Origin of the sequence: Micromonospora sp. DT47 (assembly GCF_049844475.1) — a bacterium.
Taxonomy (GTDB): domain Bacteria; phylum Actinomycetota; class Actinomycetes; order Mycobacteriales; family Micromonosporaceae; genus Micromonospora.
In genome coordinates this window covers 1-56,153 of sequence record NZ_JBNCLC010000018.1, presented here as the reverse complement: position 1 = coordinate 56,153, position 56,153 = coordinate 1, and the positions used below count along the sequence as shown (strand labels likewise).

The window sequence follows — 56,153 nt, the reverse complement described above, 5'->3', positions numbered from 1 at the left end:
GCGACGCCAGATCGTGCACGCCGAGGACCGGGACGCCGCGCTGCTGCTGGCCCGGGCGCTCGCCACGGTGGGCGCGGTCCGCTCCGGCCGACAACGGGTCAAGGTCCTGCCGCTCGACGAGTCCGGGCACCACGAGAGGTGGGACTACCCCTGGACCTGAGCGTCCCAGACGTCCGTCGTGGTCGGACCGGCTCCCCCGCCGCGTTCCTCGCCCCGCCCGCCCACGACGGTCCGTGTTCCCGGCCCGTGACCGTCGCGGCAACGACGGCCCGGGCCGGGACCGCGTCCGGGGTACGCCATGGCGGCCCCGCCGGCTCCCGGAGCCGCGCCGAGGCGGTCAGCAGTGGCCGTCGAGCCAGCGGTGGATCAGGAAGAGCGCGATCGACGAGGGCGGCGGCAGGATCACCCGGGCACCGTCCCCGGCGTCCACCGCCCGCCCGCCCAGCACCGCGCCGATTTCCCGGCGGGAGAACCACCGGGCGTACGCGATCTCCAGCGGATCCACGTGGATCGGCTCGCCCGGGTCCGCCTCGGCCAGGAAGCCCAGCATCAGCGAGCCCGGGAACGGCCAGGCCTGGCTGCCCGCGTACGCGATCCGCTCGACCGCGACCCCGACCTCCTCGCGGACCTCGCGCAGCACGGCGGCCTCCGCCGACTCCCCCGGCTCGACATAGCCGGCGAGGCAGGAGAAGCGGCGCTCGCCCGGGGTGTGCGGCCAGGTGGCGTTGTTGCCGAGCAGGCACCGCCCGTCCAGGCCGCCCACCCCGTCGTGCACCAGGACGATCATCGCCGGATCGGTGCGCGGCCAGGCCCGCTGGCCCTCGGCGTCCACCCGCGACCAGCCACCCTCGTCGATCTCGGTCCGGTGCCCGGTCCGCGGCGACCAGCCGTGCCCGAAGTGCCAGTTGACCAGCGCCAGCGCGGTGGTGAACAGACCCGCGTCCCGGTCGCCGAGCAGGTGACCGATCTCCCGCAGGTTCACCGGCCGGGTGCCGGGGAGCTCGGGCAGCGGCGCGTCGACGGCGAAGACCGGCACGCCGTCCGGCTCCACCCCGAGGAAGAGCGGCACCGACTCCCCGGTCGACCCCACCTCCACGGCGTCGCGCAGCACCAGCGCCGGCGGGTTGGCGTCGGTACGGACCAGCGCCCGCCCCTCCCGGGTCGAGTCGAGCACCAGCACCCGGGCCCGCCGCCACGCCTGCGCCAGCCACTCCCGGTCGGTACGCCGGTGCGCCGCCCGGTCCAGCGTGGACCGGGCCAGCGGTGGGGCCGGTTCGCCGCTCACGCCGGCTCCACCCGGACCGGGCTGACCGCTCACGCCGACTCCACCCGGACCGAGGTGAGCGCGGCCAGCGGCGCCGCGACCCGTTCGGCGTCGCCCAGCACGACGGTGACCGCGTGCGCCGGCGCCAGGTAACGGGCGGCCGCCGCGGCGACGTCGTCGACGGTCGCCGCCGCCAGCCGGGCGGCGTGCTCGGCGAGGAAGTCCAGCCGCAGCCCGTTGCCGGCGTACGCGCTGGTCAGCGAGGCCAGGCCGGACTGGGTGGACATGCCGAGCTGGAGCGTGCCGAGGGCGTACTGGCGGGCCTGCTCCAACTCGTCCGGCTTGGGCGGCAGCGAGGCCAGCCGGCCCAGCTCGTACGTGGTCTCCAGCAGCGCCGGGCCGGTCACCTCGGTGGCCACCTCGGCTGACGCGATCAGCACCGAACCGGCCACCGAGTGCTCGACCGCCGAGTGCGGGCCGTACGTGTAGCCCTTGTCCTCGCGGATGTTCTCCGTCCAGCGGGACGAGAAGTAGCCGCCGAAGACCAGGTTGGCCAGTTGCAGCGCGGCGTGGTCGGGGTGGGTGCGGGGCACCGCGGGCAGCGCGATCCGCAGCGAGGACTGCACCGAGCCGGGCCGGTCGACCAGGAGCAGCGGGCCCGGCTCCAGCGCCGGCGCCGGGGGCAGGCCGACGCTGCGTCCCCCGCCGTCCCACGCCGAGAGCGCCGCCTCGGCGGCGTCCAGCGCCCGATCCGGCTGCACGTCGCCGACCAGCACGAGCACCGCCTCGGCCGGGTGCACCCGCTCGGCGTGCAGCTTGCGCAGCGCCGCCGGGCGGACCGCCCTGACCTGGTCGGGCTCGGGGGTCTGCACCGCGTACGGGTGCCGGCCGTAGATCCGCTTGAGCAGGGCGGTACGGGCCAGGTGGGCCGGCTGGCTCTGCGCCACCTGGATCCGGTCGACCAGCCGGTCCCGCTCGGTGCCGACTTCCTGGTTCGGGTAGGTCGCGCCGGTCAGCACCTCGGCCAGGATCTCCAGCGTCCGGTCCAGGCCGGTGACCAGCCCGGCGCCGGAGAGCATCAGCCGGTCCGGGTCGATTCCGGCGGCGAGTCCGCCGCCGACCCGCTGCAGCTCGGCGGCGATCTGGACCGCCGACATGGTCGGGGTGCCGGAGAGCATGGTCTGCGCGAGCATCGCGCTGCGGGCCAGCTGGGTGCGGCCGAACGGCATCCAGAGCCGCAGCTCGATCAGGGGGACGGCGGGCCGGCGTACCGCGATCACGGTGAGCCCGTTGGCCAGCGTCCGCTCGGCCTGCTTCGGCAGCTTGAGCTTGCGGGTCGGGCCGAGCGCCGGCAGGGCGCGCGGCGCGGCGGGGGCGGTCGTGGTCACCGGGCACCTCCGGCGACGACCTCGACGCACGCGCGGCGCTCCGGCCGCAGGGTGGCCGCTGCGGCCCGGACCTGCTCGTCGGTGACCTCGCCGACCAGTCGGGGCAGCTCGTTGAGCAGGCCCGGTTCGCCGCGCTGCTGTTCCAGGACCGCCATCCGCAGCGCCCGGCCGAGCACCGCGTCGGTGTCCCGCAGCAGGTGGGTGGCCATCCGGGCCTGGGTACGGGCCAGCTCGCCCTCGGTCAGCCCGTCGGTGGCCAGCCGGTCCAGCTCCTCGTCGATGGTGCACAGCACCTTGTCGACGTCACCGCCCGGAGGCAGGTGTGCCTGGAGCAGCAGCGCGGTGGGGTCGCGCACGTCGAACGGGTCGCCCATGAAGCCGAGGTAGCCGCCGAGGCCGGTGACGCTGCGGTCCCGCTGGACCAGCCGCTCGACCAGCCGGGAGGCGTCGCCGTCGGTGAGCACCTCGGCCAGCACCACGTACGGGAGGTAGCCGGCGAAGTCGCCGATCGGGTCGGGCACCCGCCAGGCCCCGGCCACCGCGGGCAGCGGGGCGAGCTTGTCGGTGTACGTGGCGCGCCGCTCGGCGGTCAGGTCGGGCTCGGCGAAGTCGGGGCGCTCCGGGGCGGGCCGGGCCGGCACGTCGCCGAAGTGCCGCTCGATCAGCGTGGTCGCCTCGGCCACGTCGATGTCCCCGCTGACGGCGAGGACCGCGTTGCCGCTGGCGTAGTAGCGACGGAAGAAGTCGGCGGCGTCGGCGACGGTGGCCGACTCCAGGTCGACGAAGGAGCCGTAGCCGTCGTGCGCGTTGGGGAAGGTGTCGAACATCACCGGCGGCAGGGTCAGCCAGGGGAACCCGCCGTACGGCCGGTTGAGCACGTTGACCCGGATCTCCTCCTTCACCACGTCGACCTGGTTGCGCAGGTTCTCCTCGGTCAGCCGGGGACCGCGCATCCGGTCGGCCTCCAGGAAGAGCGCCCGTTCCAGCGCGTTGCTCGGCAGCGTCTCGAAGTAGTCGGTGTAGTCCAGGTGGGTGGAGCCGTTGAAGGTGCCACCGGCGCCCTGCACGTGCCGGAAGTGGGCCAGCTTCTCCAGGTTCTCCGAGCCCTGGAACATCAGGTGCTCGAAGAGGTGGGCGAAGCCGGTGCGCCCCTCCGGCTCGGACCGGATGCCGACGTCGTAGACGACCGCGACCCCGATCACCGGTGCGCTGCGGTCCGGGGTGAGGACCACCCGCAGGCCGTTGTCGAGGCGGAACCGCTCGACCGGATATTTCGTCGCTGGAATTCTCGCTCTCCGCGTCGGCACGTGATCGACCCTAGTGCGGCGTCTACCAACGTGCACCGGCTTACCGGTGAGTTCGGTAGATCCCCGCCGGGTGGCGAGCGACTCCCCACCGTTTTGCACAGGGACGGCTGCGTCGGCGGTAGGTCCACCACCCGGGGTGCGGGTGGCGATGTTGGCAGCCGCGACGAGGTCGCGGTGCCCGGAGTATCGACAGTGCGGGCAGGCCAGCGTGCGCCCGCGAGGTTTTCGCCCCGTCCCGGATCGTGGACCGGTCTTGACGCAGCCCGGCCACTGCCCCAGTCTTCCTACCAACCAAGTAGGAATACTGTGGATTGGATGATGATGAGACGGCTCCCCTTCCGTCGGTTGGTCTCCCTCGCCACCCTCGCCGTCATCGGCGTAGCGACGGCGGGGACCGCCGCGGCGTGCGGCGACGACGACGACAGCGTGGCCGGCGGCTCCGGCCCGGTCACCCTCCGGCTGGGCTACTTCCCCAACATCACCCACGCGCCAGCGGTGGTCGGCGTCGAGAAGGGCATCTTCACGCAGAAGCTCGGCACCGGCGTCAAGCTGGAGACCAAGACCTTCAACGCCGGCCCGGCCGCCATCGAGGCGGTCTTCTCCGGCGCGCTCGACGCGACGTACATCGGTCCAAACCCGACCGTGAACGCCTTCTCCAAGTCCAAGGGCGAGGCCGTCCGGGTCATCTCCGGCGCCGCCTCCGGCGGCGTCGCGCTGGTCGTCAAGCCGGAGATCACCTCGGTGGAGCAGCTGCGCGGCAAGAAGATCGCCACCCCGCAGCTCGGCAACACCCAGGATGTGGCGCTGCGGTACTGGCTCAGGGAGAAGGGCCTGAAGACCACCAAGGAGGGCGGCGGCGACGTCAAGGTCGTCCCGCAGGAGAACGCCCAGACGGTGGAGACCTTCACCGGCGGCGCGATCGACGGCGCCTGGGTGCCGGAGCCGTTCGTCTCCCGGCTGGTCAACGCCGGCGGCAAGGTGCTCGTCGACGAGCGCGACCTCTGGCCGGACCGGAAGTTCGTGATCACCAACCTGATCGTCAGCACCAGGTTCCTCAAAGCCCACCCCGACGTGGTGAAGAAGCTGGTCGAGGGGCAGGTCGCCGCGAACGAGTTCGTCAAGACCACACCGGACGAGTCCCAGCAGGCCATCTCCGACCACATCGGCAAGATCACCGGCAAGCCGCTGGACGTCAAGCTGATCAAGCAGGCCTGGCCGACGCTGGAGTTCACCAACGACCCGATCGCGTCCTCGCTGAAGACCGGGCTCGACCACGCGGTCGCGGTGGAGCTGACCCAGCCGGTCAGCCTCGACGGTCTCTACGACCTGACGTACCTCAACGAGGTGCTGAAGGGTCAGGGCAAGGCCGAGGTCACCCAACCATGACGTCGACCACGACGACGCCGCGGAGCGCGACCGGTGCGGTCGCGCTCTCCGGCGTGACCAAGGTGTACGGGCGCGGGGCGAACGCCGTCCTCGCCCTGGACGGGGTCTCCCTCGACGTCGAACCCGGCGAGTTCGTCTGCCTGGTCGGCGCCTCCGGCTGCGGCAAGAGCACCCTGCTGAACCTGATCGCCGGCCTGGACCGGCCCAGCGGCGGGCAGATCGGCCTCGGCGACGGGGTCGATCCCGGGTTGATGTTCCAGGAGCCGGCGCTCTTCCCGTGGCTGACCGTCGAGGGCAACGTCGAGGTGCCGCTGAAGCTGCGCGGGCTGCCCCGGGCCGAGCGCCGGGAGCGGGTGGCCGAACTGCTGCACACGGTGCACCTGGCCGACTTCAGTCGCAGGCGCCCGCACGAGCTCTCCGGCGGGATGCGGCAGCGGGTCGCGCTGGCCCGTACCCTCGCCCTGGACACCCCGTTGCTGCTGATGGACGAGCCGTTCGGCGCGCTCGACGCGATGACCCGGGACATCCTCCACGACGAGCTGGAACGCATCTGGTCCGAGCGGCGGCTCACCGTGCTCTTCGTGACCCACAACGTCCGGGAGGCGGCCCGGCTCGCCGACCGGATCATCCTGCTCAGCAGCCGGCCCGGCCGGATCATCTGGTCCACCCGGGTGGACGTGCCCCGGCCGCGACGGATCGACTCGCCCGAGATCGCATCCATCGCCGCCGAGGTCACCGACCGGCTCCGTTCGGAGGTGGGCCGCCATGGCCGGTGACACGCCATCCACCGCGCTGCGCACCGACGCGGAGATCTCCGGGCTGGACGCGCTGGCGATCGCCGGCCGGGAGCGGGAGACCTCCCGTGGCGCCCGGCTCTGGGCCGCCACCTGGCCCAAGCTCGCCGCGTTGGCCATCGCCATCGGGCTCTGGCAGCTCGTGGTCTGGAGCGGCTGGAAGCCGCCGTACTCGCTGCCCGGCCCGGTCACCGTCGGCGAGGAACTGCTCCGGCAGGTCGGCGGCGCCCAGCTCTGGGAAGGCCTCGCCACCACCCTGCGCCGGGCCGCCGTCGGGTACGTCTTCTCGGTCGCCGTCGGGCTGCTGGTCGGCCTCGCGGTGGCCCGGTCCCGGGTGCTCCGGGCGGCCATCGGCTCGATGATCACCGCACTGCAGACGATGCCGTCGATCGCCTGGTTCCCGCTCGCCATCCTGCTGTTCGAGCTGAGCGAGAAGGCGATCTTCTTCGTGGTGGTCCTCGGCGCCGCGCCGTCCATCGCCAACGGGGTGATCGCCGGCGTGGACTACGTGCCGCCGCTGCTGGTGCGGGCCGGCCGCAACCTCGGCGCGCGCGGGCTCGACCTCTACCGGTACGTCATCGCGCCCGCCGCGCTGCCCGCCATCGTCGCCGGGTTGAAACAGGGCTGGGCGTTCTCCTGGCGCAGCCTGATGGCCGGCGAACTCATCGTGGTCGGCATCTCGCAGACCTCGCTGGGCGCGCAGCTGACGTACTCGCGGGAGCTCTCCGACGCGCCCTGGCTGCTCTCCACGATGATCGTCATCCTGATGGTCGGCCTGCTGGTGGACGCCGCGTTCGGGGTGGCGGACAAGGCGATCCGGCGCCGCTGGGGCGTGCTCGACCAGGCCGGCAACTGACGCCGTGTACGTCTCCGCGCGCAGCGACTACGCCCTGCGGGCCATGCTCGCCGTCGCCGCCTCGGCCGGCGGTGACGGCGGGCCCGACGGCGACGGTGCCGCACTGGTCAAGGCGGCGGCCCTGGCCGAGGCCCAGGGCATCCCGCTGAGCTTCCTCCAGGGCATCCTGCTCGACCTGCACCGGCCGGCTACCACGGGGTGGCCAGCGGGCTGCGCGACGTGTGGCTCGCGGTGGACGGTGTGATCGCCCTGGTGGGACGTCAGCCGGTCGAGACGAGGTGGGCGACGGTGTCCGTGCCCGCTGGCGTACGGAGGTCCACCAGCCCGGCGGGTGCCGGGGCACCGGGGACGGGGTGCCAGGGGGCGAAGGCCGCGACCATGGCGAGCACCAGCCCCGCGCCCGCCACCGCGAACACCACCAGCAGCTCGCGCAACGCCCCCGAACCGGCGTCGCCCGCCATGGTCACCCCTCCCGTGCCCGGCCGACCAGGGCCGGGTTCATCCCCCAGGGCAAGCTTCGACCAGGCGCCGCCACGGGACAGTCGCCGATCGGACGCAATCGAGTCGGCAAGCCGACTCGATCCCGGCCATGATCACGTACGGTGCCCGACCGGCCCCGCAAGGTCGACTTCATGTCGATCATCGCCCGGGCGCCGCAGCGCCGGGATGAGGAGGGGGTCAGGCGGTACGCGGGCGGCGCGGACGGCGGGAGCGGCCCGAGGTGCGGTGCGCGGCGCGCGTGCCCTCCCCGCCCCCACCACCGGTACGCGGACGCGCGGCCGGCGCCGGCTGCGGGGCGACGATGGTCACCGGCACGCCGGACGGCTCGCGGGCGCCGGTTACCCGGGCCAGCGCCTCGTCGCCGAGGCGCACCTGGGTGGACTGCGGCTTGATGCCGGCCACGCTCATCAGCCGGGAGACGTCCCGGCGCTGCTCGGGCAGGACCAGGGTGACCACGGTGCCGGACTCCCCCGCCCGGGCGGTACGACCACCCCGGTGCAGGTAGTCCTTGGCCTCGGTCGGCGGGTCCACGTTGACCACCATGTCGAGGCCGTCCACGTGGATGCCCCGGGCCGCCACGTCGGTGGCGACCAGGGCGGTCACCTGGCCGGTGCGGAACTGCTCCAGGATCCGGGTGCGCTGCGGCTGCGACTTGCCGCCGTGCAGCGCCGCAGCGCGTACGCCCCTGGAGAGCAGCTGCCGGGCCAGCCGGTCGGCGCGGTGCTTCGTCCCCATGAACAGGATGGTGCGGCCCTCGCGGGCGGCGATCCGGGCCAGCGCGTCGGGCTTGTCCACCGCGTCGACGTGCAGCACGTGGTGGGTCATCTCGGTCACCGTGGCGGTGCCCGGGTCCACCGAGTGTGAGACCGGGCTGCTCAGGAAGCGGCGGACCAGCCGGTCCACGCCGCCGTCCAGGGTGGCGGAGAAGAGCATCCGCTGGCCGTCCGGGGCGACCTGCTCCAGCAGCTTGGTGACCTGCGGCAGGAAGCCCATGTCGGCCATCTGGTCGGCCTCGTCGAGCACGGTGATGGCGACCTCGCCGAGCCGGGCGTCACCCCGGTTGACCAGGTCGTTCAGCCGGCCGGGGGTGGCCACGACCACCTCGGCGCCGGCACGCAGCGCGTCCGCCTGCCGCTGCAACGACAGGCCGCCGACGACGGTGGCGCAGCGCAGCCCGAGGGCGCGAGCGTACGGGGCGAGCGCGGTGGTGACCTGCTGGGCCAGCTCCCGGGTGGGCACCAGCACCAGCGCCAGCGGGCGGCCGGCGCGGGCCCGGCGGCCGGCGGTACGGGACAGCAGCGGGAGCCCGAAGGCGAGCGTCTTGCCCGAGCCGGTACGACCCCGGCCGAGTACGTCCCGGCCGGCGAGCGAGTCCGGCAGGGTCGCCGACTGGATCGGGAACGGCTCGGTGATGCCCTGCGCGGTCAGCTCCGCGAGCAGCGCCGGGGCCAGGCCGGTGGCGGCGAAGGTGGGAATGGTCATGGTCATGCGGAATGCCTTCCTCGACGCGGCACGTGTCGAGGGAGGGCGCCGGGAAGCGGCGCGGTCACCGACGGAGCAGTCCGTCGGGACTCACAAGCACGAACCGAAGGGGTACGGGCCGGTCCGCCGCAGCGCGCCGCGTCCCGCCGGAGCGGGGGGCGGCGCGGCGGACCGGTCCCGTCACCACGCCCGGAGGGCGCGGTGGGTGGTACTGGGTGATCCGAAGATCAGACCGGGCGGATGTTCTCCGCCTGCGGGCCCTTCTGGCCCTGGGTCACCTCGAACTCGACCCGCTGGTTCTCGTCCAGGCTCCGGTAGCCGGAGGACTGGATCGCCGAGAAGTGGGCGAAGACGTCGGCGCCGCCGCCGTCCGGGGTGATGAAGCCGAAGCCCTTGTCAGCGTTGAACCACTTGACGGTGCCAATAGCCATTTGTTTCGTCTCCTTGACGGAACGTTCGGACCGCACGTGTTGCGGGCCGAAGGGGAGTGCACCGCACGCTTGTGCGCGGTACACCTGTCGCTGCTGGTCGCCCCGCCCGGAGAACTCCGGACACAACAAAGAGCGCCTGGGGCTACAATCCGCCAGGCGCACACAGAGTCTCTGGAAACCAAAACTGCAACGACGTAACCGTATCACGCATTGCCCGGCGCGCCACCCCCCATGGCGAATTCCGTCCCGCCGGTTTCCGGCACCCCGGCGATCAGCGCGGTGAGCCCGTCGGCGTCGAGGAGGTCGGCCGGCCGGACGGTGACGCCCTCCCGGACGTAGTGGAACGCGGCGCCGACCCGGTCCACCGGCACCCCGGCCAGCTCGGCCCAGGCCAGCCGGTAGACCGCCAGCTGCACCGCGGCCGCCTCGGCCTCCCGCCCGGCCGGTCGCCGGCCGGTCTTCCAGTCGACCACGTCGTACCGGCCGCCGGGTCGGGCGAAGGCGGCGTCCATCCGGCCCCGGACCACCACCTGAGCGATCACTGTGGCGAACGGCACCTCCACCTCGACCGGCACCCGGTCGGCCCACTCGCTGGCCAGGAAGCGCTCCTGCAACTCGGTCAGCGCCTCGTCCGGCGCGGCGTCCGCGTCGGCCGCGCCGGGCAGCTCGTCCACGTCCAGCAGCCGGTCGGCGCCGAAGCGCTGCTCCAGCCAGGTGTGGAAGGCGGTGCCCCGGCGGGCGTACGGGTTGGGCTCGGTCGGCATCGGCCGGCGCAGCGTACGGGCCAGCGCCTCCGGGTCGCGGCGCAGCGCCACCAGCTGGGTCACCGACAGGTGCCCGGGCAGCGCCACCTCCACCGCCTCGGCCTGCCGGAGCAGTTCGGCCCGCTCGGCGAGGAGCAGGTCCGCCTCCCGTCGCCAGCGCGCCACCTCGGAGTCCTCGGCGAGCGGGTCGGCGGCGCCCTCGGCGGCCGGCCCGGCGTCGTCGCCGGCAGGCTCGCGGCCGGCCGTCCCCGTCCCGAGGCCGTCGGCGGGCGGCTCCCGGCGGGCCGCGCCGGGGTCGGCGAGGAAGCGGCGGACCAGCGCGGCCGCCTCGGCCAGCGCCGGGCGGCGGGCGCCGAGCGGGTCGGCCGGCCACTCGGCCCTCAGCACCGTCTCGGTGGTCGGGTTGACCGCGTCCCCGGGCGGCTCCGGCGCCCACGCGTCGACCAGGTGCCCGGCCGCGCCGTCCAGGCAGGCGTCGTGCACCTCGCGCAGGAAGACCGACGGGCCGCGGAACCGCTTGGTCCCCTCCCCCCACCAGTAGCCGGAGCAGAGCAGCAGCCGCCGGGGTCGGGTCACCGCCACGTACGTCAGCCGGCGCTCCTCCCGCTCGTCGTGCGCCCGCCAGGCGTCGGTGAAGTCCTCCACCGCCCGGGCCACCCCGCGCTGGTCCTCCGCGCCGGCCAGGCCCAGCTCGGGCAGCCCGTCGGCGTCGCCGCGCAGCGGGAACGGCAGCACCCCGAGCCCGCCCAGCCAGTGGTCGGAGTTGCGCACCGGCCCCGGCCAGACCCCCCGGGTCAGCCCGGCGACCGCCACCACGTCCCATTCCAGGCCCTTGGCGGCGTGCGCGGTGAGCACCTGCACCGCGCCCTCCACCACCTCCACCTCGCCCGGGGTGAGCCCGCGCTCCTCGTCCTCGGCGGCGGCCAGGAAGGCCAGGAAACCGGCGAGGGTCGCCCCGGGCGTCTCGCCGCTGAACCGGGCGGCCACGTCGCCGAGGGCATCCAGGTGACCGCGGGCCAGGCCGGCGTCGCCGGCGCCGTCCCGGCCGGCCCGCACGGCCACCTCCACGTCCAGGCCGATGGTCCGCTCGATGTCCGCTATCAGCTCCGGCAGCGCCTGGTCCAGCCGGTAGCGCAGCAGCGCCAGCTCCATCCCGTACGCGCGCAACCGGGCGTACCCCTCGGCCGAGTACCCCTGCGCCGACCCGAGGTCGGCCAGCGCCTCGACCAGCGTCGCCTCGTCCAGGACGTCCACGGTGATCTCCGGCCCGTCGTCGTCGCCGGTGAGCTCCCGGCGGGCCCGGGCGATGGCCCGGGCACGCCGGTGCAGCGCCACCAGGTCACGCGGCCCGATCCGCCAGCGTGCGCCGGTGAGCAGCCGCAGCAGCGCCGCCCCGTCGGTCGGGTCGGCGAGCACCCGCAGGGTGCAGACCACGTCGCGTACCTCAGGGGTGTCCAGCAGGCCGCCCAGGCCGACCACCTCGACCGGCAGGCCCCGGGCACGCAGCGCCGCCTCGATCGCCGGGATCTGGCTGCGCAGCCGGACCAGCACGGCGGTGGTCGGGCGGTGCGGCACCGGGATGTGCTCGGGCAGCGCGCCGGGCATCCGCGCCGCGCCCCGCCAGGCGGCCAGCACGCTGTCGGCGATCCAGTCGGCCTCGTCGGCGTACGTCTCCAGCAGCGCGCAGTGCACGGTGCCGGCGGCCTGACCGCCGGGGCTGCGGTGCGGGATCGGCTCCTTCACGCTCATCGCCGCGTGCAGCTCCGGCACCCGGGCCCCGGCGGCGCGCAGCGGCAGCGAGAGCGCGTTGGCCACGCCGAGGATCTCCGGGCGGTTGCGCCAGCTCGTGGTGAGGCTGAGCACCTCGGCCGGCGTGCCGTCGGGGCGGGCGAACTCGGTGGGGAAGCGTTCCAGGGTGCCGGCGCTGGCGCCGCGCCAGCCGTAGATGGACTGGCACGGGTCGCCGACCGCGGTAACCGGGTGGCCGCCGCCGAAGAGCGCATTGAGCAGCACCACCTGGGCGTGGCTGGTGTCCTGGTACTCGTCCAGCAGGACCACCCGGAAGCGGTCCCGCTCGATCGCGCCGACGGCCGGGTGGTCGCGGGCCACCCGGGCCGCCCGGGCCAGCTGGTCGGCGAAGTCCATCGCCTCGAAGTCGTCCTTGCGCCGGCCGTACGCCCGCACCAGCGGGAGCAGCTTCAGCCGGGTCTGCTGGAGCTGAAGCGCCCTGCGCACGTCGGCGTAGACCCGGCCGGGGCGGGACTGCACCTCGGCGAAGAACCGGCCGGTCCAGCCGGCCAGCTCGTCCGGGTCTACCAGGTGCTCGTCCAGCTCGCCGGCGAGGGCGAGGACGGCGTCGGTGATGGTGCTGGGCATCCGATCGACGTCGGACATGTCGCCGTCGTAGTTGCGCACCAGCAGGTCGACCAGCTGCCAGCGGGATGCCTCGGTGAGCAGCCGGGTGGAGGGCTCGTAGCCGGCGCGCAGCCCGTGCTCGGTGACGATCCGGCCGGCGTACGAGTGGTAGGTGGAGACGGTCGGCTCACCGTCGAGCGGGCTGTCCAGCGGGTCCCGCCCGCGCCGGCCCAGCCGCCGGACCAGCTGGTCCAGCCGGGTACGCACCCGGTGCGCCAGCTCGCCGGCCGCCTTGCGGGTGAAGGTGAGGCCGAGGATCTGCTCCGGCCGGACGTACGAGTTGGCGACCAGCCAGACCACCCGGGCGGCCATCGTCTCGGTCTTGCCCGACCCGGCGCCCGCGACCACCAGCAGCGGCTCGACGGGCGCGGAGATGATCGCCGCCTGCTCCCGGGTCGGGGCGGGCAGCTTCAGCAGCTTCGCCAGCTCGACCGGGGCGTAACGGGGCCCGGCGTCGGCGGCCCGGGGCGCCGGGGCGGCGGTGCTGAACAGGGTCGGCTGGGTCACGGCTGCTCCGGACGGCGAGTGGCCGGCGGCTCGACTACCTGGCGTCCCTGCCCGGAGACCGGGCAGCTGGTGCGCACCGGGCAGACCCGGCACTTCGAGTTGGCGACCGCGGCGAAGGTGGCGGCGGCCATCGTATCGGCGGTACGCCGGACCAGCGCGGTGGCCCAGCCGGCCTCCGGCCCTTCGCCGGCCGCGGCCTGGGTCTGCTCCTTGGCGTCCTTCGCCCCGGTGCCGAGCTGCACCAGCGCCGCCCCGCCGGGCTCGTCGCCGAACTCGGCGAACGCACCCGCCTCGACCGCCGCCTGGTACGCCCCGAGCTGCGGGTGCTCGGCCACCTCCCGCTCGGTGACCGCGGTCGACTTGCCGGTCTTCAGGTCGATCACCACGAGCCGGCCGTCGGCGTCGACCTCCAGCCGGTCCACCCGGCCGGTCAGCTCGACCGGGCGCTGCGGGTCGTCGAGGCGGACCGCGAACTCGTGCTCGATGGCGAGCAGCCGGCGCGGGTTGCCGGCGAGCCAGCGCAGCAGCTTGTCCACCATGGCCTCGGCCCGGGTCCGCTCCGGGCCGACCATCCAGCGGGCGGCCAGCTCGATCGCGTCGAACCGGGCGGCGACGTACTCCAGCAGGGCGGTGCGGTCGGCGCTGGCGTCCTCGGCGAGCATCGCCGCGGCGTGCACCAGGTTGCCGACGCCCTGGGCGGCGCTGGCCGGGCCGCTGCCGCCGTGCCGTTCCAGCAGCCAGCGCAGGCTGCACCGCAGCGCGCTCTCCATCGCCGACGGGGTGACCCGGACCGGATCGCCCTCGTCGACCAGCGGCCGGTCGTCGGAGAGGCCGCGCAGCCCCCACCAGTCGTCCGGGTGGGCGCCGGGGATGCCGGCGGCGGCGAGGCGGGCCAGCTCGGCCGCCGCCGCCCGCCGCCGGGTGACCGGCGCCGCCGGGTCGGTGACCGCGGTACGCAGCTCCGCCACCAGCGCGGAGAGGGTGAGTGCCCGGGGCGGCCGCCCGACCGGCAGCTCCCCGGCCCGGTCGGGCTCGTCATCGTCGTCGCCGGTTGACGTCGCGCCGTCACCGGCTCGGCCCGCGGTCCGGTCCGCCGGACCGGGCCCGGCGGAGGCCTGCCCCGTCCGGGTCGGCCCGGCCGGCGTGGGACCGGCGGTGGGGCCGCCCGCTCCGGGCGTGCGGGGCTCGGTGACGCCCAGCTCGTGCAGGAAACGGCTCGGCTGCTCCTCGTGGTCGTCGCCGCCGACCGCCGCCGAGGCGACCGCGGTGACCAGCAGCCGGCGCCGGGCCCGGGTCACCGCGACGTGGAAGAGCCGGCGCTCCTCGTCCAGCAGCGCCGAGGTCTGGCCGACCAGGCTCGCCCGGACGCCGGTGCCGTCGGCCCGGCCGGCCAGCACGTCGACCAGCCGTTCGGAGCCGAGCAGGCTGCCGCGCAGCCGCAGGTCCGGCCAGACGCCCTCCTGGACACCGGCGACGGCGACCAGGTCCCACTCCAGGCCCTTGGCGGCGTGCGCGGTGAGCAGGCGTACCGCCTCGCCCCGGTCGGCGCTCGCGGCGAGGGTGTCCGCCGGTAGGTCCTGGCCGAGCACGTGGTCGAGGAAGACCTCGGTCCGCGCGCCGGGCAGCCGGTCGGTGAACCGGGCGGCCGCGTCGAAGAGCACCATGACCGCGTCGAGGTCCCGGTCGGCGGCCCCGGCCCGCCAGCGCTGCGCGGTCTCGTGCTCGCCCGTGGCGGCCCGGCCCCGGGTGATCGCGCCGGCCCACCGCTCGGCGAGCCCGCTGGCCTTCCACACCGCCCAGAGCACGTCCTCAGCGGTGGCGCCCGGGGCCGTCGCCGCCTGCCGCGCGGTGGCGAGCAGCTCGGCCACCGTCCGGGCCGGCTCGACCCAGCGCCGGTCGATCGCGGCCAGCTCGGCCGGGTCGCGCAGCGCCTCCACGATCAGCTCGCCGGAGGGGCGCCGGTCGCCGCCGGCCAGCGCGAGGGCGCGCAGCCCCTGGCGCAGCCGCCGCTCGGCGAGCGGGTCGGCGCCGCCCAGCGGGGAGTGCAGCAGCGCGACCGCGGCCTCCTCGTCCAGCCGCTCGGGCTCCAGCGCGCAGCGCAGCAGGAGCAGCAGCGGCGCCACCGCCGGTTGCAGGTGCAGCGGCAGGTCCTCGCCGTGCACCACGGTCGGCACCCCGGCGGTGTGCAGCGCGCGCCGCAGCGACGGCAGGTGCAGGTGCGTCGAGCGGACCAGCACCGCCATCCGCGACCACGGCACGCCGTCGAGCAGGTGCGCGGAGCGCAGCGCGTGGGCCAGCCAGGCGGCCTCGCTGGTGGCGGAGCGGAAGGTGCGGACCTCCACCGTGCCCGGTGGCGCGTCGGGCAGCGGGCGCGGCTGCCGGTGCGCCGCCGGGCCGCGCAGCCGCCGGGCCAACCGGCCGGTCGCCGCCAGCAGCCCCGCCCCGGCCCGGTACGAGGTGGTCAGCACGACCTGGGCGGCCGGCGCTCCGGAGGCCGTCCGGAACCGGTGCGGGAAGCCGCTCACCACGGCCGGGTCGGCGCCCCGGAAGGCGTACGTGGAGGAGTCCGGGTCGGCGAAGGCGACCAGGGACGCGCCGCCGCCGGCGATCACCGCGAGCAGCTCCTGCTGGGCGGGGTCGGTGTCGGCCAGCTCGTCGACGTAGACGTGGGCCAGCCGGCGGCGCTCGGCCGCCAGCAGCTCCGGGTCGTCCAGCAGCATCCCGGTGGCGGCCCGGACCAGCTCGGCCGGGTCGTACGCGATGGAGCCCCGGTTGCTGACGTCGCGCAGCGCGAGGACGGCGACGTACTCCCGGAGGAAGCGGGCGGCGGCCGGCCAGTCGGCACGGCCCAGCCTGTCGCCGAGCCGGGCCAGCTCGACCGGCCCCACCCCGCGCTCGGCGGCGCGCATCAGCAGGTCGCGCAGCTGGGCGGCGAAGGCCCTGGTCCGCAGGGCGGGGCGGAGGTCCTCCGGCCAGCCGACCGGGTCGTCGCCGGGCTCCTCGCCCACCACGTCGAGCAGCTCCCGGATGATCAGATCCTGCTCGGGGCCGGTGAGCAGCCGGGGCGACGGCTCGCCGCGCTCGGCGGCGGCGCGGCGGAGTAGCCCGAAGGCGTACGCCGGGAAGGTGCGCACCAACGGCTCGCGCAGCACCCGGCGACCGTCGGCGGCGATCCGCGCCTCGATCCGGTGGCGCAGCTCGGTCGCCTGCCGCCGCCCGAAGGTGAGAACCAGGACGCGTTCCGGGTCGACCCCCTCGGCCACCCGGGCGGCGACCGCCTCGATCAGGGTGCGGGTCTTGCCGGTGCCCGGACCGCCGACGACCAGCATCGGCCCGCCGGTGTGCGCGACGATCTCGGCCTGGCGCGGGTCGGTCAGCGGGACCCCGGACCGCGGCTTCCCCTCCGTGCCCTGACCCGGCCGGCCGCTCCCCTGGATGGGCCCGACCGGCCGACCGACCCCCGGAACCGTCGCGGCGGACCGTCCGTCATCCGGGACCGGTCCGGCAGGCCGGCGCACCAGCCGGTACCCGTTTCCTCTCATGATGCTCTCAAGAGCATCGGAGCGGATGTCCCACCTTGCGGGGGGACGGTCCCGGTCTTGTCCGCTCGGGCGGTGCCGGGTTGACGTTTCGTAGCCACCTGCCCGCCGGGGCGAGTCTTACAGTCGGCTCCACGTCCAGCCACCGGGCCACTCCCGGCGGTGTTCACCCCATGCGCGAGTCGCTCGAGATTTCGCGCTGCGTTGAGGTCGCGGTCCAGGGACAGGCCGCAGTTGGCGCAGGTGTATGTGCGCTCGGACAGGGGCAGCTTGGCTTTCACCGCACCGCCGCCGCGTCACGCCTCCGGACCACCAGCGCACCATTCGTCATGCTCAGCGTTCTTCCCGCTCCCGGCTCTGCACTGCCTCATCCCACCACGCCAGTGCGACACCCCCACCACACACCACCCCGCCCCACCTCACGCCCCCGGGTTGATCATGAGGTTGGCGGCAACGAAAGAGATCGACTTCGCCGCCAACCCGATGATCATCAGAGCCGGGGGCGGGTCAGAGGAGGTGGGATTCCAGGACGTCCAGGGCGGCGGGGACCGAGTCGGCCACGGTGAGCAGGTCGAGGCCGGCCGGCTTGAGGAACCTCCGGTCGGCGAGGGTGCCGAGCCAGTCGAGCAGCGGGCGGTAGAAGCCGTCCGTGTCGACCAGCACCATCGGCTTGGCGTGCATGGTCAGCGTGGCGGTGGTCCAGACCTCGAAGAGCTCGTCCAGCGTGCCCAGCCCGCCGGGCAGGGTGAGGAACGCGTCCGACTTGTCGATCATCAGCGTCTTGCGGGCGGCCATGGTGTCGGTGACCAGCAGCTCGTCCGAGGACAGGTCGGCGACCTCCAGGTCGACCAGCGCCTGCGGGATCACTCCCAGGGTGCGCCCGCCGGCGGCTCGCGCGCCGTCGGCCAGGGCGCCCATCATGCCGACGCAGCCGCCCCCGCTGACCAGGGTGTGCCCGCGTCTGGCCAGCTCCGCGCCGGTTTCGGCGGCCAGCTCCAGCCAGCGTCGGTCGAGGGTCCGGGAGGAGGCGCAGAAGACGCAGATCGCCGCCACCGGCTCAGCCCTTTCCGCCGTCGTCCCCGGCCCGGCGCGGCGCGCCGGACGCGTCGCTCCCCTGGCGGGCCGCGGCCTGCCGGTCGGCGGCGGCCCGGGCGACCGCCTCCTCGCGGACCGCCTCCTGCTCGACCGACAGGGCCGCCTCGGCCTCGACGATGTGCCGGACGGCGGCGTTCACGTCGTCGGTGAGGCAGATCAACTCCAGGTCGACCGGCCCGATCTTGCCTTCGGCGGCCATGGTGTCGCGCAGCCAGTCGAGCAGCCCGCGCCAGTACGCGGTGCCCATCAGCACCACCGGGAACCGGGTGACCTTGCCGGTCTGCACCAGGGTGAGCGCCTCGAAGAGCTCGTCCATCGTGCCGAAGCCCCCGGGCAGCACCACGAACGCCTGGGCGTACTTGACGAACATGGTCTTGCGGGCGAAGAAGTAGCGGAAGTCGATGGCCAGGTCGACCCAGTCGTTGAGGCCCTGCTCGAACGGGAGTTCGATGCCGAGCCCGACGGAGAGCCCGCCGGCCTCGCTGACGCCCCGGTTGGCCGCCTCCATCACGCCGGGCCCGCCGCCGGTGATGACCGCGTAGCCGGCCCGGGCCAGGGCCGCGCCCAACTCCTCGGCCACCCGGCACTCCGGACTCCCCGGGGCGCTGCGGGCGGAGCCGAAGACGCTGACCGCGGGCGGCAGGTCGGCGAGGGTGTCGAAGCCCTCGACGAACTCGGAGAGGATCCGCAGCGCGCGCCAGGCGTCCTTGGTCTTCCAGTCGCCGCGCCCGCGCGAATCCAGGAGCCGCTGGTCGGCGGTGCTGGTGGGGATCGCGCCGCGGCGCAGCGTGACGGCGCCCCGGTGCCGCTCCGGATCGCGGCCCCGCGGCTGCCCACTGCTCTGGCTCATGGAAGCAACCGTAGTGGAGCGGCCCCCGTGGAGTGAGCTGCGCGACGAGCCGGCGAGAAAGTTTGCGATCTTGGGCAACCAATTCGGTCGCCCGTACGTCTTACTATTCACATACCGGGTATGCCCCGGCGCGTGCCTTCGGGGGAGGAGCAAGCGTGATCATGAACAACGAGCGGATGCGGATTCGCCGGCAGATGCAGCGGCGGATCCGGGACGTGGTGGCCGAGCGCCGCCGCGCCCGGCAACTCGAGTCCCCGGCGGAGCCCACCGCCGAACCCACCGAGCCCAGCGACACCGCCCTCGTGACCACCGTCTGACCCACCGAGCCGCCGCCGGCCCGACCGGCGGGACGCCGTCGACCAGGAAGTCCGCGTTCCCGGAAACGCCTGCCGGGGAGGCGGACTTCCTGGTCAGCGGGGCCGGGGCGTCGGCGGCGTCAGGCGAGGGGCCTGTCGAGCGGGGAGAGCCAGCGGTGGAGCGTGGCGGCGCCGTCGCGGATCTTGGTCAGTTCGACGTGCTCGTCCTTGTGGTGGGCCAGGTTGGGGTCGCCAGGTCCGAAGTTCAGCGCCGGGATGCCCATCGCGGCGAACCGGGCAACGTCCGTCCAGCCCAGCTTGCCGATCGGCGCGGCGCCCACCGCGGCGAGGAACTCCTGCGCCGCGGGCGAGTCCAGCCCCGGCGCCGCGCCCGCCGCCGCGTCCGTCACCCGCAGTTCGAAGCCGTCGAAGACCTCCCGCAGGTGCGCCTCCGCCGCCTCCGGGTCGCGGTCCGGGGCGTACCGATAGTTGATCTCGATCTCGCAGCGGTCGGGGATGACGTTGCCGGCCACCCCGCCGTTGATCCGGACCGCGTTGAGCCCCTCGCGGTAGTCGCAGCCGTCGATGGTGACCCGGCGCGCCTGGTACGCCCCCAGGCGGCGCAGCACCTCACCGGCGCCGTGGATGGCGTTCACCCCGTGCCAGGACCGGGCCGCGTGGGCCCGCTCGCCGTGGGTGGTGAGGATCGCCCGCATGGTGCCCTGGCAGCCGGCCTCGACGATCCCGTACGTCGGTTCGAGCAGCACCGCGAAGTCGGCCTCCAGCCACTCCGGGTGCGCCTCGGAGACCAGGGTGAGCCCGTTGTACTTCGACTCGATCTCCTCGGCCTCGTAGAAGAAGTACGTCACGTCGTAGCGCGGGTCGGGCAGGGTCACCGCCAGGTGCAGCGCGAACGCCACCCCGGACTTCATGTCGGAGGTGCCGCAGCCGTACATCAGGTCGCCGCGCATGGTCGACGGGAAGTTGTCGTTCAGCGGCACGGTGTCCAGGTGGCCGGCGAGCACCACCCGCTGGGCCCGGCCAAGGTCGGTACGGGCCATCACGGTGTTCCCGTGCCGGAACGTGGTCAGGTGCGGCACGGCCCGCAGCACCTCCTCGACGCAGTCGGCGATGGCCTTCTCGGCGAGGGAGACGGACTCTATGTCGACCAGGGCGCGGGTCAGCCCCACCGGATCGGCCAGGACCTCGGGGGTCAGCGGGTTCTCCATGGTTCGCACGGTACCTTCAGGATCGTGACGACCGCACAGTCTGCCTGGGGCATCGGCCTGGCCACCATCACCGCTGACGAGCAGGTGCTCGACACCTGGTATCCGACCGGCAAGCTGGGACTCGGCGAGCTGCCGCTGGTCCCCGGCGAGGACCAGGCCGACGTGCTGGACCTGCCGCCCGGGGCGATCGGCGAGCGGGCGCTGCCCGGTCTGCGTACCGTCGAGGTGGTGACCGTGATCGGGTCGCTGGACGACCCGATCAAGGACGCCGCCGACGCGTACCTGCGGCTGCACCTGCTCTCCCACCGCCTGGTCCGGCCCAACGAGCTCAACCTGGACGGCATCTTCGGCAAGCTGGCCAACGTGGCCTGGACCTCGGCCGGCCCGTGCCCGCCGGAACGGGTGGACGAGCTGCGGGTGATCGAGCGGGCCGCCGGCCGCCACCTGGCCGTCCACGGGGTGGACAAGTTCCCCCGGATGACCGACTACGTGGTCCCCTCCGGCGTGCGGATCGCCGACGCGGACCGGGTCCGGCTCGGCGCGCACCTCGCCTCCGGCACCACGGTGATGCACGAGGGCTTCGTGAACTTCAACGCCGGCACGCTGGGCACCTCGATGGTCGAGGGACGGATCGTGCAGGGCGTGGTGGTCGGCGACGGCTCCGACATCGGCGCCGGCGCCTCGATCATGGGCACCCTGTCCGGCGGCGGCACCGAGAAGGTACGGATCGGCGAGCGGAGCCTGGTCGGCGCGAACGGCGGCATCGGCATCTCGCTCGGCGACGACTGCGTGGTCGAGGCGGGCTGCTACGTCACCGCCGGCTCCAAGGTCACCCTGCCGGACGGCCGGGTGGTCAAGGCCCGCGAGCTGTCCGGGGTGGCCGGGCTGCTCTTCTGGCGCAACTCGGTCACCGGTGGGCTGGAGGCCCGGCCGCGCACCGGCCGGGGCATCGAGCTGAACGTCGCCCTGCACGCCAACGACTGACAGTCCCTCCCGGGTCCGCGGCACGCCGCCGCGGACCCGGGGGTACGCCTCACCGCGCGGGCGACCCGCCTGATCGTCCCGCGCCACCGGACCGGTTCCGGCATGATCGGCCGGGTGACGTCCATGCGGGAACGAATGCTGGCCGGCGAGCCGTACATCGCCGACGAGCCCGAGATCATCGCCGACCTCGACCGGGCCGCCTGGCTGATGGAACGCTTCAACACCAGCTCCGCCGCTGACCCGCAGGGACGGCTGGCCGCGCTGCGCGAGCTGCTCGGCTCGCTCGGTGAGGGCGCCTGGGTCCGTCCGCCGTTCCACTGCGACTACGGCTGGCAGACCCACATCGGCCCGCGAAGCTTCGTCAACTACAACGCGGTCTTCCTCGACGTCGCCCGGATCACCATCGGGGCGGACGTCCAGATCGGACCGAACGTGCAGCTGCTCACCCCGACCCACCCGGTGGAACCCGGGCCGCGCCGGGACAAGTGGGAGGCCGCGAAGCCGATCACCATCGGCGACAACGTCTGGCTCGGCGGCGGAGCGATCGTGCTCGCCGGGGTCGCCGTCGGGGAGAACACGGTGGTCGGCGCGGGCGCCGTGGTGACCCGGGATCTGCCACCCAACGTGGTGGCGGTGGGCAACCCCGCCCGGCCGGTACGCACCCTCGAATAGCCGCTTGACCTGCTAAACAGCGTTCGGGTCGGTTAGCCGTACGACCAGGTCGGCGTGGTGCGCGGTGCCGGACACCTGGGCGGTGTTGGCCTCGTCGCTGCCGTGCGCCCAGGCCGCCGCCTCGACCGGCGACCGCCCGTACGCCTGGTGCCGGGCGACCAGTCGGCGCAGCCGCAGCTCCACGTCCAGGTCGAGGAACCAGGCCTCGTGCAGCAGCTGCCGCACCTCGTCCCAGGGCGGGTCGGTGAGCAGCAGGTAGTTGCCCTCGGTCACCACCAGCCGGACCGAGGGCGGCACCTCGATCGCCCCGGCCACCGGTTCCTCCAGGTCCCGGCGGAACAGCGGCGCGTAGACGGCGCTCGGTTCCAGCCGCCGCAGCCGGCGCAGCAGGGAGACGTACCCGTTGGCGTCGAAGGTGTCCACCGCGCCCTTGCGGTCGGCGCGGCCCAGCCGGACCAGCTCCGCCTGGGCCAGGTGGAAGCCGTCCATCGGCACCAACCGGGCGGTCGGGCCGATCGCGGCGACGATCCGCTCGGCGAGGGTGGACTTGCCCGCTCCGGGAGCGCCGGCGATGCCGAGCAGCTGCCGCGGGCCGGCCTCGGCCAGGGACCGGGCCCGGGCCACCAGTTCGTCGAGCGGGAGCGGTCGCGCCTCGGGCATCAGCTCGGGGCCGGCCCGCTGCGGGTGCACCACGCCCGGGACGTGGCGGTCACCGGGGGGCGGGCGAGCTCCGGCGCGACCGACCGGTACGCCGCGCCGCCCACCGCCACCACCGGTCCGTCCGCCACGCCCTCACCCTAACGGCGGGGCGAGCGGGCCGCCCGGTTCCGTGGTCAACCGGCGGGCCGAGTACTCCACCTCGTCGCCGTCCGTCCGGCAGCCGTCCAGATGCCCGCCGGCCGCGCCGAGCTCGTGCAGGAAGCGCAGCTCCTCGTCACCGGCGGCGAGCGGGAAGCGGGGGCGCAGCCGCACCGTCGGGCGGCCGGTCAGCGCGAGCCGGGCGTCCCGGCCCTCCCGGTGCCGCGCGGTGAGCGCGTCCCGGTCGCCGTCGCGTAGCGCGGCGGCCAGCTCGTCCAGGAACGCGGTGACCGAGCCGAGCGCGGCCAGGATCTCGGCGCGGTTGCCGAGCAGCATGTTGGCCGTCCGCTCCGGCGGCGTGCCGGCCACCCGGGTGCCGTCGCGGAAGCTGCCGGCGGCGAGGGCGAGCACCGCGTCGCGCAGCGGCGACCGGTCGGTGGCGCCGGCCAGTGCGCCGGCGAGCAGGTGCGGCACGTGCGAGGCCAGCGCGACGACGGCGTCGTGCCGGTCGGCCGCCATCGGCACCACCCGGGCGGCGAAGACGTCGACCACCAGCGCGGTCAGCCAGCGGAACGCGGCCAGGCCGGGGCCAGGGGCGGGGCAGAGCACCCAGGCGGCGCCGTCGAAGAGGTCCGGCGCGGCCGCGATGAGGCCGGCCCGGTCGGTACCGGCCATCGGGTGGCCGGGTACGAACCGGTGGGTCAGCCCGCGCGCGGCGGCGAACGCGGCCAGCTCCGCCTTGGTGCTGCCCACGTCGGTCAGCACGCAGCCGTCGCCGGTCGCCGCCGCCACCTCGGCCAGGGTCTCCGACAGGGTGGGCAGCGGGCCGCAGAGGAAGACCACGTCGCGGTCGGCCACCGCCTCGACCAGCCGCTCCGGAGCGGGTACGCCGACCCGCCGCGCCTCGTGCCGGGTGGCCTCGTCCGGGTCCCAGCCGGCCACGTCCAGGCCTGCCGCGTGCAGCCGGAGCAGCACCGATCCGCCGATCAGGCCGGTGCCGACCACCGCCGCCCGGACCCGTGCGCCGGCCCTGCCCACCATCCGCGTACCTCGGCGTTCCTCCTCGACTGCGGGGCGCGCCGGCCCCGCCTGAAGTCCGGGCCGAGGATATCGCCCCGGCCCGGTCGGGACGCCGCTCAGCCCTGGGCGGCCATCGCCTTGCGCCGCCAGGCGGTGAACGGGGCACCCGGGTCGCGGCCGTTGAGGTACTGCCAGGGCGAGGCGGTGACCAGGTCACCGATCACCTCGAACTGCCCGGCGGCGGAACGGAGGTCGCCGGACATGGCGAAGGCCATCGCGAACGAGTTGTGCACCGTCGCCCAGCCGGGCCGGGCCTGGTAGCCGGGGTGGCGGACCGAAGTGTCCGCGGCCGCGTTGAGTTCGGCCCGCACCGCGTCGTCGTCGAGGTACGCCGCGTCCTCGCCGGAGGGAAGGTCGAGCCACCGTTCCAGGTGCGCCGCCGGGACCAGCTGCCCCAGCGGCGACCCGGCCGGGGCCTTGGCCACCGCCGTACGGGCGAAGTCGAACATCTCCTCGTGGCTGCCGAACCACTTGTGGCAGCGGTACTGCAGCATCTGCTCGTGGGCGATCCGGTGCCACGGGTGCCGGGCCACCACGTCGTCGAAGCGGCGCTGCGCCTCGTCCCGGTCCACCTGTCGACCACGGGCCGCGGTGACCAGGAAGGTCCGTGCGGTGGTGTCGTCCGGATCGCGGTCGGCGACCTCGTCCAGGCAGTTCTCGGCGAGCTTGAGCCGTCGGAAGAACTCCTTGAACTGCTCCTGGCGGGTCTGCGAGGCCCGGCCTCCGCCCCGGGCCTCCCACGCCCAGTAGACGGCGTGGGCCCCGCGCACCAGGACCGGCAGGGTCGACCGGGGCTCGGCGTCGATCCACTCGCCGATCCACTCCTGCACGCCCGTGACGTCGGCGACCGCCGAGACGTAGAACGCGTGGTCGTCCGGGTCGGTCACCGGCACGAGCAGGTCGCGGACCGCGCGCCAGTCACGTCGCTCACCCGCCTCGCGCAGGGCACGGGCGGTCGGGTCACCCTGGGTCGGGTCCACCCGCACCGTGGGTACCGCCGCCTGCCTGCTCTTCCGCCGGAACGGCCACATTCTCGCGTTTCCTCTCCCCGTGACGTCGTCGGACGATCGTAGGGGCGGCCCGGCCCGGACCGGAAGGGGGTTGTCGATGGGGAATCCACGTCGTACGGTCCCCTGCGCCGCCCACCACCCGGCGGGCGTTCAAACGGGGGAAGGAAGGACCATGTCCGCGACGTACCGGGCGCTCGCCTCGGTGGTCATGTTGATCGGTTTCTACGTCGTCGCGCTGCTGCAGCTCGCCGCCGTCGTCGCGCTCGGCGTCTGGCTGTTCAGCCACACCACCGGCGCCATCACCGGCAAGCTGCTCCTCCCGCTGGTCGTCGCGCTGGGCGCGGTGCTGGTCGGGCTCTGGCGGGCGATCCGTACCAAGAACGAGCCGGTGCCCGGTCTGATCCTCGGCGAGCGGGAGGCGCCGGGGCTCTGGGCGACCGTGCGGGAGCTGGCGGCCGCGGTCGGCACCCGCGCCCCGGACGAGATCCGGCTGGTGCCCGAGGTGAACGCCGCGGTCGGCGAGCAGAGCCGGCTGCTCGGCCTGATCGGCGGGCGACGCACCCTCTACATCGGACTGCCGCTGCTCCAGGCGATGCGTCTCGACCAGCTCCGCTCGGTGCTCGCGCACGAGCTGGGCCACTACTCCGGCCAGCACACCCGGCTCGGCGGGGTGGCGTACCGAGGCCGGCTGGCGATCGAGGAGACCATCGAGCGGATCAGCCCGCGCAACCCGATCGGCTGGGTGTTCAAGGGCTACTCGAAGCTCTACCTGATGGTCGACAACGCCGCGTCCCGGCGGCAGGAGCTGGAGGCGGACCGGTCGTCGGTGCTGCTGGCCGGCCACGAGGCCGCCGCCTCCGCGCTGCGCTCCCTGCCGGCCCTCGACGCGGCCTGGGGTTTCTACATGCGCCGGTACGTCGAGCCGGGCTGGTCGGCCGACCTGGCGCCGGACGACCTCTTCGGCGGCTTCGGCCAGCTGCTGCACGCCCGGTCGGACGAGATCGCCGAGCTGCGGGAGAACGCCCCCGACCGGGAGCCGTCGCGGTGGGACACCCACCCGCCCGTCGGCGTCCGGATCGCCGCGATGGCGGACGCGCCGGCGGCGACCGTCGCCCCGGACGACCGGCCGGCCGCGATCCTGCTGGCCGACATCGCCACCGCCGGCCGGCAGCTGCAGGGCGTCGTGGTGGACCACGGTCGCCGGCAGGTGCTGCCCTGGGTCCAGTTCACCGCCGCGGCGGTGGCCGCCGGCGTGCAGCAGCAGGCGGACTCCCTCTACCGGGCCGCCGGCCGGTTCACCGGGGTGCCGCAGCCCGGCCTGGCCACCGTGCTGGAGCTGGTCCGGGCCGGCCGGCTCGGCGAGTTCGCCGAGCAGTTCTTCGGCGACGCCACCCGCAAGGAGGCGGCGGTCCGCTTCGCCGGCCCGATGGAGACGCTGCTCGACAACGCCGCCGTCCGGTCCGGGCGGGCCCACTGGCGACTCTCCTGGACCGGGCCGGCCCAACTGGTCGGCCCGCACGGCGAGCCGTGGGACCTGGCCGAGATCGCCAAGCTGGCCGTCTCCCCGCAGACCCTGGACGAGGCGCTGGCCCGCCTCACCGAGCTGGGCATCGACCCGGGCGGCGCGACCGTGGTGGAGAGCCAGGTCTCCGGACGCGACGCCGACCTGATCGGCGCGCTGGCCAACATCAAGGTCGACGGCCGGGAGCACGACGTGCTGGTGTTGGACCGGGGCCTGGTCATCATCGGCAACCCGGGCAAGGCCAACCAGGGCGAGAAGCGGCTGCGCGCGCTGGTCGGCGCGACGCCGGTCGCGGAGCTGGTGGCCCGGCACGCCTTCGTGCCGTACGAGGAGATCGTCTCGGTCGTGGTCAAGCGGGAGGTGCCGCTGAAGGCGGAGCTGGCCCTGCACGGCGGTCGGGTGGTCACCATGCAGGAGCTGATGGCCAGCGAGCTGCTGGAGAAGCACAGCCGGGACACCCTGCTCCGGGTCTTCCGGCAGCTCAACGACGACTGACGACGGGCGGCGGCCGGCCCGGGGAGGGCCGGCCGCCGGGGTCAGTGCTGCGCGAGCCGGGCCGCGACCGCGGCGACGTGCGCGTCGGACTCGGTGAGCGCCGCCCGGACGTGCCGGGCGCCGCCGGGGCCGTAGAAGACGCCGGCGGCGACCAGGATGCCCCGCCGGGCCAGCCAGTCGACGGTGTCCCAGCAGTCCTCGCCACGGGTCATCCAGAGGTAGAGCCCGGCCTCGGAGTGCTCCACCGTGAAGCCCGCCCCGGTGAACGCGGCGAGCAGGATCTCCCGCCGGGCCCGGTAGCGCTCCCGCTGCTCGTCGGCGTGCGCCTGGTCGGCGAGCGCGGCCACCATCGCGGCCTGCACGGGCGCGGGCACGATCATGCCGGCGTGCTTACGGATCTTGAGCAGCTCGGCCACCAGCGCCGGGTCGCCGGCGACGAAGCCGGCCCGGTAGCCGGCCAGGTTGGAGCGCTTGGAGAGCGAGTGCACCGCCAGCACCGAGTCGTACGACCCGCCGCAGACATCCGGCGAGAGCACCGAGACCGGCTCGGTGCCGGCCGACCAGCCCAACGGCAGGTAGCACTCGTCGCTGGCCACCACGGCGCCGCGCTCGCGGGCCCAGTCGACCACCTTGCGCAGGTGGGCGGTGGGCAGCACCCGACCGGTCGGGTTGCCGGGCGAGTTCACCCAGACCAGGCGTACCCGGGAGGTCGGGCCGACCGCGGTCAGCGAGTCGGCGCGGACGGTGGTGGCGCCGGCGAGCCGGGCCCCGTCCTCGTACGTCGGGTAGGCGATCGACGGCACCACGACCACGTCACCGGGGCCGACGCCGAGCAGGGTGGGCAGCCAGGCGACCAGCTCCTTGGAGCCGATCGTGGGCAGCACGCCGAGCCCGTCGACGCCGGCTCCGCAGGCCCGGGCCACCCAGCCGGCGATCGCGTCGCGCAGCGCCGGGGTGCCCGCGGTCAGCGGGTAGCCCGGCGCGTCGGCCGCGTCCGCCAGCGCCTGCCGGATCACCGGGGGCACCGGGTCGACCGGGGTGCCCATCGAGAGGTTGATCAGACCGTCCGGGTGCGCCGCGGCCAGGGTGGCGGCGGCGTCCAGCGTGTCCCAGGTGAACTCGGGCAGCCGCGCCGAGACCGGCGCGGGCCGGTTCAGTGGCCCTCTCCGCGCGGCGGCTGGGCGGCGACGAACGTCGCGTCCTTCTCCACCTTGCCGATCTTCGACGCGCCGCCCGGGGAGCCCAGGTCCTCGAAGAACTCGTAGTTGGCCCCGGTGTAGTCCTTCCACTGCTCCGGGACGTCGTCCTCGTAGAAGATGGCTTCGACCGGGCAGACCGGCTCACAGGCCCCACAGTCGACGCACTCGTCGGGGTGGATGTAGAGCATCCGGTTGCCCTCGTAAATGCAGTCGACCGGGCACTCCTCGATGCATGCCTTGTCGAGCACATCCACGCACGGCTCGGCGATGATGTAGGTCACCGGTCTTCTCCTCCGCAAGACTCGCCGCGATCACCCGCGACGGTAAGAGCCTAGTATCTCGCCAGCAGCAATCGGTCGTACCCCCGGCTTACCATGGCGACCTTCGGAAGCCAACGCGTGAGGTTGCCTCTCCATGACTCACCCGCCTATGCAGGCATATCGGTTCGCCCTGGCTCTCACGCCAGCCCAGGAACGGGCGGTACTCGCCCACGCAGGGGCTGCCCGGGTGGCCTTCAACTGGGCCACAGGCCGAGCCCTGCCCAATCCCCGTCACCTCGATGGAGCACTGCGCAAACTACGCCGGCTCGGCCGTGCCTCTGCCCGTAGAGAGGGCCGGGACCGGCGGACCGGTCAGCGGCCGTCGAAGCGAGGGCTCCGGACGCAGAAGGCACTCCTTCTTGCGCATCGCCGGGTCACCGACCTGCGCCGTGACAACTCGCACAAAATCTCTACCAGCCTGACCCGTGAGTTTGGCACGATCGTGATCGAAGATCTGAACGTGACCGGAATGCTGCGCAGTCGCCTCTTGGCCAGGCACATCGGCGACGTCGCGTTCAGCGAGTTGCATCGCCAACTCCGCTACAAGGCCGACTGGTACGGCAGCCGGCTCGTTGTCGCTGATCGATGGGACCCGTCCTCCAAGACTTGCTCGGTCTGTGGCGCGGTGAAAGCCAAGCTCGCCCTGTCCGAACGCATCTACACCTGCACCTCCTGCGGTCTGGTCCTGGATCGGGACCTCAATGCCGCGCGGAATCTCGCCGCCCTCGCGAGCGGTGTCAGCGACACCCGGAGTGGCCGGGAGTCATCAAACGCACGTGGAGCCGACCGTAAGACCCGCAGCGGTGGGCCGGTGGCTGTGAAGCGTCGCCCCAGGCAACACTGACAGGAACGGTCGATCGTGCTCCGACAGCAGGATGTGGGACACCGGATCGTGGTCCGCCGGATTGTGGGGATTCGCGAGGGCCGGCCGCTCTTCTCGGACGCCCTCGGGGAGCTGGTCGAGCTGACCGAGACCCATCTCACTCTGGCCACCGCGCAGGGTCGGCTGCGGGTGCCGGTGGCCGAGGTGCACCGGGCCAAGCGGGTGCCGCCGACCCGCCGACCCACCGCCGCCGCGGTGGTCGCTCTGGAGCGGGCCTCCGACGAGGCCTGGCCGGCCGTGGTCCGGGGCCGGTTGGGCGACTGGTTGCTGCGCTCGGCGGCGGGCTGGTCCGGCCGGGCCAACTCGGCCCTGCCGGTGGGCGACCCGGACCGGCCGTTGCCGGCCGCGGTGGACGCGATCGAGCGCTGGTACGCCGAGCGCGGCCAGCCGGCGATGGTCAACACCCCGCTGCCGCTCGCCGCGCCGGTCGGCGCCGAGCTGGACGCGCGGGACTGGGGCGCCCGGCCGCCGGTGCTGGTGCAGACCGTGCCGCTGGCCGCGCTGCCGCCGGCGCCGCCCCCGCCCGCCGGCGCGCCGCCGGTCGGGCTGGCCGCCGCGCCGTCGGAGGACTGGCTGGCGATCGCCGCCGGCCGCAAGGGCGGCCTCCCGGACGCCGCCCGGCACGTGCTCACCGCGGTGGACCGGGTCCGCTTCGCCCAGGTGTACGCCGACGGCGCGCTGGTCGCGATCGGCCGGGGCACCGTCACCGGCGAGGGGCGCTGGCTCGGGCTGAGCCTGATCGAGGTGGTGCCGTCCGCCCGCCGGCAGGGGCTGGCCGGCCGGGTGGTCCGGGCCCTGGCCGGCTGGGGCCTGGCGGAGGGCGCGTCGCACGCCTTCCTCCAGGTGGAGCAGCGCAACATCGCCGCGGTGGCGCTCTACCGGGGGCTCGGCTTCAACACCCACCACACCTACCTGACCCGGGTCGCCCCACCCGCCTGACCCGCCCCGCGCCCCGCTCACGCGGGGGCGCGCGAAGATCGACTCAATGTCGCCGACATGGCGGTGTCCCCGCGACTCCACCCCCGAAACATCCCCGCAACGGAGTCGACCATGCCCCGCCCAGGACCGGGAGTCAGCGGCGGACGACCCGGCGGGGCTTGGCGGCCTTGATCTCGGCGTACCGCTTGAGCAGCTGCGAGCGGTGGTCGAGGCCGAGCGCGGTGAGCACCAGGTAGCCGATGGCCACACCGGCGGCGGCCGCGGCGAGGTAGAGCCAGATCTGGGCGAAGAACAGGCCGGCACCCCCACCGAACGGGTTGTTGCCGACCAGCAGCGGGCCGACCAGCACGGTCAGCAGCAGCGCCACCGCCACCGCGGCGCCCACGTCCGCGCCCCAGCGCCCGACCGGCCGGGACCGGCCCTGGACGAAGACCACCGCGGCGAGGATCAGTCCGATCACCACGAACATGGCCAGCGACACCCGGTCAGCGGCGGTGTCGTTCCCGTCGAAGCCGAACTCGATGATCACCCGGGCCACCACGTTGACCGCGAACAGTGCTCCCGCGAGCACCCCGATCGCCCGCCACCGGTCCTTCATCGCACGCCTCCCGCCGTACCGCCCGCTCGGTCGGCGGGCCTCCTCGCAGGAATATGTACCACCGTTACCTGTGCGCCGTCATCACCCGTCATGACGACGCTGCGGCGGGCCGAGGATCTGCCGGAACGCCATCACCGCGAAGGTCATCGCGCCGGTGGTGATGATGGCCAGCCCCACCCAGTTGTCGCCGGAGACGAGCAGGTCGCCCTCGGCGGTCCGGACGGCCGCCACGGCCATCAGCGCGAACCAGGGCAGCGCGGGCAGCGCCACCGCCCACTTCCGGCCGACCGTCGCGTACGCGAACCAGCTCAGCGCGATCGCCGTGCCGATGGTGACCGGCACCGACACCCCGATCAGGTGGCCGTCCACCCGGACCGTGGAGAGCAGCAGCCCGAGCAGGGCGGCGAGCACCCCGCCGACCACGGAGACCAGCCCACCGGCCACCCGCAGGGCGAGATCGAGCAGCCGCTCGCGCCGGCCTGGGGACGGCGTGGTGGTCTCCTCCTCGACGACCGGCATCTGCGCGGCGGGCAGGGTCACCGGAGGCCGGCCGCCGCGACGGGGGAACGGTCCGCCCCGTCGGCGGCGATCCCGGCGAAGAGGTCGTCCTCCCAGCCGTACGGGCCGCTGCCCGGCCCCTTCTCCCCCACCGCCAGGGTGAAGTACTCCACGCCCATGAACTCGGCGCCGAAGTTGCCGGCGATGGAGTAGAGCCAGGAGGTGGCCGGGATCTGGGTGGCGTGCGCCCGCATCGCCGCCTCCTTGGCGGCGTGCTGCTCGGTGGCGTCGATCCGGGCGGCGATCTGCGCGTCGGGCGTGCCGAAGGGCAGCTCGGTGAGGTCGTCGATGCCGGCGAAGGGGTTGTCCGAGGACTCGGCGAAGTGGGTCATGCCGGCCTCCAGCACGCTGAGCGGCATGGCCGTCCAGTAGATCTTCGCCGGGGCGAATCCCTCGGCGGCGGCCAGCTGATGCGCCCGCATCGCCACCCGGTGCGCCTGGATGTGGTCCGGGTGCCCGTAGAAGCCGTTGTCGTCGTACGTGATCATGACCTGCGGGCGGACCTCGCGCATGATCTCCACCAGGTGCCCGGCGGCCTCGTCGAGGTCGGCCTGCCAGAAGGCCCGGGGGTGCTCGTTGGTGGCCAGCCCCATCATCCCGGAGTCGCGGTAGCGGCCGGCGCCGCCGAGGAAGCGCTGGTCGGTGACGCCGAGCGCGGCGCAGGCGGCGGCCAGCTCGCCGATCCGGAAGCCGCCGAGCTGGTCCGCCTCGGCGGCGGCGAGCTGCGCCAGCTCCGGCACGTGGATCTCGCCCTCCTCGCCGAGGGTGCAGGTCACCAGCGTGACGTGGGCGCCGGTGGCGGCGTAGTGCGCCATCGTCGACCCGGTGCCGATGGACTCGTCGTCGGGGTGCGCGTGAACCAGCAGGAGGCGTCGGTCGGGCAGCGTCGTCACGATCGTCACTCTAACCGGCGGTCCCTCACGTCCGAGCCTGACGCGTCCACCCAGGTCGGCCACATCACGCCCGACGCCGCCTTACGATCCGAGCTGTGGACTTTCCCGAGCTGGCCGCCCGTACCCGTCGGTTCAGCCACGGGGCGCCGCGCGCCGTTTCCGTGGCCGACGACGGTTCCCGGGTGATCTTCCTCCGCTCGGGGGGGCCGGGCGACCCGGCGGAGGCGCTCTGGTCGCTGGAGGTCACCACCGGCGAGGAACGGCTGATCGCCGACCCGGCGGTGCTGCTCGGCGCGGACGCCGACCCGGGGGCGCTCGCCCCGGGCGAGCGGGCGCTGCGCGAGCGGATGCGGCTCAGCGCCGCCGGCATCGGCTCGTACGCCCTGGACGCGGCCGGCCGGGTGGCGGTCTTCCCGCTGGCCGGGCGGCTGTTCCGGGCCGACCTGGTGCACGGCGACGTGGTCGAGGTGACCACCGTCGGGCCGGTGGTCGATCCCCGGCCGGATCCGACCGGGCAGCGGCTGGCGTACGTCACCGACGCCGCCGAGGGGGTCCACCGGGGCGAGCTGCGGGTGGTCGAGGGCGACGGCACCGACACCCTGCTGGCCGGCGAGGACGCCGGGGTGACCTGGGGGCTGGCCGAGCACGTCGCGGCCGAGGAGTTCGACCGGTTCCGCGGCTACTGGTGGGCGCCGGACGGCCGGATGGTGCTGGCGGCCCGGGTGGACGAGTCCCGGGTGCCGCGCTGGCACCTGCACGACCCGGCCGACCCGGCGAGCCCCCCGACCACCGTGGCGTACCCCCAGGCCGGCGGCCCGAACGCCCAGGTCAGCCTGCACCTGCTCGACCTCGACGACGGCTGGGTCGACGTGCACTGGGACCGCGAGACCTACCCCTACCTGGCGTCGGTCGACTGGGCCGACGGCGGTCCGCTGATCACCGTGCTGCGCCGCTCGCAGCAGCACGGCCTGGTGCTGGCCGTCGACCCGCGCACCGGGGAGACCCAGGTGCACGCCGAGCTGGCCGACCCGCGCTGGGTGGAGCCGATCCCCGGCACCCCGGCGCACCTGCCGGACGGCCGGGTCCTGGTCGGCGGCGAGCTGGCCCACGACGGGTACGACGCCCGCTGCCTCTTCGCGGACGGCACCCTGCTCACCCCACCCTCGCTCTACGTACGCCGGGTGGTGGGCCGGCTGCCCAGCGGCGGCGGTCCGGCCGACCTGCTGGTCGAGGCGAGCGAGGGCGAGCCGAGCCAGCGCCACCTCTACCGGGTCCGGACGGCGATCGGCGGCGGGGTGGACGCCCGCCGGATGAGCGGCACGCCCGGCTGGCACACCGCCGCGGTCGGCGGGGACGTGCTGGTGGTGGGGACCGCCTCGCTGGACGCCCCGGGCACCCGCTGGTCGGTCTGGCGCGGCGACCGTGAGGTGGCCCAGCTGCGTTCGCTCGCCGCCACCCCGCCGTACGCCCCGCGCCCGATGATGGTCCGGGTGACCGACCGGCGGCTGCCGACCGCGGTGCTCTACCCCACCGACCACGTCAAGGGCACCCGGCTGCCCGTGCTGCTGAACGTCTACGGCGGCCCGGGGCACCAGGAGGTGGTGGCGGCCCGGGCGGCCTGGCTGGAACGGCAGTGGTGGGCCGACTCGGGCTTCGCGGTGGTGACGATCGACAACCGGGGCACCCCCGGGGTGGCCCCGTCGTTCGAGAAGGCGATCCACCGGCGGGTGGCCGACGTGGTCCTGGCCGACCAGGTGGACGCGCTGACCGCGCTCGCGGGCAAGCACCCGGACCTGGACCTCGACCGGGTGGCGATCCGCGGCTGGTCCTTCGGCGGCTGGCTGGCCGGGCTGGCGGTGCTGCGCCACCCGGAGCTGTTCAAGTGCGGGATCGCCGGCGCCCCGGTGACCGACTGGGCGCTGTACGACACCGCGTACAGCGAGCGCTACCTGGGGCTGCCGGACGACGGGATCGACGTCTACGGTCACCATTCGCTGGTCGAGCTGGCCGCCGAGCCGGTGGTCGACCCGGAGCAGGCCCGACCGCTGCTGCTGGTGCACGGCCTGGTCGACGACAACGTGGTGGCCGCGCACACGCTGCGGCTGTCGGCGGCGCTGCTGGCGACCGGGCGTCCGCACGCGGTGCTGCCGCTGACCGGGGCGACCCACATGGCCGCCGGCGGTACGACGGAACGGCTGCTCCGGCTGGAACTCGACTTCCTCCGCCGCAATCTGTAGCCGAGACCCCTGTTCCCGGTCGCTGCCCCAGGTCGGTGAAAAGGGGAGCTCCCCCGCACCCGCCTGGACGGGTACGGGGGAGCCCGGTGGAACGGGGACCTACTTGATGTGAGCGTTGTAGAGCACCTCGGTGCCGTAGGTGTCGGAGACGAAGACCCCGCCCACCTTGGCGCCGTGAACCGTCAGGTTCTTGGTCTGGTAGATCGGGGCCACCGGGTAGTACTTTTCCTGGATCATCTTGTCGATCTTGGCCCACTCGGCGCCCGCCTCGCCCGCCGGCAGGGCCGAGACCCGGTCGATCTCCGCGTTCACGTCGGCGGCGTTGAAGTAGGAGATGTTCGAGTTGCCCTTCGGGCCGAGCTTGCGCCCGTCGTAGAGCACCGGGATGGTCGACGCACCGCTCGGCCAGTCGGCGGCCCAGTTGGTGAGGTAGATGTCGTACTGGTTGCCGCGGGTCCGGGCGGTCGGGTTGTGCTGCGCCCGGTCGATGTAGGAGACGACGACCTCGAAGCCGGCCTTCTCCAGGCTCTCCTTGATCACCGGCGCGGTCTGCTGGCCGAGCGCGCTGTCCCGGGACAGGAAGGCCAGCTTGATCTTCTTACCGCCGAGCAGTTCCTTGGCCTTCTCCGGGTTGCCGGTGGGGCCGCACCCGGTCGGGTCCGCGTAGTCCGCCCAACCGATGGTGGTGTCGGCCATCAGGGTGTTGGTCAGCTTGCCGGAAGCCTCGCCGCCCTGGGTCAGCAGGACACCCTGCTTGTCGAGCGCGCAGCCGATCGCCTTGCGGACGTTGAGGTCCTTGATGCGCTCGTTGTTGATGCTCAGCACATAGACGAACGGAGCCGGCCCGTGGTGGGTGCGGTCCTTGATCGCCGGGTCGCCGTTCAGCACCTGGTTGATCAGCGACTGCGGCACACCGTCCCAGGCGATCGCGGTGGCGTCGTCACCCGAGCCGGCGAGCACCCGCTCGGTCTGGGCCGTGTCGTCCGGCCCCATCTCGACGACCACGCTGTCCGGGTAGTTGTGGCGCAGCGGGTCGGTCTTCGGGTCCCAGTTCTCGTTGCGCTCGAGGACCAGCTTGGTGTCCCGGGTGTATTCCTTGATCTTGTACGGGCCGGAGGAGAAGATCCGACGGTCGTACTCGGTCTTGGTGTCCTTGGCCTGCGGCACCGGCGCCGACGTCGGCAGCGCCAGGGCGAACGGCAGGTCGCAGTGCGGGCTCTTGAACTCGAACTTGAGCCCCTGGTCACCGTTGACCGTCAGGCCCGGCACGTTGGTGTTGCCCGAGGTGTAAGGGCCCTTGTAGGTCTCGTTGTAGCTGGGGTTGTCGGCCAGCCACTCCTGCACGTAGGTGGCGCCGCCGTCGATGGACTCCTCGAACGACCGGGCGATGCCGTAGGCGACGTCCGCGGCCTTGACCTCGGTGCCGTCCTCGTACTTGACGCCCTTCTTGAGGGTGTACTCCCAGGTCTTGCAGTCGCCGTTGACGTCCTTGCCCGGGGTCTCGGCGAGGTCGCCGATCAGCGTCAGCTTGCCCTCACCGTCCTCCCGGAACTGGGTGAGGGTGCGCAGAAGCAGGTGCTGCACCGACATCGCCTGCACGGTGTAGGTCCGCTGCGGGTCGAGGTGCTCGAAGTCCGCCTCGGTGATCAGCTTGAGCGTGCCGCCCTTCTTGGCACCCTCCACCTCCGGCGCCGGCCCCTGCGACTCCTTGGGGTCGGTGGCGATGGCGCTCGTCTGCTGCTTGGTCTTTTCCTCCTCCGAGCCCCCGTCGCCGGTGTTCTTGGAGCAGGCGCTCATGGCAGATGCCGCGAGCACGAGCGCGAGGCCCGTGGCGGCAACCGCACGTCTTGGTCGCATGGATCGTCCCTCCCGGTCGTTCGAGGATGAAGAAATTCTCCATCGTCATCTTCAGCTTTAGAACATTTCCTTCGGGTAACGGCTGGGCAACGGCTCAATCGCCAGACCGCGGGACCGCAGCCTTCCGACGCCCGTCAGCCGAGTCGCACCCGCGGGTCGATCACGGCGTAGAGCACATCGACGATGATGTTGGCGGCGACGATGAAGAATGCCGCGAGCAGCACCGTTGCCATCACCAGCGGCATGTCGAGGTTGATCGCGGCGTTGAGCGCGGCCTTGCCCAGCCCGGTGAATCCGAAGATCGTCTCGGTGATCACCGTGCCGCCCAGGTAGACGCCCAGATCGAGGCCGGCGATCGTGACGATCGGCGTGATCGCCGCGCGCAGCGCGTGCCGGCCGTAGACCTTGAGCTTCGGCAGCCCCTTGGCCCGGGCGGTCCGGACGAAGTCCTCCGACAGCGTCTCCAGCATCTGCGCCCGGGACAGCCGGGCGTACATGGCCGAGTTGAGGAAGCCGAGCGCGAGCCAGGGCAGCACCATCGCCGCCGCCCACTTCACCGGGTTCTCGGTGAGCGGCGTGTACTGGGGATAGGAGAGCACCCCACCCTCGTACACGAAGATGATCAGCAGCAGCGGGCCGAAGAGCAGAATCGGCATGGAGGCACCCACCAGCGAGGTGACCACGGCGATCCGGTCGAACGCCGTGCCCCTGCGCAGTGCCGAGACCATGCCGATCGACACGCCCATGAGCAGCCAGACCACCGCCGCGCCGGAGACGATGCTCAGGGTCACCGGCAAGGTCCGCCCGACGATGTCCATCACCGGCTCGTCGTTGCGGAAGGAATAGCCCAGGCAGGGCGCCGGGCAATCCTTGGCGCCGTCGCCCACGCCGAACGTCCGGCCGGCGACGATGCCCGTCATGAAGTCCCCATACTGCGTGACGATCGGCTTGTCGAGGCCCATCCGGCGCTCGATCATCTGCTGCTGTTCCGGGCTGCACGTCTTGCGGTTGCCACACATCAGCTCGGCGGGATTGGCGGGCGCCGCGAAGAACAGGCCGAACGTGAGCACGCTGACCGTGATGAGCGTGCTGACCGCCAGCAGCACCTTCTTGATGGCGAAGCGAAGCATGGCCAGTCCGCCTATCGGGTCGACTTCGGGTCGAGCGCGTCGCGCAGCGAATCGCCGAAGAGGTTGAACGCGAGCACCAGGAGGAAGAGCGTGATGCCGCCGGTGAGCGTGAACGCCGGGTCGTCCCGGACGTAGGGGACGCTGTCCGAGATCAGCCGCCCCAGGTCGGGGGTCGGCTCGAGGATGCCGATGCCGAGGAAGGACAGTGCCGCCTCCGCCGTGATGAGCGACGGGACGTTGAGGGAGAACACGACCAGGATCGGCGCCCACAGGTTGGGCAGCAGCTGCCGGAAGAGCACGTGTCCGAGCCCGGCACCAGAGGCCCGGGCCGCCTCGACGAACTCCCGCTCCCGCAGCGACAGCACCTGGCCGCGCACCAGACGCGCGGTGTACGTCCAGTTGAAGATCGCGAAGATGATCACCAACAGAGCCGGCCGGAACCACGGTGACTCCTGGTCCCGAGGGCCGTAGAACTGCGCCGCCGCGATGGGCACGAAGGCGAAGCAGAAGATGTAGAACGGGAACGCCATCGTCAGGTCGACGAACCAGGTGATCGCCGCGTCCACCTTGCCGCCGAGATAGCCGGCGACGATGCCGATCAGGACGCCCAGCAGGATCGTGATCACCGCGGCGACGAACGCCACCATCAGCGAGGTCCGCATCCCGTAGACGATCTGGATGAAGATGTCCCGCCCCAGTCGCGGCTGCACCCCCAGCCAGTGGTCGAGGCTCATGCCGCCGGCGTACCCCAGCGGGTTGCCGTTGCGGTCCAACAGGCCGGGGAAGCGCTCCAGCGGGCCCTTGCCGTAGAGCTTCTCCACCAGCGGCGCGGCCGCAGCGAGCAGCATGAAGAAGGCCAGTGCGGCGCCGCTGACCATGCCGACCCGGTCACGCTTGAGCCGCAACCAGGCCAGCTGCCCCGGCGATCGGCCGACGAACTCCTTTGCGTCCACGGCGGACGGTCCGGCGCCGGGTTCGACGGGAGCGGCCGACAACTCGAGCCCGACCGGCCCCGCGACACGTTGCTCGGTCACCGCAGTACTCCCTTCTCCGGGAAGTGGCAGGCGGCCAGCTGTCGGCCGCCGTCCCGGTGGATCAGCGCCGGCTCCTCCGTCGCGCACACCTCCTGCGCCTTCCAGCACCGGGTGCGGAACCGGCAGCCCGAGGGCGGGTTGAGCGGCGTGGGCACGTCACCGACCAGCCGGATGCGGCCGACGGGTCCCAGCTTCGTGACGTCGGGGACGGCCGACAGCAGCGCCCGGGTGTAGGGATGCTGCGGGCGTTCGTAGATGTCCGCCCGGTCCCCGATCTCGACGATCTTGCCCAGGTACATCACCGCCACCCGGTGACAGAAGTGCCGGACCACGGCCAGGTCGTGGGCGATGAAGACGAAGGCCAGGTCCAGATCCCGCTGCAGCTCGCGCAGCAGGTTGATGACCTGCGCCTGGATCGACACGTCCAGCGCCGAAACCGGCTCGTCGGCCACGATCAGCTTGGGACGCAGCGCCAGGGCGCGGGCGATGCCGATGCGCTGCCGCTGCCCCCCGGAGAACTCGTGCGGATAGCGGTTGTAGTGCTCGGGGTTCAGGCCGACGGTCTCCAGCAGTTCCTGCACGCGCTTCTTGACGCCGCCCGGCGGCTTGATGCCGTTGACCTGCAAGGGCATCGCCACGATCCGGCCGACGGTGTGACGGGGGTTCAGCGAGGCGTACGGGTCCTGGAAGATGATCTGCAGGTCCTGGCGCAGCGGGCGCAACGTTCGACGCCCGGCGTGGGTGATGTCCCGCCCCTCGAAGGTGATCTTTCCCTCGGTCGGCTCGAGCAGCCGCACCAGCATCCGCCCGGTGGTGGTCTTGCCGCAGCCGGACTCCCCCACCAGCCCGAGCGTCTCGCCCGGGCGCACCTCGAAGTCCAGCCCGTCGACCGCCTGCACCGCCCCGGCGGAGCGGAAGACCCCCCGGACGGGGAAGTGCTTGGTCAGCCCCTCGACCCGCAGCAGGGGGTCCCGCTCCGACGTCCGATCGCCACGGTCGGCCTGTTCCGGGACGACCTGCCGGTCGTCGGGGCGAGTGGCGGTCGTCGCCTGATCCCGCAGCTCCGGTGCGGTCACTGGGCCACCCCCGCGTTCGCGATGTCTTCGGCGTAGAAGCGCAGCCGGTCGTCCTCCGACATGTGGCAGGCGACCAGGTGGCCACGTTCGCGTACCTGCCGCAGCTCGGGCACCTCGGTGAACGACCGCTCGCCGTTCCGACCCGCGTACCGGCACCGCGGGTGGAAGGCGCACCCGGCCGGCAGGTTGATCAGGCTGGGCGGGTTGCCCTTGATCGGCACCAGCTCCGCGTCCGCCTCGCCGCGCAGCGACGGCACGCTCGCCAGCAACCCCCAGGTGTACGGGTGCTGCGGCCGGCGCAGCACCTGCTCGACACTGCCGTGCTCGACCGCCCGGCCGCCGTACATCACCAGCACCTCGTCGGCGACCTGGCTCACCACCCCGAGGTCGTGGGTGATCAGGATGATCGCCGAGTTGAACTCCTTCTGCAGGTCCTCCAGGAGGTCGAGGATCTGCGCCTGCACGGTGACGTCGAGTGCGGTGGTCGGTTCGTCGGCGATGAGCAGGTCAGGGTTGTTGACCAGAGCCATCGCGATCATCGCCCGCTGGCGCATGCCGCCGGAGAACTCGTGCGGATACTGGTCGACCCGCTTCGCCGGCTGGGGGATGCCGACCCGGTCAAGCATGTCGATCGCTCGCGTGCGCGCCTCCTTCTTGCTCGCCCGCGGGTGGTGGATCCGGTACGCCTCGGCGATCTGCCGGCCGATGGAGTAATACGGGTGCAGAGCGGAGAGCGGATCCTGGAAGATCATCGCCATGTCGCGGCCCCGCAGCTTGCGGACCTCCTCGTCGGGACGGCCAACGATGTCCCGACCGTCGAGCAGGATTTCGCCGCTGATCTCGGTGCGGGCGGGGTTGTGCAGGCCCAGCACGGCGAGGCTGGTGACGCTCTTGCCGGAGCCCGATTCCCCGACGATGCCGAGTGTGCGGCCGCGCTCGACCGCGAAGGAGACGCCGTCGACGGCACGGACCACGCCGTCCTCAGTGTCGAAGCGCACTCTCAGGTCGCGGACCTGGAGGTACGGACCGCTCTTCGTACGCTGCTGCGGCGCGATCCGCGCTCGCGAGCCGCCAGATTCTCCGGACGGCGCGGATGCCGGCTGGGCCACGACCGCCTCCCTCTTCCCGTCTCCGGTTCCGGTCAGGGGCCTTGGCGCCACCTCGTGGCGGTGCGCGGCCAACCGAAGGGAACCTGCAATCTGCTGTAGGGAGTGAAAATAATCTACAACGCCGAGCCTGTCACGAGGGCCCGGTAACGACTCGGCATCGAGCGGCTGCCGCAGGTCGCCGCGGTTTTCGAACGTTGCCAAACCGTTGAAACAAATGGCTGACCAGGTGACAACCCACGAGCCGAGCGGCCCGCCAGAGGATCCGACGGCGCACCCTTCGGCCCGTCCGACCGAGCCGGTGATCGCGCGGATCGGTTCGGGGCGGATCTGCTGTCCCGTCTGCTGACCGAGGTTCGCCTAGGGTTGGGCCATGACCGAGTTCGACGCGGCGAGCGCCGCCGTGCAGGCCGCCCTCGACGCGGGAGCCCGGTACGCGGATGCCCGGGTGATGCACCGCCGCTACGAGTCGATGTCGGCCCGCAACGGCGACATCGAGGAGCTGACCCAGGACGAGAGCATCGGGCTGGGTGTCCGGGCGCTGGTCGGGTCGAGCTGGGGCTTCCACGCCGTACCCGATCTGTCGGACGCCGCGGCCCGCGACGCCGGCCGGCGCGCCGCGGCGATCGCCGCCGCGAGCGCGCGGGTCCCCGGCCCGCCGATCGACCTGGTGCCGGCCGGGGCCGCCGTCGCGAGCTGGGCCTCGGAGTGCCGGGTGGATCCGCTCGGCGTCCCGCTGTCGGACAAGGGCGACCTGCTGGTCGAGGCCACCGGGACGATGCGGTCACACGGCGCCGACCTGGCCGAGGGGCTCTACCAGATCTGGGACACCGCCAAGTGGTTCGTCTCCAGCGAGGGGCACCGGATCGACCAGCGGATCCGCGAGTGCGGCGGTGGCATCTCGGCCACCTCCATCGGCGACGACGAGACCCAGCGCCGCTCCTGGCCCAGCTACCGCGGCCAGTACGGCACCACCGGCTGGGAGCTGGTCGAGTCGCTGGACCTGGCCGCGCACGCGGCCCGGATCGCCGAGGAGTCGCGGGAGCTGCTCACCGCGCCGGAATGCCCGGCCGGCGAGACCGACCTGATCCTCGGCGGCGAGCAGCTCGCCCTGCAGATCCACGAGTCGGTCGGGCACGCCATCGAGCTGGACCGCATCCTCGGCTGGGAGGCCGCCTTCGCCGGCACGTCCTGGCTGGACCTGGCCCAGCTCGGCTCGTTGCGGTACGGCTCCGAGCTGATGAACGTCACCATCGACCCGACCATCCCGGGCGCGCTCGGCAGCTTCGGCTTCGACGACGAGGGCTCCCCGGCGGTCAGGCGGGACGCGGTCCGCGAGGGGCGGTGGGTGGGCGTGCTCGCCGGCCGGGACTCGGCCGCCGTCGCCGGTCTCGACTACGGCGGCAGCGTACGGGCCGACGGCTGGGCCCGGCTGCCGATGGTGCGGATGACCAACGTCGGCCTGGAGCCCGGGCCGCACACGCTCGACGAGATCATCGCCGCCACCGACGACGGGGTGCTGATGGACCTCAACCGCTCCTGGTCGATCGACGACAAGCGGCTCAACTTCCAGTTCGGCTGCGAGATCGGCTGGGAGGTCAAGAACGGCCGGCGGGGCCGGATGCTGCGCAACCCCACCTACACCGGCATCGGCCCGCTCTTCTGGCGCTCGATGGACATGCTCTCCTCCGAGATCGTGCCCTGGGGCACGCCCAACTGCGGCAAGGGCCAGCCCGGCCAGGTCGGGCACACCGGCCACCCGGCCGCGCCGGCCCGCTTCCGCGACGTCCGGGTGGGGGTACGCGCGTGACCACGGATTCCACCGTCGTGACAGGAGGGGTGGCGGCATGACCGAGCTGGAGGTCGCCGGTCAGGTGGTCGAACTGGTCCGCCGGCTCGCCGGGCCGGACGCGCAGGCCGAGGTGACGGTGACCCGGCACGACCTGGCCCTGACCCGGTTCGCCAACTCGGCCATCCACCAGAACGTCGCCGAGTCCGGCCGAGGGGTGCGGCTGCGCATGCACGTCGACGGCCGGACGGCGGCCGGCAGCGGCAGCCTGGTCGACCCGGACGGGCTGCGCGGGCTGGTCGAGCGGACCCTCGCCGCGGTCCGACTCTGCCCGCCCGACCCGGCCTGGCCCGGGCTCACCCCACCATCGCCGGTCCGCTCCAACGGGGTGCTCGACGAGGCCACCGCGCACGCCGAGCCCGACGCCCGGGCCGACCGGGTGCGCGCCTTCGTGGACGCGGTGGGCGGTCTGGAGGCGGCCGGCTACTGCCGGACGTCGTACCGGTCCGGGGCGTTCGCCAACTCGGCCGGCCACTCGGCGCACGGGCGCGCGGTCGAGGCGGCGATGGACGGCATCGCCCGGGCCGGCGGCGCGGACGGGGTGGCCCGGCTCTGCGCCGACCGGCTCGCCGACCTGGACGGGGCGGCTCTCGGCGCCCGGGCGGCGGCGAAGGCGCGGGCCGCGACCGACCCGGCCGAACTGCCCCCGGGCCGTTACGCCGTGGTGCTCGAACCGGCCGCCGTCGCCGACCTGCTGCAGAACCTCTCCTGGTTCGGCTTCAACGGCAAGCGGTACGCCGAGCGGCAGAGCTTCGTCGAGCTCGGCGGTGCCCAGTTCGACCCGGCGGTGACCCTGGTCGACGACCCGCTGCACGGCTCCACCCTGCCGTGCGACGTGGAGGGCACCGCCCGACGGCCGCTGACCCTGGTCGACGCGGGTACCACCCGGGCGGTGGCGCACGACCGGCGCAGCGGCGCCGAGGTGGGCACCGGGTCGACCGGTCACGGCATGCCGGGCGCCGCCACCTTCGGCCCGATCCCGCACAACGTCCGCCTGCTCGGCGCCAGGGCCGACGACGATCCCACCGGCGACGCGGCGGCGGGCGGCGTGGCCTCGGCGCTGGTCGACCCGGACACCGCCGCGCTGGTCGCCGGGGTGGAGCGCGGCCTGTTGGTCAGCGACTTCTGGTACACCCGGGTGCTCGACCCGAAGAGCCTGGTCATCACCGGCCTGACCCGCAACGGGGTCTGGCTGGTCGAGGACGGCGTGGTCACCCGGGCGGTGCGGGACCTGCGCTTCACCGAGTCCTACCCGCGCGCCCTCGGCCCGGGGGCGGTGCTCGGGCTGGGGCGGCGGCCGGTGCGCCAGCCGGACCGGATCGACGGCGTCTGGTGGCAGGCGCCGCCGCTGCGGCTCGCCTCCTGGAACTTCACCGGCGGTGCCTCCGGCTGACCTGGGGTAGGGTGAGGTCCGGCGCGCTCGCGCGCCGGACCTCCTGACCAGGCGCCCACGCCGCCAGGCCGAGCGGAGGCGAAGGTGGCCCGTTGCCATCGCGAGTACCGCGTGTCGTTCTCTCGGTCGATCCGCCGGACGGACGTGACGCGCTGGCGTGGGGTACGGCGGTCGCGCTGTCCAGAAGGCATAGCTCATGACCGAACAGAAGAAGCTCAAGCAGCGGGTCCGGGCCCGGATGGCCGCGACCGGCGAGAGCTGGACCACCGCCCGCCGCCAGGTGCTCGCCGCCGCCGTACCGTCGTCGGCACCGGCGCTCCCGCCGGGGCTGGTACCCGGCTACCGCACCTTCGGCGCACGCCAGCACCGCGAATCGGGCCTGCTCGCCCATGTGCTCGAAGCGCAGGGGGTACGCGCGCCACACACCGGTGGGCCGTACACCGAGGCCATGCTCGCCGGGCTCGGCGGCGGCGTCGGCTTCATGTACGCGGTCTTCGAATACCGCGACCTGCCCCCGCTGCTGACCATCGTGGCCCAGCACCACCCGCAGCCCTGGGTGCCGGCCGTGCTGGACCGGCTCGGCGTGACGTACGCCGACGCGCACAGCGCGAAGGCGGGCCCGGCGCTGGAGCGGCTTCGGGCGGCGCTGGGCGACGGCCTGCCGGTCGTCGCCACGGTCGACCGCAGCAGGCTGCCCTGGCACGGCCTCGATCCGGGCCCGGGCAGTGACCCGTACCTTGTGGTGGTCGCCGGGCGCGACGGCGACGTGCTGCTGGTGGACGATGAGGGGGCCCGACCCCGCCCGCTCTCGACGGACGCGTTCGCCGCCGCGTGGTCCGCTCACCGCAAGGGCCGCCACCACAGCATCACGGTCACCGATCCGCGCCAGCAGAAGGAGCTGCCGGATGCGATCCGCGACGCCGTGGCCACGACCGTGGCGCACCTGACCGGTCCGGTGCTCGGCAACAGCTTCGACACCAACTTCGGCTTCCGTGGCATGGCGAAGCTCGTCGACCAGTTGCGGGACGGCCGTACCCGGCACGGGTGGGCGCGACGCTTCGGCGACCCCGTGCCCTTCTTCCACGGGTTGCGCCGGCTGTACGAGTGCCTGGAGCTGGAGTACACCGCACCCGGCGCCACCCGGCCGGTCTACGCCGACTTCCTCGACGAGGCCGCGCCCCTGGTCGACGGCCGGTTCACGGAGGCCGCGGCGCTGTTCCGCCGCTCCGGCGAGCAGTGGTCGCGGGCGGCCGCGCTCGCCTTGGAGACGGTGCAGGGCCTCGGGGCGTACACCGAGCTGGCCGAGGAGCGGATGGCGCTGGTCTTCAGCCGGGGCGCCGACGCCGAACCCGAGATCCGGGAGCTGACCCGGCGGCTGGCCGACCTCACCGCGCAGTACGCGGCGGACGACCAGCTCGGGGCGGACGGCCGGCGGGACCTCTTCGCCACCCTGGCCGATCTGGTGGATTCCTGCCTCGAGCTGGAGCGGCGCGCGGTCGTCGTGCTGACCGCCGGTGATCTTTCCTGACGACCGGGCATCGATTACCACCGGAGGGCTTCCCAACGCCCGGGACACACGGGACACTGCGTTGCGCGGCCCGGCCCGCACCGACCGGCGTAACGTGTGTCACTTAGCTGCGCCGTATCGCCGGTGCGGTCGTTGGTGTGCGCAAGACGTGGCAGTGGACGCGGTCGCACCGGTCCGCTGACCGAACGGAACGTGATCCGCCGCCCGCGAGGGCCCCGTCAGGGAGACGACTCGAATGACATCAACGGCAACGAAGCCGCGGGGGGCGCTGGCACGCGCCGCGATCGCGGCGAAGACGTTGCGGACCGACCGCTGGTGGTTGCCCCCACTGCTCACCTTCATCGGGCTCAGCGCCTGGGTGGCGTACGCGACGGTCCGGGTCTTCATGCACAAGTGGTACTGGGTCGACGCGTACCACTACCTGACCCCGTTCTACTCCCCCTGCGTGACCGACCGGTGCGTCGAGGGCTCCTCGCACTTCGGCAGCTTCCTGCCCGGCTGGTGGATCATCCCGGACGCGGCGCTGACCCTGCCGTTCCTGCTGCTGTTCCGGTTGACCTGCTACTACTACCGCAAGGCGTACTACCGGTCGTTCTGGCTCTCGCCGCCGGCCTGCGCCGTGCCGGACGGGCACCAGGCGTACGGCGGGGAGACCCGGTTCCCGCTGCTCGGGCAGAACCTGCACCGCTACTTCTTCTACGCCGCCGCCATCATCTCGCTGATCAACACCTGGGACGCGATCGTGGCCTTCCACTCGCCGGAGGGCTTCGGCTTCGGGCTGGGCAACATCGTCCTGCTGGCCAACGTGGTGATGCTCTGGGCGTACACCATCTCCTGCCACTCCTGCCGGCACATCATCGGCGGCCGCCTGAAGCACTTCTCGGCGCACCCGGTGCGGTACAAGGCGTGGACGTTCGTGTCCATGCTGAACACCCGGCACATGCAGCTCGCCTGGATCACCCTCGGCACCCTTGCCCTCACCGACTTCTACGTGATGGCCCTCGCCGCCGGCTGGTTCAACGACCTGCGGTTCATCAACTAGAGGCCCTGGACATGACTGAGACGCGAATCGAACGACACCACTACGACGTCGTCGTGATCGGGGCCGGCGGCGCCGGTCTGCGCGCGGCGATCGAGGCCCGACTGGCCGGCAAGAAGACCGCGATCATCTCCAAGTCGCTCTTCGGCAAGGCGCACACCGTCATGGCCGAGGGCGGCGCCGCGGCCGCCATGGGGAACGTGAACAGCCGGGACAGCTGGCAGGTGCACTTCCGCGACACCATGCGCGGCGGCAAGTTCCTCAACAACTTCCGGATGGCCGAGCTGCACGCGAAGGAGTCGCCGCAGCGGATCTGGGAGCTGGAGACGTACGGGGCGCTCTTCGACCGCACCAAGGACGGGAAGATCTCCCAGCGCAACTTCGGCGGGCACGAGTACCCGCGCCTGGCGCACGTCGGCGACCGGACCGGCCTGGAGCTGATCCGCACCCTCCAGCAGAAGATCGTCTCCCTCCAGCAGGAGGACAAGCGCGACCTGGGCGACTACGAGGCCCGGATCAAGGTCTTCTCCGAGACCACCATCACCGAGCTGCTGCTCGACGGGGACCGGGTCGCCGGCGCGTTCGGCTACTACCGGGAGTCCGGCGAGTTCGTCCTCTTCGAGGCGCCGGCCGTGGTCCTCGCGACCGGCGGGGTCGGCCGGTCGTACAAGGTCACCTCGAACTCGTGGGAGTACACCGGGGACGGGCACGCGCTGGCGCTGCGCGCCGGGGCGACCCTGATCAACATGGAGTTCCTCCAGTTCCACCCGACCGGCATGGTCTGGCCCGTATCGGTGAAGGGCATCCTGGTCACCGAGTCGGTCCGCGGTGACGGCGGCGTGCTGAAGAACTCCGACGGCAAGCGGTTCATGTTCGACTACGTCCCCGACGTCTTCCGCAAGCAGTACGCGGAGACCGAGGAGGAGGCGGACCGCTGGTACGAGGACCCGGACAACAATCGGCGTCCGCCGGAGCTGCTCCCCCGCGACGAGGTCGCCCGTGCGATCAACAGCGAGGTCAAGGCCGGTCGGGGTACGCCCGCCGGCGGCGTCTACCTGGACATCGCCTCCCGGCTGCCGGCCGAGGAGATCCGCCGCCGGCTGCCGTCGATGTACCACCAGTTCAAGGAGCTGGCCGACGTCGACATCACCAAGGAGCCGATGGAGGTCGGGCCGACCTGCCACTACGTGATGGGTGGCGTGGAGGTGGACCCGGACTCGGGGGCCGCGTACGGCATCGTGCGCGGGCTCTTCGCCGCCGGTGAGGTCTCGGGCGGCATGCACGGCTCCAACCGGCTGGGCGGCAACTCCCTGTCCGACCTGCTGGTCTTCGGCAAGCGGGCCGGTGGGCACGCGGCGTCGTACGCCGATCAGCTGACCTCGCGCCCGAAGGTGCCGGTCGGCGCGGTGGAGACCGCGGTGGAGACGGCGCTGGCGCCGCTGCAGCGGGACACCGGCGAGAACCCGTACACCCTGCAGCAGGACCTCCAGGCGGTGATGGGGGATCTAGTCGGAATCATCCGACGGGAAGGCGAGCTGGTGGACGCCTTGAGCCGGCTGGCGGAGCTGCGCGAGCGGGTGGCCAAGGTGAGCGCGGCCGGCGGCCGGCGCTACAACCCGGGCTGGCACCTGGCGCTGGACCTGCGGAACATGCTGGTGGTCTCGGAGTGCACCGCGAAGGCGGCGCTGGAGCGGCAGGAGTCGCGCGGCGGGCACACCCGGGAGGACTTCCCGGCGATGGACCCGAAGTGGCGCCGGGTGAACCTGGTCTGCTCGCTGGACGGCGACGCCGTACGCCTGGAGCACAAGCCGCTGCCGCGGATACGGCCGGAGCTGATCGGCCTCTTCGACCGTACCGAGCTGGCCAAGTACCTGACCGACGAGGAGCTCGCGGAGTTCGACGCCCTCGCTGAGGAGGCGGGCAACTGATGGGGACCAAGCGACAGTTCCGCATCTGGCGGGGCGACGAGACCGGCGGCGACCTGCAGGACTACACCGTCGAGGTCAACGAGGGCGAGGTGGTCCTCGACGTCATCCACCGGCTCCAGGCCACCGACGCGCCCGACCTGGCCTGCCGGTGGAACTGCAAGGCGGGCAAGTGCGGCTCCTGCTCGATGGAGATCAACGGCAAGCCGCGGCTGAGCTGCATGACCCGGATGTCGACCTTCGAGGAGGCCGAGACGGTCACCGTCACCCCGCTGCGGACCTTCCCGATCATCCGGGACCTGGTCACCGACGTCTCCTTCAACTACGAGAAGGCCCGGGAGACGCCGGCGTTCGCGCCGCCCGCCGGGGTGGCGCCGGGCGACTACCGGATGCAGCAGGTCGACGTGGAGCGCTCGCAGGAGTTCCGCAAGTGCATCGAGTGCTTCCTGTGCCAGAACGTCTGCCACGTGATCCGCGACCACGAGGAGAACAAGCAGGCCTTCTCCGGCCCGCGGTTCTTCATCCGGGCCGCCGAGCTGGACATGCACCCGCTGGACGCGAAGACCGACCGCAAGGACCACGCGCATCAGGAGCAGGGCCTCGGCTTCTGCAACATCACCAAGTGCTGTACGGAGGTCTGCCCGGAGCACATCAAGATCACTGACAACGGGATCATCCCCATGAAGGAGCGGGTCGTCGACCGCAGGTACGATCCCCTTGTGTGGCTTGGTAGCAAGATCTTCCGACGGGGTGACACGCCCCAGGGCACCGCGAGCAGCGCGGGAAAGGAGTCCGTGGTGCACAGCGGCGTTCGTCAGGCTGAGGTCCACTCGCACGCCGGCGGTTCGCACGACCCGCACGCCGAGGTCCAGGCGCAGCAGGGTGTGAACTGGCACCGCGAGGTGCCACACCCGACCGCCCCGGCGGTGGACGACCGCGGCAGGCTGCCGCTGACGGAGCTGACCTTCGACCGGGCGGCGGCCCCGTCGCCGTTCGGCGACGACGTCACCTTCCCGCTGCCCCCGGAGCACCTCAACTTCGCCCACCCGACCCAGGACGAGAAGCACTGAGCAGCACGACGACGATGACGGGGGCCGCGGCGGAAGCCGCCGGCCCCCGTCCCCTTTTCAACCCGCCGTCCGGTTCCCACCGAACCGGTGCCTCGTTGGTCATGAGGTTGGCGGGCGGCGGAGTGTGGCCCGTCGACGGCCGGGGTCGCGCGCCGTCGGCGCGCGGGGCCGGTCAGGGGTGGGCGAGCAGCAGGGGACGGAGGGCGGCGACGATGGGCGCGTCGGCGGGGAGCCAGGTCACCGTGTCCAGCTCGGCGGCGGAGAGCCAGCGCAGCGCCGAGTGCTCCAGCGCCCGCGGCTGGTCGCCGTGCAGCAGCCGGGCCGCGTACACCTTGAGCACCGAGCGCCCGTGGGCCATCCGCACGTTGCGGCCGACCCGCTCGCCGATCTCCACGCGTACGGCGAGCTCCTCGGCACACTCGCGGACCAGCGCGGCGGTCTCGCTCTCCCCCGGCTCGACCTTGCCGCCGGGGAACTCGAACATGCCGGCCACCTCGGGCGGCGCGGACCGCGCGCAGGCCAGCACCCGCCCGTCGGAGATGATCGCCGCGCCGACGACGACCTTCGGCTCACGCCGGTCGTCCTGCCCGTTCCCGCTAACCCGTTCGGTCCGCACGGGCGTCCAGGGTGCCAGATCAATCGTCGGTTTGGGTACCGGGCCCGACCAGTAGGTCAGGAAGACCCGGAAGTGTGGGCGTGGACACACCGCCCCTCGGACGACAGACTGGGCAGCACCACGAGGACACGGGACGGCGACGATTTGGCCACAAGCCGGCAACGACGCCTGGGAGGTGCGGTGATGCGCGCGCTGTTCAGCAGCCGGGCGAAGCACGACTACCTCAGCGATGCGCTCACGCTCCTCACGGGCTGGATCCGGGAGGGTGAGCAGATCCGACGGACCCTCGTCATCGACGACACCCAGCACGCGGCGCTGACCGAGCGGGTGAAGGTGGTCGCGGACGCGCTGCGGCTCCGCCCGGAGATCAGCCGGCGGGACTCCGAGACCCAGATCCGGGTCGGCCACGGCCACGGTGAGCCGTTGACCGATGGTGAGGTCCTGCTCGCCGCCCGCATCGAGGACGCGTACCGCACGGTCACCGGAAACTGACGCCCGAGCGCGCGCAAGGCGTCCATCGCCGGCCCCCGTCCCCGTCGGCGCACTGCCGCCGTCGCCTCAGCCTAGGACCGGACGTCACCCTCGGTGGTCCCCGGATCGTCCTGCGTGAGCGGTCCGAGTGGTCAGGATGCGATAGGTGGCCACACCATCTCACCGAACCACTGACCCGAGCGGTCCCCGGAGCCCCGCCCGGCCGTGCCACCACGGCACGACCGGCGGGGCTCCGCCGCGTTCACCGGACCGGCTCGCCCTGCGCGGTGGGCAGGCCCAGGGCCTGGCGTACGGCAAGCTCGGTCTGCGGGTCCGGGTGCCGCTGGGCCTGCGCCACCACCTTGAGCAGCACCGCCGGGTCGGTCGCGGTGTCGGCGTCGCGCCAGGACGGCTCGTCCTGCTCCATCTCGGTGAGCAGCTTCTCCATCGACGGCCGCACCGCCGCCGGCCAGTTCTCGCCACGCAGCTGGAACCACATCCCGGTGTGCGCGGTCTCCGTCCGCTTCAGGGCGTCCCGGAGCGCGGTCGGCGTCGCCGTCGGAGCCTCCGCGACGAGGGCCGCCCGCACCTCGGTGTAGTCGCGTACGGCCGTCAGGTAGGCGAGTTGCTCGGGTCGCAGGACCGTCGCGTCCGCCCGCAGCGGCCGGGTCAGCGGCGCCGTGCCGCCGGTGAGGTAGCAGGTGATCCGGGGATCCGTCGGCCACTGGATCCGGGACGGCACGTACCAGCGCAGGCGCGCCTCGGCCGGGAGCGCGAGCGGCTCGAGGATGTAGCTGGCCTGCCGCTGGCGGCAGTGGGTCTCCGCCCGCCGGGACAGCTCGGCGACGCCCGGGTACGCCTCGTCGGCGTACCGCTCGTAGGCCGGGAAATCGTCGAGCAGCTCGGCGTCGTGCGGTTCCGTGCAGGCCACCCGGGTGACCTTCTCCGGCGCGGTCTGCGTAGCCGTGGGATCGCCGGCGCGGAAGCAGTCGCCCACCCGCAGCCCCCGGACGCCGGCCTCGGGTTCGGCACGGGGGGCCACCGCGGTGAGGAGCAGGACCGCCGCGAGCGCCCAGACGCCGAAGAGGACCAGACCGGCGACGGCGAACCCCTTCCCGCGCTCGCCGCTGCGGCGGCGGAGCTGGACGAGCGCGACCAGGCCGAAGATCGGCGCGAGCACGCCACCGAACAGACCGAAGACGAAGGCGGCGATGGCCGACCGGTTCAGCCGGCCGCGCACCGGCTCGGGGCCCGACCACGGCTCCCACTCGTCGTCGGCCGCCTCCATGATGCCGGGGAGCGCCGGCCGCCTCGACCGTCCACTCTCCGCGCGCGGCCGCGGGCCGGCGCCGTCCGTGGTCATGTCCAGTTCCTCCCCGTGTCTCGCTACGCGCCGTGCAGGGTAGCCCACCGGCCCCCACGACGTGATGCTCCACGATGGTGGGTCCGACTGCCACAGTCCACCGCTATCGTCGCCGCAAACCGGGACAACCATGACACGGCGCATCCGAGGACGTGGCGGGCCGTGCCTACCGTGGGACGCATGGCGCAGGCGACGTACGACCGCAAGGAACAGTTCCAGCAGATCCAGAGCGGGCTGCTCGACGGGGAACAGATCATCGCCGTCTACGACGCGGTGGGCACCGGCACCGGCTTCATCGGCCTCACCGACCGGCGGGTGATCATCCAGGACCGCTCGTTCGTCGGGAAGCGGTACGCCATCACCAGCATCCCGTACTCGAAGATCACCAGCGTCAGCGTGGTCAGCAACAAGTCCTGGGGCGGGTCGTTCTTCTCCACCGGCGCGATCGCCATCCACGTCGGCACGCACACCTACGAGGTGGAGTTCCGGGGCGCGCAGAAGAGCCACCACGTGCACAACGTGATCCTCCACTACATCTCCTGAACCCTCCAACGCTCGCCAGCCGTGCCCGACCTGCCACGTCCGGCCCGGCCCGATCTTCGGGGGCAGCCCGGCCGGTCCTCCCGTGACAGGCTGGACGGCATGTCCGACGGAGGAGATCGCGAGCGGGTCCGGCGGAGCTACGACACGGTCGCCGCGGATTACCGGGACCGCATCGGCCCCGACGCTGCTATCTGCTGGCCCGCCGCCCCGCCTGACGGCCGGGACCGCTCGTTCGTCGGCTCGCGATGAACCGGCCGTCCGGCACCCGCCGCGGCCACTACGATCGCCCCATGTCGATGTTCCGGACACCTCAGGTCATCCTGTTCAGCGAGGACGTGGCCCGGGCCGCCGCGTTCTACGCGAAGCTGGGCTTCACCGAGACGTTCCGGGTGCCCACCGAGGGCGAGCCGATCCACGTCGACCTGGTCCTCGACAGCTACAAGATCGGTATCGCCTCGGTGGCCTCCACCCGGGACGACCACGGCCTCGACCCGGTCCCGGCGGGCCAGCGGGCAGCGGTCATCCTCTGGACCGACGACACCGCCGCCGCGTACGACGCGCTGGTCGCGGACGGGGCGCCCACCCTGGCCGGCCCGCACACCTGGCTCGACCGGCTGCTGATCGCCTGGACCGCCGACCCGGACGGCAACCCGATCCAGATCGTCCAGCACCTCTGACGGCGGCTGGCGACGCCCGCCCTCCCGCCGTGGTCGCCTCCGCCAAGCCGGAGGACCTGCCGACGTCGCGGCGTCCGACGTCGACGCGTACCTGAGGATGGGCTGCCGCGCGGAGCCGTAATGCGGTTGCCCCGGTCGCCGGCGGCCGGTTGGCTGGGCGCGAAGCCGACCGGAGGGAGAAGACGACATGCCTCACGCAGCGATGTCCGCTCAGGTAGGGACCGTCATCCATCCCAGGGAATCGAGGCTTCGTGAGTACGTGGAATTCAGCGACGACGGCGCGGGCGCGCGCCGGTAGCGACACCCCGACCGTCACCACGCCGGGAGGGGGTCGGTGATGTCCGTCCTCGACGATCCCGGTCTCTTCGGCCGGCTGTGGGCCGACACCTACGACGGCACGGACAACCCCGACCCGACGGCGGCGGTGCACTTCCTCGCCGACCGGGCCGACGGCGGCCCGGTGCTCGAACTCGCGATCGGGACCGGCCGGGTGGCGCTGCCGCTGGCCGCGCGCGGTCTCGACGTCTCCGGCGTCGAGGCGTCCGAGGAGATGGTGGCGAAGATGCGCGCCAAGCCCGGCGGCGACCAGATCCCGGTGGTCGTCGGCGACATGGCGGACGTGCCGGTCACCGGGACGTACCGGCTGGCGTACCTGGTCTTCAACACCCTGTTCAACCTGGTCCGGGTCGAGCGGCAGCAGGACTGCTTCCGCAACGTGGCCCGGGTGCTGGCACCGGGCGGCGGATTCGTCATCGAGACCTTCGTGCCGGACCCGGCCGACTTCGACCGGGACGAGCAGGTGCGGATGCGGTCGGTGACCGAGGACTCGGCCACCATCCGGCTGCACCAGTACGACCGCGCCGCGCAGACCTTCGTCCGGCAGACCATCAGGTTCGACAGCGAGGGCGTGCACCTGAAACCCTTCGCGATGCGCTACTGCTGGCCGGAGCAGATCGACGAGATGGCGGAGCGGGCCGGCCTGCGGCTCGTCGAGCGGTACGCGGACTGGCACCGGCAGCCGTTCGACTCCACCAGCCGGTCGCACATCTCGGTCTACCGGAAGTAGGCACACCGGCCGGGGCCGAGGGGACGCTCCCTCGGCCCCGGTCCACTCCGGACAGGACTGACAGACCCGGCCGGGGCTGGCATGCCTGTTGCGTGGCCGTCGGCGCGGTACTGATCTTCGCAACCGACGGGGCGTATCCGGTCGGGACGATGGCGGTCATGCTCGCCAGCGTGTGCTCGATCGTCGCCGGGATCGGGGCGTCCGTCCGCGACGCCCGCCGGAAGTGAGGACTGACCTGTCGTGGGGGCTGGCTAGAGTGCGCCGGTGACCCTTCCCGAACCGCTCCGCGAGGCGCATGCCAATGGCTTCGACTACGACGGCGGCGACGGCGTCGACTTCGAGCCGTACGACGAGTTCCTCACCCTGGCGGAAACCGCCGAGTGGTGGCAGGCGTGGAGCGGAAACCCCTCGCTCGACGGGGTGAACTTCCGGATCTTCGGGCGGGACGGCACGGGTGGCCTGGCTGCCTTCTGGCTCGCCCACCCGGGCGAGCCGGTCGAGCGCCAGCCGGTGGTGTTCCTCGGCTCCGAAGGTGAGGTGTCCGTCGTGGCCCGCGACCTGGCGGCGTACCTGTGGCTCCTCGCGGGCGGTTTCGGCCCGCTGGAGGCGACGATGTGGCCGCGACACGAGCATCGACCGCGGCCCGACGCCCGTCGCATGGAGATTGCGCAGCGGTACGCCCCGGCGGCGCGACGGCCCGCCCCCGAGGTGATCGAGACCGCTCGTGCCGAATTCCCCGACTTCGAGGCGTGGGTCGACTCGCTCTGCCGCTGACCCGGCACGCTGCGGGAGCACCGGGTCGACCGCGCTCGGCACCTGCCACGTCCGTCACCCGCCGACTAGCCTCGGTCGGTGAGCTTCAGCGCGTTCGCCCGCAAGGTGCCCGACCCCTCGCTGCCGCACGGACGGCGGGTGTCGGCGCTGCGGTCGCGCGTGCAGCTGTACCGGCCGATCGGCTGCCACGCCACGCTCAGCTATCTCAGGGAGATCGCGGGTCCGTACGAGCGGGACGAGAGGGCTCTCCTGCGGGCGCTCGACGCGCTGACAACCAGCCGCGCCGGATGGCAGGCCGACGTCCGGGCGTACGCCGAGATCCGCCGGCAGGCCAAGCCGCGCGGCATCCGGAGCCCTCGACCCGGCGAGCGGAACCCGAACGTGGGCCCTGACCGGTGGTACGGGCCGCCGGAGAGCCGGTCGACCGCGCCGCTTCGTGAGCCCGGATCGCATGGCGGCGGGGACGCCGTCAGCGCCGGGCCGGCCGACGGGCGCACGGTCCGTCGTGGTCGGCCCGGAGCAGGCAGCGCCGGCCGCCCGGCATCCGCAGGTCGCAGAAAACCCGATGACGTACGCACTGCTCGTCCTCGGCCGACACGGTGGTCTCCCCCGGGTCGGCGCAGGCGAGCAGGCTCGCCCAGCGGGCCACCACCCGGGCGAGCCGTACCGCGCCGGCGAGGTCGACGGCGAGCACCGGCAGGTGGATGACGTACCGCTCGCGCTCCGCCATCAGGGTCGGCCCGCTTGGGCGCGCTGCGCCTGCTCGGACTGCCAGCGCCGCAACGCGTCCCTGATCCGCGCGGTCTCCAACCGGCTGTCGCGCAGCGCCCGGTAGGCGGCGTCGAGATCACCCGCAACCCGGTCCAGGAACGCCTGCACCTCCGCCGGGTCCAGGCCGCGCCGGGTCTCCCGGAACCGTCGCTCCCGCACCTGCCAGGGCAGCAACGGGACGTACGCCGAGGACCGGTAGTTGGACCCGGGCACGCGCGCCCGGTCCGGTCGCTGGTTGCGGTCGGACCGCCGGAAGAAGGCACGCACGTCTCGCCCCACCTTTCCGCGTACGGGAATGGAAGGGGTGGCCGCACCCGCCCGCCGCGCGCGGGCGGACCACCCCGCCCTGCCACCGCAGCTCAGATCAGCGGTACGGCAGCAGGGCTGCTCAACCCCACTGAGCACGCGTGAGCGTTTCCGCCCGCGCACTCAACGTCACTGCGACTATACGGGCAGGGGCTCAGGGGCACAACCAGTCCGGGCCACGGGGGAACAAGGCTTAGAGGCCGCGCAAATAGGTCAGTGAGGATCGGGCGGGTAGGAGACGGGCACAGACATCAGTGATCATGGTTC

Annotated in this window: 54 protein-coding genes (1 of these 54 running past the window's edge); 24 read left to right on the top strand and 30 right to left on the bottom strand. The window is 73.1% G+C overall.

Features of this window, described 5'->3' with window-relative positions:
• Positions 1-160, top strand: partial view of a hypothetical protein gene (locus ACLQ2U_RS23650; RefSeq protein ID WP_425752927.1) — the 3' portion only. The gene continues 110 nt to the left of window position 1, outside the view; the window shows 160 of its 270 coding nt (coding positions 111-270); the start codon falls outside the window, past its left edge; it ends in the stop codon at positions 158-160.
• Positions 161-337: 177 nt separating this feature from the next.
• On the opposite strand, the gene nudC is transcribed toward ACLQ2U_RS23650, so the two are convergent.
• From nudC to ACLQ2U_RS23635, 3 genes are read right to left on the bottom strand one after another with little or no spacing between them, the layout of a single operon-like run.
• A complete protein-coding gene (gene nudC, locus ACLQ2U_RS23645) occupies positions 338-1,285 on the bottom strand; it encodes an NAD(+) diphosphatase (RefSeq protein WP_425752926.1) in 948 nt (315 codons plus the stop codon).
• Positions 1,286-1,314: 29 nt separating this feature from the next.
• Positions 1,315-2,652 (bottom strand): M16 family metallopeptidase, encoded by a 1,338-nt coding sequence (locus ACLQ2U_RS23640; protein ID WP_425752925.1) that lies wholly within the window; start codon positions 2,650-2,652, stop codon positions 1,315-1,317.
• The gene (locus ACLQ2U_RS23635) at positions 2,649-3,959 is read right to left on the bottom strand and encodes a M16 family metallopeptidase (protein ID WP_425752924.1); all 1,311 of its coding nucleotides are present in this window, start codon (positions 3,957-3,959) and stop codon (positions 2,649-2,651) included. The genes ACLQ2U_RS23640 and ACLQ2U_RS23635 overlap by 4 nt, the downstream gene beginning before the upstream one ends.
• Before the next feature lie 321 nt (positions 3,960-4,280).
• Between ACLQ2U_RS23635 and ACLQ2U_RS23630 the strand changes: the two genes are divergently transcribed.
• From ACLQ2U_RS23630 to ACLQ2U_RS23615, 4 genes are read left to right on the top strand one after another with little or no spacing between them, the layout of a single operon-like run.
• On the top strand, positions 4,281-5,345 hold the full coding sequence (locus ACLQ2U_RS23630) for an ABC transporter substrate-binding protein (protein WP_425752992.1): 1,065 nt from the start codon (positions 4,281-4,283) through the stop codon (positions 5,343-5,345).
• Positions 5,342-6,121 carry an ABC transporter ATP-binding protein gene (locus tag ACLQ2U_RS23625; protein ID WP_425752923.1) on the top strand — a complete coding sequence of 260 codons (780 nt, stop codon included), beginning with the start codon at positions 5,342-5,344 and terminating at the stop codon, positions 6,119-6,121. The genes ACLQ2U_RS23630 and ACLQ2U_RS23625 overlap by 4 nt, the downstream gene beginning before the upstream one ends.
• Positions 6,111-6,995: an ABC transporter permease gene (locus tag ACLQ2U_RS23620; protein ID WP_425752922.1), complete on the top strand. Its 885-nt coding sequence runs from the start codon at positions 6,111-6,113 to the stop codon at positions 6,993-6,995. Before ACLQ2U_RS23625 ends, ACLQ2U_RS23620 begins: the two co-directional genes overlap by 11 nt.
• Positions 6,996-6,999: 4 nt before the next feature.
• Positions 7,000-7,239, top strand: a complete 240-nt coding sequence (locus ACLQ2U_RS23615; protein ID WP_425752921.1) for a hypothetical protein — start codon at positions 7,000-7,002, stop codon at positions 7,237-7,239.
• 16 nt (positions 7,240-7,255) lie between these two features.
• Here ACLQ2U_RS23615 and ACLQ2U_RS23610 read toward each other — a convergent pair whose 3' ends face one another.
• From ACLQ2U_RS23610 to ACLQ2U_RS23575, 8 genes are all read right to left on the bottom strand, one after another.
• Positions 7,256-7,456, bottom strand: coding sequence for a hypothetical protein (locus ACLQ2U_RS23610; RefSeq protein WP_425752920.1), 201 nt, complete (start codon positions 7,454-7,456; stop codon positions 7,256-7,258).
• A gap of 217 nt (positions 7,457-7,673) precedes the next feature.
• Positions 7,674-8,984: a DEAD/DEAH box helicase gene (locus ACLQ2U_RS23605; protein WP_425752919.1), complete on the bottom strand. Its 1,311-nt coding sequence runs from the start codon at positions 8,982-8,984 to the stop codon at positions 7,674-7,676.
• A 221-nt stretch (positions 8,985-9,205) separates the two neighbouring features.
• Positions 9,206-9,409: a transcription antiterminator/RNA stability regulator CspE gene (gene cspE / locus ACLQ2U_RS23600; RefSeq protein ID WP_425752918.1), complete on the bottom strand. Its 204-nt coding sequence runs from the start codon at positions 9,407-9,409 to the stop codon at positions 9,206-9,208.
• Positions 9,410-9,612: 203 nt separating this feature from the next.
• Positions 9,613-13,095: an ATP-dependent helicase gene (locus ACLQ2U_RS23595; protein ID WP_425752917.1), complete on the bottom strand. Its 3,483-nt coding sequence runs from the start codon at positions 13,093-13,095 to the stop codon at positions 9,613-9,615.
• Entirely contained in the window at positions 13,092-16,637 is a 3,546-nt protein-coding gene (locus ACLQ2U_RS23590) for an ATP-dependent helicase (RefSeq protein WP_425752916.1), read from the bottom strand. Before ACLQ2U_RS23590 ends, ACLQ2U_RS23595 begins: the two co-directional genes overlap by 4 nt.
• On the bottom strand, positions 16,634-16,915 hold the full coding sequence (locus ACLQ2U_RS23585) for a zinc ribbon domain-containing protein (protein WP_425752915.1): 282 nt from the start codon (positions 16,913-16,915) through the stop codon (positions 16,634-16,636). The genes ACLQ2U_RS23590 and ACLQ2U_RS23585 overlap by 4 nt, the downstream gene beginning before the upstream one ends.
• Positions 16,916-17,141: 226 nt before the next feature.
• The gene (locus tag ACLQ2U_RS23580; protein ID WP_425752914.1) at positions 17,142-17,687 is read right to left on the bottom strand and encodes a TIGR00730 family Rossman fold protein; all 546 of its coding nucleotides are present in this window, start codon (positions 17,685-17,687) and stop codon (positions 17,142-17,144) included.
• Between the two features lie 4 nt (positions 17,688-17,691).
• Positions 17,692-18,579 carry a TIGR00730 family Rossman fold protein gene (locus tag ACLQ2U_RS23575; RefSeq protein ID WP_425752913.1) on the bottom strand — a complete coding sequence of 296 codons (888 nt, stop codon included), beginning with the start codon at positions 18,577-18,579 and terminating at the stop codon, positions 17,692-17,694.
• Positions 18,580-18,734: 155 nt separating this feature from the next.
• Here ACLQ2U_RS23575 and ACLQ2U_RS23570 point away from each other — a divergent pair, with 155 nt between their 5' ends.
• Entirely contained in the window at positions 18,735-18,896 is a 162-nt protein-coding gene (locus ACLQ2U_RS23570; RefSeq protein WP_425753001.1) for a hypothetical protein, read from the top strand.
• A 119-nt stretch (positions 18,897-19,015) separates the two neighbouring features.
• On the opposite strand, the gene dapE is transcribed toward ACLQ2U_RS23570, so the two are convergent.
• Positions 19,016-20,104, bottom strand: a complete 1,089-nt coding sequence (gene dapE / locus ACLQ2U_RS23565; RefSeq protein ID WP_425752912.1) for a succinyl-diaminopimelate desuccinylase — start codon at positions 20,102-20,104, stop codon at positions 19,016-19,018.
• 24 nt (positions 20,105-20,128) lie between these two features.
• On the opposite strand from dapE, the gene dapD reads away from it, so the two are divergent.
• A complete protein-coding gene (dapD, locus tag ACLQ2U_RS23560; protein WP_425752911.1) occupies positions 20,129-21,088 on the top strand; it encodes a 2,3,4,5-tetrahydropyridine-2,6-dicarboxylate N-succinyltransferase in 960 nt (319 codons plus the stop codon).
• A gap of 114 nt (positions 21,089-21,202) precedes the next feature.
• On the top strand, positions 21,203-21,760 hold the full coding sequence (locus tag ACLQ2U_RS23555; RefSeq protein ID WP_425752910.1) for a sugar O-acetyltransferase: 558 nt from the start codon (positions 21,203-21,205) through the stop codon (positions 21,758-21,760).
• Positions 21,761-21,772: 12 nt separating this feature from the next.
• Here the strand turns inward: ACLQ2U_RS23555 and ACLQ2U_RS23550 are convergent, their stop codons facing one another.
• The 4 genes from ACLQ2U_RS23550 to ACLQ2U_RS23535 all read right to left on the bottom strand — a co-directional run bounded on the left by ACLQ2U_RS23550 (position 21,773) and on the right by ACLQ2U_RS23535 (position 24,618).
• Positions 21,773-22,420, bottom strand: coding sequence for a nucleoside/nucleotide kinase family protein (locus ACLQ2U_RS23550; RefSeq protein WP_425752991.1), 648 nt, complete (start codon positions 22,418-22,420; stop codon positions 21,773-21,775).
• The gene (locus ACLQ2U_RS23545; RefSeq protein ID WP_425752909.1) at positions 22,420-22,548 is read right to left on the bottom strand and encodes a hypothetical protein; all 129 of its coding nucleotides are present in this window, start codon (positions 22,546-22,548) and stop codon (positions 22,420-22,422) included. The genes ACLQ2U_RS23550 and ACLQ2U_RS23545 overlap by 1 nt, the downstream gene beginning before the upstream one ends.
• 4 nt (positions 22,549-22,552) lie before the next feature.
• Entirely contained in the window at positions 22,553-23,599 is a 1,047-nt protein-coding gene (locus ACLQ2U_RS23540; protein ID WP_425752908.1) for a prephenate dehydrogenase, read from the bottom strand.
• 95 nt (positions 23,600-23,694) lie between these two features.
• Entirely contained in the window at positions 23,695-24,618 is a 924-nt protein-coding gene (locus tag ACLQ2U_RS23535) for a DUF4034 domain-containing protein (protein WP_425752907.1), read from the bottom strand.
• Between the two features lie 202 nt (positions 24,619-24,820).
• On the opposite strand from ACLQ2U_RS23535, the gene ACLQ2U_RS23530 reads away from it, so the two are divergent.
• A complete protein-coding gene (locus ACLQ2U_RS23530) occupies positions 24,821-26,665 on the top strand; it encodes a M48 family metallopeptidase (RefSeq protein ID WP_425752906.1) in 1,845 nt (614 codons plus the stop codon).
• A gap of 41 nt (positions 26,666-26,706) precedes the next feature.
• Here ACLQ2U_RS23530 and dapC read toward each other — a convergent pair whose 3' ends face one another.
• The gene (dapC, locus tag ACLQ2U_RS23525; RefSeq protein ID WP_425752990.1) at positions 26,707-27,822 is read right to left on the bottom strand and encodes a succinyldiaminopimelate transaminase; all 1,116 of its coding nucleotides are present in this window, start codon (positions 27,820-27,822) and stop codon (positions 26,707-26,709) included.
• A complete protein-coding gene (gene fdxA / locus ACLQ2U_RS23520) occupies positions 27,819-28,145 on the bottom strand; it encodes a ferredoxin (RefSeq protein ID WP_007464872.1) in 327 nt (108 codons plus the stop codon). Before fdxA ends, dapC begins: the two co-directional genes overlap by 4 nt.
• A 133-nt stretch (positions 28,146-28,278) precedes the next feature.
• Here fdxA and ACLQ2U_RS23515 point away from each other — a divergent pair, with 133 nt between their 5' ends.
• Together ACLQ2U_RS23515 and ACLQ2U_RS23510 are read left to right on the top strand one after the other, a co-directional pair.
• Positions 28,279-29,028, top strand: coding sequence for an RNA-guided endonuclease TnpB family protein (locus tag ACLQ2U_RS23515; protein WP_425752905.1), 750 nt, complete (start codon positions 28,279-28,281; stop codon positions 29,026-29,028).
• A 15-nt stretch (positions 29,029-29,043) separates the two neighbouring features.
• Complete coding sequence (locus ACLQ2U_RS23510; RefSeq protein ID WP_425752904.1) at positions 29,044-30,006, top strand: GNAT family N-acetyltransferase; 963 nt, start codon at positions 29,044-29,046, stop codon at positions 30,004-30,006.
• Between the two features lie 133 nt (positions 30,007-30,139).
• Here ACLQ2U_RS23510 and ACLQ2U_RS23505 read toward each other — a convergent pair whose 3' ends face one another.
• The 3 genes from ACLQ2U_RS23505 to mshB all read right to left on the bottom strand — a co-directional run bounded on the left by ACLQ2U_RS23505 (position 30,140) and on the right by mshB (position 32,064).
• Positions 30,140-30,604 carry a hypothetical protein gene (locus tag ACLQ2U_RS23505; protein ID WP_425752903.1) on the bottom strand — a complete coding sequence of 155 codons (465 nt, stop codon included), beginning with the start codon at positions 30,602-30,604 and terminating at the stop codon, positions 30,140-30,142.
• Between the two features lie 81 nt (positions 30,605-30,685).
• Positions 30,686-31,123: a hypothetical protein gene (locus tag ACLQ2U_RS23500; protein WP_425752989.1), complete on the bottom strand. Its 438-nt coding sequence runs from the start codon at positions 31,121-31,123 to the stop codon at positions 30,686-30,688.
• A gap of 17 nt (positions 31,124-31,140) precedes the next feature.
• Entirely contained in the window at positions 31,141-32,064 is a 924-nt protein-coding gene (gene mshB, locus ACLQ2U_RS23495; protein WP_425752902.1) for an N-acetyl-1-D-myo-inositol-2-amino-2-deoxy-alpha-D-glucopyranoside deacetylase, read from the bottom strand.
• A gap of 86 nt (positions 32,065-32,150) precedes the next feature.
• Between mshB and ACLQ2U_RS23490 the strand changes: the two genes are divergently transcribed.
• On the top strand, positions 32,151-34,292 hold the full coding sequence (locus tag ACLQ2U_RS23490) for a prolyl oligopeptidase family serine peptidase (protein WP_425752901.1): 2,142 nt from the start codon (positions 32,151-32,153) through the stop codon (positions 34,290-34,292).
• A 99-nt stretch (positions 34,293-34,391) separates the two neighbouring features.
• Here ACLQ2U_RS23490 and ACLQ2U_RS23485 read toward each other — a convergent pair whose 3' ends face one another.
• From ACLQ2U_RS23485 to ACLQ2U_RS23465, 5 genes are all read right to left on the bottom strand, one after another.
• Positions 34,392-36,089, bottom strand: coding sequence for an ABC transporter substrate-binding protein (locus ACLQ2U_RS23485; RefSeq protein ID WP_425752900.1), 1,698 nt, complete (start codon positions 36,087-36,089; stop codon positions 34,392-34,394).
• Positions 36,090-36,283: 194 nt separating this feature from the next.
• A complete protein-coding gene (locus tag ACLQ2U_RS23480) occupies positions 36,284-37,279 on the bottom strand; it encodes an ABC transporter permease (protein ID WP_425752899.1) in 996 nt (331 codons plus the stop codon).
• An 11-nt stretch (positions 37,280-37,290) separates the two neighbouring features.
• Positions 37,291-38,313: an ABC transporter permease gene (locus ACLQ2U_RS23475; RefSeq protein WP_425752898.1), complete on the bottom strand. Its 1,023-nt coding sequence runs from the start codon at positions 38,311-38,313 to the stop codon at positions 37,291-37,293.
• On the bottom strand, positions 38,310-39,278 hold the full coding sequence (locus ACLQ2U_RS23470; RefSeq protein WP_425752988.1) for an ABC transporter ATP-binding protein: 969 nt from the start codon (positions 39,276-39,278) through the stop codon (positions 38,310-38,312). Before ACLQ2U_RS23470 ends, ACLQ2U_RS23475 begins: the two co-directional genes overlap by 4 nt.
• Before the next feature lie 107 nt (positions 39,279-39,385).
• Positions 39,386-40,498: an ABC transporter ATP-binding protein gene (locus ACLQ2U_RS23465; RefSeq protein WP_425752897.1), complete on the bottom strand. Its 1,113-nt coding sequence runs from the start codon at positions 40,496-40,498 to the stop codon at positions 39,386-39,388.
• 370 nt (positions 40,499-40,868) lie between these two features.
• Between ACLQ2U_RS23465 and ACLQ2U_RS23460 the strand changes: the two genes are divergently transcribed.
• From ACLQ2U_RS23460 to ACLQ2U_RS23435, 6 genes are all read left to right on the top strand, one after another.
• Complete coding sequence (locus tag ACLQ2U_RS23460; RefSeq protein ID WP_425752896.1) at positions 40,869-42,305, top strand: TldD/PmbA family protein; 1,437 nt, start codon at positions 40,869-40,871, stop codon at positions 42,303-42,305.
• Positions 42,306-42,342: 37 nt separating this feature from the next.
• Entirely contained in the window at positions 42,343-43,737 is a 1,395-nt protein-coding gene (locus tag ACLQ2U_RS23455) for a TldD/PmbA family protein (protein ID WP_425752895.1), read from the top strand.
• Between the two features lie 196 nt (positions 43,738-43,933).
• Positions 43,934-45,265, top strand: coding sequence for a DUF4872 domain-containing protein (locus tag ACLQ2U_RS23450; RefSeq protein WP_425752894.1), 1,332 nt, complete (start codon positions 43,934-43,936; stop codon positions 45,263-45,265).
• 235 nt (positions 45,266-45,500) lie between these two features.
• Positions 45,501-46,307 (top strand): hypothetical protein, encoded by an 807-nt coding sequence (locus ACLQ2U_RS23445; RefSeq protein WP_425752893.1) that lies wholly within the window; start codon positions 45,501-45,503, stop codon positions 46,305-46,307.
• Positions 46,308-46,318: 11 nt separating this feature from the next.
• A complete protein-coding gene (locus ACLQ2U_RS23440) occupies positions 46,319-48,232 on the top strand; it encodes a fumarate reductase/succinate dehydrogenase flavoprotein subunit (RefSeq protein ID WP_425752892.1) in 1,914 nt (637 codons plus the stop codon).
• Positions 48,232-49,299, top strand: a complete 1,068-nt coding sequence (locus ACLQ2U_RS23435) for a succinate dehydrogenase/fumarate reductase iron-sulfur subunit (protein ID WP_425752891.1) — start codon at positions 48,232-48,234, stop codon at positions 49,297-49,299. Before ACLQ2U_RS23440 ends, ACLQ2U_RS23435 begins: the two co-directional genes overlap by 1 nt.
• Before the next feature lie 172 nt (positions 49,300-49,471).
• Here ACLQ2U_RS23435 and ACLQ2U_RS23430 read toward each other — a convergent pair whose 3' ends face one another.
• On the bottom strand, positions 49,472-49,915 hold the full coding sequence (locus ACLQ2U_RS23430) for a (deoxy)nucleoside triphosphate pyrophosphohydrolase (protein WP_425752890.1): 444 nt from the start codon (positions 49,913-49,915) through the stop codon (positions 49,472-49,474).
• Positions 49,916-50,098: 183 nt separating this feature from the next.
• On the opposite strand from ACLQ2U_RS23430, the gene ACLQ2U_RS23425 reads away from it, so the two are divergent.
• Positions 50,099-50,407: a 4a-hydroxytetrahydrobiopterin dehydratase gene (locus ACLQ2U_RS23425; protein ID WP_425752889.1), complete on the top strand. Its 309-nt coding sequence runs from the start codon at positions 50,099-50,101 to the stop codon at positions 50,405-50,407.
• Positions 50,408-50,648: 241 nt separating this feature from the next.
• Here the strand turns inward: ACLQ2U_RS23425 and ACLQ2U_RS23420 are convergent, their stop codons facing one another.
• Complete coding sequence (locus ACLQ2U_RS23420) at positions 50,649-51,749, bottom strand: DUF4190 domain-containing protein (protein WP_425752888.1); 1,101 nt, start codon at positions 51,747-51,749, stop codon at positions 50,649-50,651.
• Between the two features lie 180 nt (positions 51,750-51,929).
• Between ACLQ2U_RS23420 and ACLQ2U_RS23415 the strand changes: the two genes are divergently transcribed.
• From ACLQ2U_RS23415 to ACLQ2U_RS23395, 5 genes are all read left to right on the top strand, one after another.
• A complete protein-coding gene (locus tag ACLQ2U_RS23415; RefSeq protein WP_425752887.1) occupies positions 51,930-52,292 on the top strand; it encodes a PH domain-containing protein in 363 nt (120 codons plus the stop codon).
• Between the two features lie 290 nt (positions 52,293-52,582).
• A complete protein-coding gene (locus ACLQ2U_RS23410; RefSeq protein WP_425752886.1) occupies positions 52,583-52,969 on the top strand; it encodes a VOC family protein in 387 nt (128 codons plus the stop codon).
• 337 nt (positions 52,970-53,306) lie between these two features.
• Positions 53,307-54,035 (top strand): class I SAM-dependent methyltransferase, encoded by a 729-nt coding sequence (locus ACLQ2U_RS23405; protein WP_425752885.1) that lies wholly within the window; start codon positions 53,307-53,309, stop codon positions 54,033-54,035.
• A 92-nt stretch (positions 54,036-54,127) separates the two neighbouring features.
• Positions 54,128-54,262: a hypothetical protein gene (locus ACLQ2U_RS23400; RefSeq protein WP_425752884.1), complete on the top strand. Its 135-nt coding sequence runs from the start codon at positions 54,128-54,130 to the stop codon at positions 54,260-54,262.
• Positions 54,263-54,299: 37 nt separating this feature from the next.
• Positions 54,300-54,809 (top strand): SMI1/KNR4 family protein, encoded by a 510-nt coding sequence (locus ACLQ2U_RS23395; RefSeq protein ID WP_425752883.1) that lies wholly within the window; start codon positions 54,300-54,302, stop codon positions 54,807-54,809.
• 469 nt (positions 54,810-55,278) lie between these two features.
• Here the strand turns inward: ACLQ2U_RS23395 and ACLQ2U_RS23390 are convergent, their stop codons facing one another.
• Positions 55,279-55,539 (bottom strand): hypothetical protein, encoded by a 261-nt coding sequence (locus ACLQ2U_RS23390; protein ID WP_425752882.1) that lies wholly within the window; start codon positions 55,537-55,539, stop codon positions 55,279-55,281.
• Positions 55,539-55,847, bottom strand: coding sequence for a DivIVA domain-containing protein (locus ACLQ2U_RS23385; RefSeq protein WP_425752881.1), 309 nt, complete (start codon positions 55,845-55,847; stop codon positions 55,539-55,541). The genes ACLQ2U_RS23390 and ACLQ2U_RS23385 overlap by 1 nt, the downstream gene beginning before the upstream one ends.
• Between the last annotated feature and the right edge of the window lie 306 nt (positions 55,848-56,153).

What these genes read in the sequence shown, in the direction of transcription:
- ACLQ2U_RS23630 (WP_425752992.1), top strand. Translation starts at nt 4,281, where the DNA reads ATGAGACGGCTCCCCTTCCGTCGGTTGGTCTCCCTCGCCACCCTCGCC.
- ACLQ2U_RS23625 (WP_425752923.1), top strand. Translation starts at nt 5,342, where the DNA reads ATGACGTCGACCACGACGACGCCGCGGAGCGCGACCGGTGCGGTCGCG.
- ACLQ2U_RS23620 (WP_425752922.1), top strand. Translation starts at nt 6,111, where the DNA reads ATGGCCGGTGACACGCCATCCACCGCGCTGCGCACCGACGCGGAGATC.
- ACLQ2U_RS23610 (WP_425752920.1), bottom strand. Translation starts at nt 7,456, where the DNA reads ATGGCGGGCGACGCCGGTTCGGGGGCGTTGCGCGAGCTGCTGGTGGTG.
- ACLQ2U_RS23605 (WP_425752919.1), bottom strand. Translation starts at nt 8,984, where the DNA reads ATGACCATGACCATTCCCACCTTCGCCGCCACCGGCCTGGCCCCGGCG.
- cspE (WP_425752918.1), bottom strand. Translation starts at nt 9,409, where the DNA reads ATGGCTATTGGCACCGTCAAGTGGTTCAACGCTGACAAGGGCTTCGGC.
- ACLQ2U_RS23590 (WP_425752916.1), bottom strand. Translation starts at nt 16,637, where the DNA reads ATGAGAGGAAACGGGTACCGGCTGGTGCGCCGGCCTGCCGGACCGGTC.
- ACLQ2U_RS23575 (WP_425752913.1), bottom strand. Translation starts at nt 18,579, where the DNA reads ATGAGCCAGAGCAGTGGGCAGCCGCGGGGCCGCGATCCGGAGCGGCAC.
- dapE (WP_425752912.1), bottom strand. Translation starts at nt 20,104, where the DNA reads ATGGAGAACCCGCTGACCCCCGAGGTCCTGGCCGATCCGGTGGGGCTG.
- ACLQ2U_RS23550 (WP_425752991.1), bottom strand. Translation starts at nt 22,420, where the DNA reads ATGCCCGAGGCGCGACCGCTCCCGCTCGACGAACTGGTGGCCCGGGCC.
- ACLQ2U_RS23540 (WP_425752908.1), bottom strand. Translation starts at nt 23,599, where the DNA reads ATGGTGGGCAGGGCCGGCGCACGGGTCCGGGCGGCGGTGGTCGGCACC.
- ACLQ2U_RS23530 (WP_425752906.1), top strand. Translation starts at nt 24,821, where the DNA reads ATGTCCGCGACGTACCGGGCGCTCGCCTCGGTGGTCATGTTGATCGGT.
- ACLQ2U_RS23515 (WP_425752905.1), top strand. Translation starts at nt 28,279, where the DNA reads ATGACTCACCCGCCTATGCAGGCATATCGGTTCGCCCTGGCTCTCACG.
- ACLQ2U_RS23505 (WP_425752903.1), bottom strand. Translation starts at nt 30,604, where the DNA reads ATGAAGGACCGGTGGCGGGCGATCGGGGTGCTCGCGGGAGCACTGTTC.
- ACLQ2U_RS23500 (WP_425752989.1), bottom strand. Translation starts at nt 31,123, where the DNA reads ATGCCGGTCGTCGAGGAGGAGACCACCACGCCGTCCCCAGGCCGGCGC.
- ACLQ2U_RS23485 (WP_425752900.1), bottom strand. Translation starts at nt 36,089, where the DNA reads ATGAGCGCCTGCTCCAAGAACACCGGCGACGGGGGCTCGGAGGAGGAA.
- ACLQ2U_RS23480 (WP_425752899.1), bottom strand. Translation starts at nt 37,279, where the DNA reads ATGCTTCGCTTCGCCATCAAGAAGGTGCTGCTGGCGGTCAGCACGCTC.
- ACLQ2U_RS23460 (WP_425752896.1), top strand. Translation starts at nt 40,869, where the DNA reads ATGACCGAGTTCGACGCGGCGAGCGCCGCCGTGCAGGCCGCCCTCGAC.
- ACLQ2U_RS23455 (WP_425752895.1), top strand. Translation starts at nt 42,343, where the DNA reads ATGACCGAGCTGGAGGTCGCCGGTCAGGTGGTCGAACTGGTCCGCCGG.
- ACLQ2U_RS23450 (WP_425752894.1), top strand. Translation starts at nt 43,934, where the DNA reads ATGACCGAACAGAAGAAGCTCAAGCAGCGGGTCCGGGCCCGGATGGCC.
- ACLQ2U_RS23445 (WP_425752893.1), top strand. Translation starts at nt 45,501, where the DNA reads ATGACATCAACGGCAACGAAGCCGCGGGGGGCGCTGGCACGCGCCGCG.
- ACLQ2U_RS23440 (WP_425752892.1), top strand. Translation starts at nt 46,319, where the DNA reads ATGACTGAGACGCGAATCGAACGACACCACTACGACGTCGTCGTGATC.
- ACLQ2U_RS23435 (WP_425752891.1), top strand. Translation starts at nt 48,232, where the DNA reads ATGGGGACCAAGCGACAGTTCCGCATCTGGCGGGGCGACGAGACCGGC.
- ACLQ2U_RS23425 (WP_425752889.1), top strand. Translation starts at nt 50,099, where the DNA reads ATGCGCGCGCTGTTCAGCAGCCGGGCGAAGCACGACTACCTCAGCGAT.
- ACLQ2U_RS23420 (WP_425752888.1), bottom strand. Translation starts at nt 51,749, where the DNA reads ATGACCACGGACGGCGCCGGCCCGCGGCCGCGCGCGGAGAGTGGACGG.
- ACLQ2U_RS23415 (WP_425752887.1), top strand. Translation starts at nt 51,930, where the DNA reads ATGGCGCAGGCGACGTACGACCGCAAGGAACAGTTCCAGCAGATCCAG.
- ACLQ2U_RS23410 (WP_425752886.1), top strand. Translation starts at nt 52,583, where the DNA reads ATGTCGATGTTCCGGACACCTCAGGTCATCCTGTTCAGCGAGGACGTG.
- ACLQ2U_RS23405 (WP_425752885.1), top strand. Translation starts at nt 53,307, where the DNA reads ATGTCCGTCCTCGACGATCCCGGTCTCTTCGGCCGGCTGTGGGCCGAC.
- ACLQ2U_RS23390 (WP_425752882.1), bottom strand. Translation starts at nt 55,539, where the DNA reads ATGGCGGAGCGCGAGCGGTACGTCATCCACCTGCCGGTGCTCGCCGTC.